Origin of the sequence: Psychrobacter sp., from assembly GCF_041554015.1 — a bacterium.
In the GTDB taxonomy this organism is placed as follows: Bacteria; Pseudomonadota; Gammaproteobacteria; order Pseudomonadales; family Moraxellaceae; genus Psychrobacter.
The window spans coordinates 1-53,921 of the sequence record NZ_JBFFMS010000015.1; the positions used below are offsets into that span (position 1 = coordinate 1).

Here is a 53,921-nt window from a genome sequence, read left to right on the forward strand (position 1 = left end):
AAAAAAAGGGACAGTAGCGTGACTGTCCCTTTTATCATAGTGCGGTAGGCTTACTTTATTATAAAAGTAAAAAATTAGCTAGCAGGTACATCAAAGTAATTTAGATCAAAGTTCATCATCGGGTCACTGCCAGCTTGTACCATCTGTGCATGGGCTACGATACGTGGCAAGATACGACCAACGAAATAATCGGCAAGCTTGGCTTTATTGGTGTAAAAATCGCCTTCTTTACCGTTAGCTGCTTCGACCATCAAGGCAAACATATATGAGTAGGCGAGGTAACCAAAGGCATGCATATAGTCAACCGCGCAGCCATTGATTTCATTCTTACGCTCACCAATATTGCTAAGCACGGTCGCGGTTAGCGCTTCGATGGTATCTGCAGCATTTAATGTTGCTTGCTTGATACCATGGTCCGCTTGCATATTATTGACAAAATCACGAATCTCACCTAAAAAATGAGTGACGTATCTGCCATTGTTTTTTGTAACTTTACGGCCTAATAAATCAAGTGCTTGAATACCGTTGGTGCCTTCATAAATCTGCGCAATACGGGTATCACGAACGATTTGCTCCATACCCCATTCGCGGATATAGCCGTGACCACCAAATACTTGCTGGCAATCAATAGTCGCCTCTAACGCTTTGTCGGTCAAGAACGCTTTAGCTACTGGCGTCAGTAATGCAACACGTGCCGCAGCAGCTTGAGCGGCCTCTGGATCGGTACTAAATTTCTCTTCATCAAGGTTTTTGGCCACGTACATGGCAAAGCAACGTGATGCTTCAGTGTTGGCTTTAGCATTTAACAGCATGCGGCGTACATCGGCATGATGAATGATGGCATCGGCAGGTTTTTCTGGGCTTTGAAGCTGGGTGTCACTACGGCCTTGACCACGGTCATTAGCATATAAAGCAGCGTTTTGGTAAGCAAGCTCTGAACCACCAAGGCCTTGTAAGCCCATGGTGACACGCTCGTAGTTCATCATAATAAACATTGACGACAAGCCGGTGTTTTCTGCGCCAACCATCCAGCCTTTGGCGTTGTCAAAGTTCATGACACAAGTAGCAGAGGCTTTGATGCCCATTTTGTGCTCGATAGAGCCAACCGCTAAAGTGTTGCGTTCGCCTAAGCTGCCATCAGCGTTGACCAAGAATTTTGGTACCACAAATAGTGAAATACCTTTTGAGCCTTCTGGTGCATTCGGGGTTTTTGCGAGTACCAAATGAATGATGTTTTCGGTTAGGTCATGCTCACCGCCGGTGATAAAGATTTTGGTACCAGAGATATCATAGCTACCATCATCATTAGGCACCGCTTTGGTTTTGATGATACCCAAGTCAGTACCAGCATGCGGCTCAGTCAAGCACATGGTGCCCGACCATTCGCCGTTATACATTTTCTCTAAGTAAGTTTGTTTTTGCTCTTCAGAGGCTGCGGCATTTAAGCAAAGCGTCGCGCCAACGGTTAGGTTAGGGTAGAGGGCAAATGATTGATTGGCAGTGAATACCATCTCTTCAGTCAGCATGGTGACCATTTTTGGGAAACCTTGACCGCCGTATTCAGCATTACCACTTAAGCCAACCCAGCCTGATTCTGCATACTGCTTATACGCTTCTTTAAAACCAGTCGGAGTCGTGACAACGCCATCACCTTCAAAGGTTGCGCCTTCTTCGTCACCGCTGCGGTTGATTGGCAAGAGAATGTTTTTTGACAGTTTTGCAATTTCTTCTAAGATAATATCGACGGTTTCCATATCGACATGAGCTAATTTTTCGTTATTTTGCCAAAATTTAGGCGCGTTAAATACATCATTTAGGATAAAACGCATGTCATTTAGAGGGGCATTATAAACAGCCATAAACATTCCTTTGGTTCACATAAATAAAATTAAAGTTGTTAAAATATCAATTGTTCTTCTGGTCTAACCTTAGCAGTTAATCAGCAAAGTTTAGCAAATAAGCTTGCGCACGGGTGTGTTTCTTCGTGAATTGTGCGTACACCAAAAATATTGATAAAGAATAGCCTTTATAAAAAGAAAGATAGATTTTTATAAAGAGTTAAATATTTGAAATTGTTGACTCGACTCATTATACATTTTAATAACGCCAAGAAAATCGGCAACATACCTGAGTATGTTGCCGATAAAAATACAGTAGTAATGTTTAATGTCTACTTAAAACGCAAACTGATCAACATCCATGCTCATGTATGGCTCAACACCAGTGCTGATACGCTGTACGTGAGTGGTGGTACGTGGCAATAGCTTGGCAAAATAGAACTGCGCCGTTTTTACTTTGGCGTCGTAGAAAGCTTGTTCGCTGCTACCATTAGCAAGCTCAGTTTGCGCGACTAATGCCATACGAGCCCATAAGTAGGCAAGTGTCACATAACCGCTAAAATACATATAATCAACCGCCGCGCCGCCGACCGCATCTGGATTTTCAGTCGCTTGCATGCCGATACGAGCGGTCAAATCGCCCCATTCTTTGACGTGTTTGGCAAGTGGGCGGATAAACTGACCCATCGCGTCGTTTTCTTTATTTTCTTCACAAAATGTCTGGATGATCTTGACGAAGTTTGCAAGCAGTTTGCCTTGTGAGCCAAGTACTTTACGGCCTAGTAGGTCAAGCGCTTGGATTTCAGTGGTACCTTCGTACAAGCAAGCGATACGCGTGTCGCGAACATTTTGCTCCATGCCCCATTCGCTGATAAAGCCATGACCACCATACACCTGTACGCCATGATTTGCCGCTTCTAGACCTGTTTCAGTCAAGAATGCTTTAGCAATCGGTGTAAGTAGTGACAGCATTTGGTCAGCAAATTTCAGCTCATCGCCTTCGCCTTTTGCCACAGTATCAGCAAAATGTGAGAGGTAATAGACCAAAGCACGGCCACCTTCAGCAAAGGCTTTTTCGGTCAATAGCATGTTACGAACGGCTGGATGTACAATGATAGGGTCAGCGACTTTTTCTGGCGCTTTGGCACCCGATAGTGAACGCATTGCTAAGCGGTCTTTGGCATACATTAATGAGCCTTGGAACGCATATTCTGCTGCGGTTAAACCTTGAACTGCAGTACCGATACGAGCGACGTTCATAAAGGTAAACATACACTGTAGACCACGGTTTTCTGGGCCAATGAGATAACCTGTTGCGCCATCGAAGTTCATCACGCAAGTCGCTGAGGCCTTGATACCCATTTTGTGCTCGATAGAACCACAAACAACATTGTTATTTTCGCCTAAGCTGCCGTCTTTATTGACCATTATTTTAGGGACAATAAACAGCGAGATGCCTTTGGTGCCAGCAGGCGCACCTGGTAGACGGGCTAAACAGATATGGATAATGTTATCTGTTAAATCATGCTCACCGGCTGAGATAAAGATTTTCTGACCGGTAATGCTATAAGTGCCGTCATCATTAGGTTCAGCTTTGGTGCGGATAATACCCAAATCAGAGCCTGCATGGGCTTCAGTCAAACACATGGTACCTGACCATTCGCCGCTGACCATTTTTTCTAGGTAAGTTTGTTTTTGCTCATCCGTACCATGGTGTTCGATGGTTTGGATGGCGCCATGCGATAGGCCAGGGTACATAGAGAATGACCAGTTCGCGGTACCAACCATCTCATTGATGACCGTTGACAATGAGAACGGCATGTTTTGACCACCGAATGCTTCTTCAGCAGACAAGGCTGGGAAGCCAAGCTCACAGTATTGCTTATATGCTTCTTTAAAGCCTTTTGGCGTGGTGACTTGACCATTGTTAAATTGGCAGCCTTCAGCATCACCGCTTTGATTTAATGGTGACAGCTCATTTTCAGCAAAGCTTGCCGCCATCTCAAACAGGCTATCCATCAATTCACGATCCGCTTCTTGGAACGCAGGCAAGGTTTTATAGTGACTTTCGCTATCAAGTAACTCATGCATCACGAATTGGATATCACGTAAGGGCGCTTTATATTGCATAACTTCCTGTCCTTTTGAGAATATAGCCAATAATCATCAAGGTTAGACGCATGATTGCACCGTTATTTGGTGCGCAAGTCTGGCCCATATGAATCTAACGAGCCCAAATAAATGCTAGGCAATCATGCAGATTGATGAGGTTGTCGGCTATATAAAATAGTATTGAAAAGAGTGGCGATGGTCAGAGTAAGCTTGAAACTTAATAAGCTCTAACAAATTCACTATAAAAGATAGGCTTTCATAGGCGATTATACAAGTTTGGTGATAGCACTGATAAGTCATCAACCTGTCTTGCATCCTATGTACAATATAGCTTACATACGAAGAATATCTAGCGATGGGGTAGCGGAACGTTATAAAGGTATCTTAGACAGGCTCCCTAATGACCGGTTTTTTTAGACGCATGTTGTTTCATTAACATGTTGGTTGCAACTTCAGCAGACATGGGTTTACCAAACCAGTAGCCTTGACCATACTGGCAGCCCATCGCCAATAAAAAATCGCGCTGCTGCTCGTTTTCGATACCCTCGGCAATAACCTGCATGTCAAGTGCCTTTGCCAATGTCAAAATCGCTTGGACAATAGCGCGCTGGGTTTTATCTGCGGTGATTTTTGAGATAAAACTTTTATCGATTTTTATAAAATCAAACGGGTATTCTTGCAGATAGCTCAAAGAAGCGTACCCAGTACCAAAATCATCTAAAGCCAAACAAACCCCAAGCTCTTTGAGCATATCAAGGCGCTTTCTTACATTGTCATGGCGCTTCATCAAAGAAGACTCTGTCACCTCGATATGTAGTTGATGCGGTGCAATCTGATGCTGCATCAGTAGGTTACTGACCAAATCAAAAAACTCTGGATTGCTGAATTCTGCTGCATCGGCATTAATACAGATGTGCTGATCGAAGCCCAAATCTCGCCAAACAGCCAGTTGCTTGGCAATTTGATTTGCCATTTGTGAAAATAGCTCAAACGACAGTTTATGAGAGATGATTGCATCCATAAAATCGACGGGTCTGAGTAAACCACGGCTAGGGTGTTGCCAGCGTACCAGTGCCTCAAAACCGCTAATGACGCCCGTATCTAAAGCAAACTTTGGTTGGTAATAAGGGACGAACTGGCATGCGTTGCTAGCCGTCCTAAGCTCAGATTCCAACTGTATATCGTGTCCATTCATCTCATTACTAGATTTATGATACCAACAGACATCATCGCCGCCCTGCTGTTTGACGTAATTCAAGGCTTTTTCAGCTTTGGTTAACAGGCCGATAAACTCATTGCCGTCTTCAGGGAAATAGCTGACCCCGACAGAGATATGACAATAGACTTCGGTATTTGTGGCGCCATCATCACTGATAAAAAAAGGACGCTCACACATCTGCATCAAGCTGTCTAGCTGATGGCGCACCATATTGGCATCACTACATTCAAACAGTAAAGCAAAATCGTCACCGCCAAAGTGAGAAAAACAGTGTAAACAACCAAGCTCTAGATCTTTAACACGCTGTACAAATTTTTTGATTAAGCTGTTGATGCCATCAGGGCCTAGCAAGCTTGCTAGGTTGCGATAACGGTCGATGTTAAAGCGTACCACCACCACCTCTTGATAGCTGTCTAACAACAGCTCACTGGTTTGACTCAAGAACACTTTACGGTTTGGCAGTCCAGTCAGTTGGTCGTAATTTAGCAAGTGGGCGACCTTTTTTCTGTTTTTAGCCAACGTCGCCATATTACGTATGGTACCGACATAATAATGGGTTTCTTCCAAATAGATTTTGCGATAAGTGATATGGCAATCGAGATTCTGTCCGTAGCGATTTGCCATCGAAAAATCAATCTCGCAAAATCCTGTATTGTCTAAACTATTAATCAGATTTCTCAGCACTGCCTGTTCATCTTCGGATAAAAACTCAGCCGCATAGATGCCGAGCGGGCGGCCCAGTAAAAACTTTTCCGTATAGCCAATCATCCGCTCATAGCTTGCATTGACGGATAGATAGCGCAGTTTTTTGTCCAGTATGAAGATCGCGTCTTCAAATTGCTCGCACAGTTTGACCAGTAATTGATGTTTGTCCGCCTGTGGCATTGGTGTGAACGCAGTCATAATGGACTCATAGCAGTGAAATTAAAAAATAAGCAGAGGTGGTGAAGGAGAGCAAGATGGCCACTACTGACTTAACGCATGTAGGGTCGCCAATGACGCTAAGGCAACGACGGGAGCAGTTTCGGTACGTAAGACTCTTGTGCCAATTTGCCAAGATTCAAAGTCGACGCTTTGTGCCTGCCTGCATTCCTCATCACTCAATCCGCCCTCAGGGCCTATCAGCAGCTCAATATAAGGAGACGGCTGGGTTAAGACTGCTGGCAGTGCCTTTGGCATTGCTGGTTGTCCTGCTGCCGGTACGCTCAGTTGCAGACGCAAATCTGCTGGTTGCTGTAATACTTGATAATAAGGGTCTTGGCTAAGCTCAGCCATCATAGGGCTGATCGCCAATGCTATATCACTACCTACTGGCTTATTTAACCAGTCTTCAATAGACACAGGCGCAATGATAAGGGGTGGACGGTTAAGTCCGCATTGCTCACAGGCGGCGATGGCGACTTGCTGCCAATGGGCCAATTTTTTCTCTACTTGAGCAGGTTTTAAATTAACCTCACCATGATGGCTGGTTAACAGCTGAATGGCAGTGACCCCAAGCTCAGTGGATTTTTGGATGGCATAATCCATTCGCTCGCCGCGACTCATGACCAGCCCGATTTTAGTAAATACAGACGCACTACGATCCGCATCAACATGAGCCAATAGAGTGACAGCGGCCTGTTTTTTACTGATGGTTTGTAGCTGTACCTGATACTCACCGCCGAAGCCATCAAATAACACCCCTTTATCACCAATATTGGCGCGTAACACACGGCACCAATGATGGACAATACTTTCGGTCAATTCGACGCTGGCACCAATAGGCAAGGTGCTAAGCTGAGGGTAGGTTACCGCCTTTTCATTGACAACATCCGTACCAGATTCGCTGCCAGTCGCATAAAAGAAACGTCGCAAAATTACTTATTCCTATAATGGGAGTCATGATATATCGTCACTATCTTAGCAAAATATCATTTAAGTGGGTAAATGGATTGTTATTAGCAGAATTTGTATAACTGCAATTCCCATACCAAAAAAGACTGGCGCTCCTAAGAACGCCAGTCATTCAGTGATATATTCGATAAAGGTTTATGCCGTTAAGCCAAGTGCTTCGAGTAAGCGCTTGTTTGGCTCAACCTTGTTCATGCTATAAAAATGCATGGCAGGTACGCCCTCATTGATTAGGCGCTCACATAAGCGGTAGACGACATTAAAGCCAAACTCACGAATAGCGTTACGGTCATCGCCGAAGTCAGCCAACTGTTTACGCACGTAACGTGGAATATCAGCGCCGCAGCTATCAGCAAAACGCATCAGATTGCTAGAGTTGGTAATTGGCATGATGCCAGCAACCAATGGCTGTGCAACCGTATCAATACCGCGTTTTTCTAAGGTGTCACGCAGATACAAATAGCTGTCCGCATTATAGAAAAACTGTGTGATTGATGCATTGGCGCCCGCTTGATATTTATTCACCAAGTTGTCGACATCAGACTCAAAGCTACGCGCTTGTGGATGCATCTCAGGATAGGCTGCGACCTCGATATGAAAGTGATCGCCTGAATGCTCGCGGATAAACTTAACCAAGTCTAACGCAAACGGCAGCTCGCCCATACCGACTTGACCTGACGGCAAATCGCCCCGTAATGCGACCAAGCGCTTAATACCTAAGCTTTTATAATGCTCAAGCAGTTCGGCAATTTCACTTTTGTCATCACCGATACAAGACATATGCGGCGCAATATCAGTATCACCGCGCGCGCATAATGCTTGAACAATATCTAACGTACGGCTACGGGTTGAACCGCCCGCACCATAAGTCACCGAAAAGTACGCAGGAGACAGCTTATTTAACTCATCATAAGTGCTGAGTAGTTTTTCATGACCTAGCTCGGTTTTGGCCGGGAAAAACTCAAAGGAGAAAGCAGGCTTAGTCACAGTCTGGCTCCTTTTAGTATTTATAAGCGTCAGGCTTAAATGGACCTTCAACAGGCACGCCCAAATACTCCGCTTGTTTTTCAGTCAGCTTCGTTAAGGTACCGTTAAAGCCAGCAACCATCGCAGCGGCCACTTCTTCGTCGAGCTTCTTAGGCAGTACTTTAACGTATAAGTTGTCAGTACGTGCGTCGGCTGGCAAGTCAGCGAATTTTTCTTCATACAGATACATTTGCGCCAATACTTGGTTGGCAAATGAGCCATCCATTACGCGTGATGGGTGACCAGTAGCGTTACCCAAGTTTACTAGGCGACCTTCAGCAAGCAAAATCAAATAATCGTTTTCATCATCTGAGCGGAAAATTTGATGCACTTGTGGCTTAATTTCAACCCAGCGCCAGTTGTCACGCATAAACTGCGTGTCAATTTCGGTGTCAAAGTGACCGATGTTACAAACGACGGCACCAGGTTTTAGCGCTGCTAGCATATGTCTATCGCAAACATGATAGTTACCAGTAGTAGTAACGATCATATCCGTATCTTCAAGCAAGCGCTTGTTGATGTTTTCTGCGCCGCCAGTGTTATCGCCATTGATGTACGGTGACAATACTTCAAAGCCATCCATACATGCCTGCATCGCACAGATAGGATCAACTTCTGAGACACGTACAATCATGCCTTCTTGACGTAAGCTTTGCGTAGAGCCTTTACCTACATCACCATAACCGATAACTAAAGCGCGGCGACCAGCAAGGAACATATCAGTTGCACGTTTGATAGCGTCATTTAAGCTATGACGGCAGCCATATTTATTGTCATTTTTAGACTTGGTAACCGCGTCATTGACGTTGATAGCAGGCACTTTTAGCGTACCTTTATTTAGCATCTCAACCAAACGATGCACGCCTGTAGTCGTCTCTTCTGAGATACCATGGATGCTATCAAGCATTTGGGCATAATCATTATGAATCAAAGCCGTTAAATCACCGCCATCATCCAAGATTAAATTAGCATCCCAAAGTTGACCTGATTCTTCGCCGCCAACGTGGATTTGTTGACGTAAGCACCATTCATATTCTTCTTCGGTTTCGCCTTTCCAAGCATAAACAGAGATACCAGCAGCAGCAATCGCAGCAGCAGCATGGTCTTGAGTTGAGAAGATATTACATGAAGTCCAGCGTACTTCAGCACCTAGCGCGACGAGTGTCTCGATAAGGACGGCAGTCTGAATCGTCATGTGGATACAACCAGCGATTTTCGCGCCTTTAAGCGGCTGATCGGCTTCGTAGCGACGACGCAAGCCCATAAGGGCAGGCATTTCGGCTTCGGCTAGGGTGATTTCACGGCGACCATAGTCAGCAAGGCTAATGTCAGCGACTTTATAGTCAGTGAAAAAGGGGTCGATCGTATGGGCAGATGGGGTGTTAGACACTGCGTCCATAATATGCTCCTATCAGTGGTTAAGGTATGATAAAAAGAATAAAAACGCAGGTGCCGTTATTTGCGCTGTTCATAACCAAAAATGGTAATAAACAGTTACCGAGCCTAACATAAGGACTGATTAGCATGGCTTTAAAGCTTAAATGCAATACAGATATTATGGCGCAACACCTCTCGGAGGGTGATTATTGTAATAGATGGCGGTTAATTTGTCACCTATTGGCTGATATAAATGGTAAGTCGATAAGTCATAAAAAAAGGCCATCGATTGATGACCTTGATTATTAATAATATGGTTTTTATTTTGGACTAAGTAAGTTTAGAACCAGTTATATGTTAAAGAGGTGAAAAAATTGGTGCCGTCTTGGTTATAACGTGCACCATATTGACCATAATTTTCATTGGTCGTATAGTCTTTATTAGTTATATTATTAAGACGACTGCTAAGTATCAGATTTGGATTAATATGATAATTGCCACTAATATTTAAAAGAGTGTAATTATCTAGTTCGTCATAACTTGAGCTATAACGTTTACCAACATACTCAACTTCAGCGCGTATATCCAAATTCGATAGACGATAGCCAGTATAAATTAGACCTGAATGTTCAGGGCGAAATGCAAGAAATTTGCCATCGTCACTATCTTTTGCTTGCTGATAGTCATAGCTGCCACCAAATAAGTAATCGTTTACAACCCAATCTGAGGTTAGCGATATTCCTTTAGTTTTAGCTGCATTTATGTTTGTAGCGGTACCATTGAGATAAGCAATTAAGTCATCCACTTCATTATGATAACCAGTTAGACGAGTAGACTGAAGAGTGTCATTATATTCAGCAAATATTTCATAGTTATCGCTAGTTTCAGGTTTTAGATCAGGGTCTCCGCCGTAGCCAGGGTATATTTCATTAAAGGTAGGGGCGCGAAAACCTTTGGCATAACTAGTACCGATACGTAGATTAGGATTAATATGGTAAGCACCACCTAAGTTATAAGTAGTCTGGTTGCCATATTGAGAGTTGTCATCAAAGCGCAGGTTTGCTTGTACATCGAATTGGTTACTCGCTAATACGTAACCTAAAAATGCACTCTTCACATCACGGTTATCAATCTCGTAGGAGGTACTATCGAGACTTTGATTAAGATACTCTAAGCCATAAATTCCTTGACCAACCGTTAATTTATGTTGACCCAATAAGCTAACTTGATCTTGCTTAGTATCAAAAGTACTAGGGAAGTTATCGTAGGTATCACTTTTATCGATAGAATGTCCGTACTGTAGTTTTACGGAAGATCCCGGTAGGTAGCGCCAATCAACGAAGGCTTGGGCAGAACCATTTTCTTGATCAGCATAAGCGTCTTTTAATACTGTACCAGCATCAAATTCAGTGGTCGACTTGCTATATAAAGCGCTAGCTCCTGCCAACCATTGCTCATTAATACGCTTGTTTAGGGCGATACTAAAGTTGTTACTTTCAAAGCCGTCGTCATCCGCATTATAATTACTGTTAACGGGATTAGGTGAAAGAGCGTTAAATCCATTAGTTTCGTTATGGCTTGCTGAAAGGCTTAATGCAGTGCCGTGTTCGTTAGCAAGCTGTGCACTAGCACCATAAGTATAGTGGTCGTGTGAGCCGACCCCGGCGGTAACAGAAAAGTTGCTTTTTTCTATATTAGCACCTTTAGTAAAGATTTGAATCACGCCGCCCATGGCATCTGCACCATAAATACTAGAGCCAGAAGCACCATATAAAATTTCGATACGATCAATTTGATCGGCAGGTAATAAATTAAGGTTAGCGTTACCAAGACTCGCTGAACTATAACGTATTCCATCGATAAGTACTAAAATTTGATTACTACTATACCCGCGCATATAAAAATTACTGCTTGTACCGACACCACCGTCTTGTTTGATGCTAAAACCTGGCTGACGTCTTAAGACCTCCATTATCGTTTGACCTTGGAAACGCTTTAAATCTTCTTGATCGATTACTCGAGTCTGAGCAATCACATTGCTGGTTTTGGTCGGTGTACGTGTCGCGGTCACGACGATTTTATCAAGCTCAACTTGTGGTAGTTCGCTATCGCTGATGCTAGTGTCGTCAGTCGCGGCAGTAGCGCTCATAGCAAATGCGCCAAGCGCGCTTAAAATACATAACCGCAGATAAGTGGTTGAAGATGAAGGTGATAAAACCATGTTGAATTCCAAATTAATCAAATAAAGAAGTTACAGAAGAGAAGTCTTAGCGTCTAAATATAACAAAAAGTAATAAATAGATTACATGGCGTCATTATCTACAAAAGCGCCTCATTTATAAACCATTTTCACTCAATGTTTATTCATCATAAGATGAGTATTATTCATTATCAGCTACTCTCGATTACTGTGAGTAATGAGCATACTACCTATCAATTTTTTGTTCACCAGTGATATTCTTTATCCTCATAATTGCTATTATAGTGGCAGGTTTGTCCTGTTGCGCGTCATACCATTCACAAAGCCATGAGGTTTATTTTGTCTATTAAGTATCGCCTGACTCCTATGATACCCAGCTCTGAGTTGTCTTCACTACACTCAATCATCAAAATACCATTAATAGCGATCGTATTTTTGCTTGTGATGCTGTTGAGTGTGTTATTACCCAATCAGGCATTTGCTGCTGAAGCAAGCATCCTTGGCGTAGGGGGTAGTAATGACGAGACTGCCAGCACATCGATACCTGATTCGTTCGGACGTGATACACCTCGAAATACGGTGCAAGGGTTTCTTAAAGCATTGGGTGAAAATGATTATTTGCTGGCGAGTAATTACTTAAATCTGTCTAAATCTGACAATCCCACAACCATTGTAAGACAGTTTAAGCAGGCACTGGATGCAGGCGGACGTTTTCAGCCTGATTTGCAAATTAATAATACGCCTGAAGGTAATTTGACTGACCAGCTACCGCCAAGCCAAGAAAATGTCGGGGTCATCAATGTCAGTGATAAAAGTATTCCTTTATTACTTGAAAGGGTGGTGTCAAAAGAGGGGGAGCAGTATTGGCAGTTTTCTACCGATACCCTGAGCTCAGTACCAGAGGCGATAGAGAACTATGAGCCGACGTTGGTTTCTCGCTATACTGTCGATTCGCTAGAAGGTAAAAAGCTGTTTGGTTATCAGATGGCGGATTTATTTGCAGCGTTAACCATGATTGTCAGTAGTTTTATATTGACCTATATTGCGGTATGGCTGCTGTATCATTTATTAAAAATCGTTTATCCGCGTGTCCGTGGTGTACCGCTACCATTGCCAGATAGAGTCATATTGCCATTAGCAGTCGTGATTATGGCGCTGATTTTATCTGAGGTGATGGTATACGCGGGAGTGTCAGTAACGCTGCGTGAGCCTATCAATCGTTATACAGACATTGCTTCTTGGCTTGCGACAACTTGGCTATTACTGCGAGTTATCGATGCGATATTTACACGAGCGGTCAACTTAAGCTATAAGAAAAATTATACTGAGCGTGTCTCTATTTTGGGTTTATTGCGCAAAATCGTTAAAGCACTGCTGTTGATATTCGCCACCATCGTGATTTTCGGTAATCTGGGCTTTGATCTGACGACCGGTATTGCAGCGTTGGGGGTCGGTGGTTTGGCGTTAGCGTTAGGGGCGCAAAAGACCATTGAAAACTTAGTCGGTAGTGTGGTGGTGGTCGCAGATTCGCCGGTGCGTATCGGTGATTATTGCAAATTTGGCACCTATGAAGGCACCGTCATCGATATCGGTATCCGCTCATCACGCGTGCGTACCTTGACTCGTACTATCGTCACGGTACCTAATGGTGACTTTTCATCGATGCAAATTGAAAACTTTACCTCGCGTGATATGTTCCGCTTTTTGCATCAGCTATATATCAAGCGTACCGCTGATATTGATGTGGTGTTTCAAATGGTCAAGCATTTGGATACGTTTTTGGATGAGCATGAGCTCACCAATCAAGAATGGAACCAAGTCAATATCTTAGAGCTGCGTCAAGATTGTTATATTATTCAGCTACAAGCCTATATTAATGCCACTGGTATCGTTGAGTTCTATGAAAAACAAGACATGTTATTCGTTGATCTATTAATGCAAGTTAGAAAGTATGATGTAGAGCATGCCCTGCCAACACAGCAGCTGATTGTCAAGCAACCAGAGCTTCAGTCTGAATTGGATCATGAAAGCGAGGCGATTGATAAGAAAACCGACAAACAAGAAGCTGCCGATGATAAGCCTAAATCCGTTAATGTAAGCAAAGATAGTGATGCTGTTGATACTGATACTGAAAATAAGCAGCCAGAGCCTGAACCAAAACAGACGCCAGAAAATCCTTTATCAGAAAATAGTTACAAAGCTATCCATAAAAGTAGCGCTCATACGTTGGCTAGATTGAAGTTTAAACAGGTAAAAGACAGTTTTAAATTTCCAAGAACAAAAAAATAAGGCGTAAATAACGCTCAAATCAATAACACGTTGTCTAGTCGATGCTCAATAAAATAGATGCCTTATCTGACAACGTACAACTGGTATAAATTTTTCTAGCTTGCTGTGCCTACGCCAATGGAGCCAATGGAGGCTACAAAAAATTTATGCCAGCTTTACTGTATCTTTTTTATATTGGACTGATTATAGGAGCCTATGGGGATTTTTGGCAGTCATTATTAAACCTATGAGCGGTTTTTTGATAGAAAAAAGGACTGCCAATCAGCAGTCCTTTTATGATTTATACTAAAACTTATTCGGCATCGGTCTTAGATTTCTTTAGCAAAACCAATACCGCGCCATTGCCGCCATCTTTTGGCGGGGCTGAGCAAAATGCCAATACTTCTGGCAATTGACGTAACCAACCGTTGACGCAGGTTTTTAGAATTGCTTCACTGCCTTTGCCGTGGACGATTTTTACGGATGTTTCATTGTTTTGCTTTGCTTGACTGAGCAATTGGGTCATTGCCACGCGTGCTTCTTCAATCGTGCAGCCGTGAATATCGACCGCATCATACCAACGCAATTTACCTTGTTTTAATTGGGTAAAAATTTTGTTTTGTAGGGTAGGGTTTTTATAAGATAAGTAGGCTTCACCGGCAACAGGATTTAATAGCGCTTGCATATCTGATAAACCTGCGCCCAAGTCGCTTGCTTCACCACCTTGAGCTGCAGCACGTTTCGACAGTGTCGCTGCATCGGGCTTTTTAGCTTTTGCTACATTTGCAGGCGAGCGGACATTTTTATCTTCTAACTGATTGACGCCATGCATGGCTTGCATAAACAGCACTTTATCATCATCGATATGCTCTGAGTCCATCTGCTTAACGGTTTTTTTGACTTGCTTTTGGGTCAATAGAGACACAGGCTCAGTCGGCTTACCATTGTCACCATCAACTGACGTGGTATCACGACCTTTACTCAATTGACCTTTTAGCTCTTTGAGTTGATCTTGCATTTCTTTTGAAAATAGAGAATTTGACATAATTATGAATGTATCGTTGGTTAGTGAATAAAGAGAATAAAAGCTGAAATACTCAAAGCCATGACCTACGCCATAATGGCTCTGCCGAAAATACTTAATATATTAGCTTACTTTACGCCTGTGCTGCGACGCTCGCAAGTAAGGATTGTAATGCTTGTCCGGGATGATCGGTCTTCATAAACTGCTCACCGATTAAAAAGTTCTGGATATGATGGCTTAACATCATGCGAATATCATCGCTGTTATGAATGCCACTTTCAGTCACGATAAGAGGGCGTGGCAGGCTGTCATTGGGATTAGCAGACAGCGCATCATCGATGGCAAGCTCACGTAACAAAGTGTTCTTTAAGTCGAGTGTTGTCTGCAAATCCACATCAAAGGTATTTAAATTACGGTTGTTAACACCGTAGATATTGTGCTCTGAATGTGGCAGCTGTAAGGCGCGTTCAAGCTCTTCTGCCGTATGCACCTCGATCAACACATCCATGCCAAGCTCGATGCTTAGCGCATGCAGCTCATGTACCTGTGCGTCATCAAGACAGGCCATAATGAGTAATATACAGTCTGCGCCGAGCAGATATGACTGATAGATCTGATAAACATCAATCATAAAGTCTTTACGCAATATCGGTAGGCGACAAGCGTCACGCGCTTGGATTAAATAGCTGTCATCACCTTGGAAATAATCACGATCTGTCAATACAGACAGGCAAGTTGCGCCTGCTTGCTCATATTGCTTGGCAAATTCGGCCGGCGCAAAATTGTGATTGATAATACCTTTAGAAGGCGAGGCTTTTTTAATCTCAGCAATAATACCGATATTAGCGGCGCGCAGGGCATTGGCAAACCCGCGACGCGGTTGTTTGTCCGCGGCGACTTGTGCTTGTAAGTCTTCAAGCGATAACACTGTACGAGCAGCAGCAACTTCGTCATGCTTGGTGGCAACGATACGCTGTAATACTGAAGGAATATTTGCTTGTGCTGTCGTGTTAGTGGTCATGGCGGTATCCAAATACGGTTAAAGATAAATAATCGATGAGAGTTAAATTTACAGACTGATACAGCAAGCAGTGGTTGTGAATTTGTGAATTGCTAGCTTGTCAGTTGCTGCGTATAGTGTGCCAAAGACTCAAGCTTTATTAAAGCATCCCCATTTTGGATCACTTTTTGTGCGCGGCTCACGCCGTTCGGATAATTGCTGGCAAGTCCGGCAGTATAGATCGCGGCACCTGCATTTAACGCTATCATATCACGCGCTTTTAGCACAGCGCGATCATGAGTCTCTGTACCTGATAACGCAGCCCGTATCAGCTCAAGGCTTTGCGCCGGTGAGTCTACATCTAAGCCAATTAAGGTTTGTGATTCAATACCCGCATCTTCTGGCATCATATCATAGACAGAAATCTGACCATCTTTTAATTCAGCGACGGTTGTCGAGGTTGCAAGGCTGATTTCATCCAAGCCATCTTTTGCACCAACGACCATCACATGGCGCGCGCCTAGATTTTTCATGACCTTTGCTAAAGGCTCACATAACTGCGCAGTAAAGACGCCAATGACCAAATTGGGCGTACCAGCTGGGTTGGTGAGTGGCCCCAAAATATTAAAAATCGTCCGCGACTTTAGCTCACGGCGTACCGGATTGGCATAACGCATGGCGCTATGATGATTTGGCGCAAACAAAAACCCAATACCTTGGTCCTCGATACAAGCTTGCGCTTGTTCAGGCGTCAGCGAAAGGCTGATACCCGCTTGCTCAAGTAAATCTGAGCTACCAGATTTGGTTGAAACCCCGCGGTTACCATGTTTGGCAACCTGTGCACCTGCGGCTGCGGCTACCAGCGCTGCCGCTGTTGAGACGTTAAATAAGTTCGCACCATCACCACCTGTGCCAACGATATCGACCATATAGCGACAGTCTTTTGGGGCGATATTGGCCGCTAAAGCACGCATGGCACTTGCCGAGGCGGTAATCTCATCGATGGATTCGCCCTTCATACGCAGACCGGTCAAGATAGCGCCCATCATAGCATCGCTACATCTGCCTTGCATGATGATGAGCATTACTTGATACATCTCATCAAAGGTCAGATCAATATGCTGAAAAATTCTGCCTAAAGCGGTGGTCAGTAGCGTATGAATATTCTCATCTGACAGCTGATGGATGTCTTCTGGCGTATGAGTTACATTCGAAAGTAGGGTCTGAAATGGAGCGGTGGTCATTATATTCTCACTTATTATTATTTTACATTTTTAAATAACGATTAGCCTACCTGCGGCAAATTATCGCTGTCAATCATAGCCAAATGGTGCGCCTGTAAAAAGTTATTAAGCAGCTGATAGCCTGCTTCGCTTAAAATAGATTCAGGATGAAACTGCACGCCCTCAATGGCAAAATCGCGGTGACGTATACCCATGATTTCCTCTACAGTGCCATCGTTATGCTGTGTCCAAGCCGTGACCTCAAAGCCGTCCGGTAAGCTTTGTTTGTCGATAACCAGCGAATGATAGCGGGTAAAATGGGCAGGATTGGGTAAATCCATAAACACCCCTTGGCCATTATGATAAATAGCAGATAAGCGTCCGTGCATGACCTCATTTGCTCTGACTATGTTACCGCCAAACGCCTGTCCGATGGCTTGATGACCCAAGCAGATACCCAATATCGGTATCCTCCCTTTAAAGGTATCGATCAATTCAAGTGAGATGCCAGCACTGTCCGGGGTACAGGGTCCAGGACCGATAACGATGACATCAGGCGCAAGCGCTTTTATTTGCGCAATGCTAATCTCATCATTACGACAAACAGTGATGTCCTGCTGCAACTCACCGAAGTACTGTACAATATTGTACGTAAAGCTGTCGTAATTATCGATCATCAGAATCATGAGGCTTCAACTTATTGAGATACTTGCTTTTGGTATTGATTGATAGTTAATGAATACCTTTATATGACAGTGCTTGCAGCATATGACAGCGCTTGCAGATCGCTTTCGTCACTCATTTAAGCGTAAAGGTTTTATGGCGTCGTTATCTTAACATTATTTTGTCGTCTATCAAATGTGATGATTCTATAGGTTGGCTGTTGATAGCTAGCAGTGCGTTTGATGTCGATGTCAGGTAAAAGGATATAATGCTATCGCCTAAAGTAGGTCAAAATATGTTACGTGTGCACTTTAATGGTGCATATGCACTGTATATATTCTTATTTATGCGCTTTTACAGTGCTTTTGTTGGAATTTTTGTTTAACAGGATTTATTACCAGACATGCCTCTACTATATTGGCTTCTATCAAAAATAAGTCAGGTTTTTATTTAAGCCATTGTATTTATTGCTATTATTTAAGAGATGTTAATTAAATATAGTAAAGATTACTAGGTTGGCATGGCTGTTGCATCTTTATAAGCCATAAGTATCTTTTATTACTTTACTGAACAACGTATTTATCAATCAGCGTCTGAACAGTGCAACATTGCTGGTAAGATATTGCTAAAATAGCAATTGCATTTGTCTGATTGATAAAAATGTGTCATTAATAATAAAGACGGATACTGACTATTAGGATGAGTAACGAGTAAAAATCGTAACTTTGAACATCAGCACTGTTTAGCAGTACAATGCCACCACCATAATTTCAGTACCATGATAATCACAAGGGAAACTATCTATGTCAAATAAACTACTTGATCTGATCAAATCATCCAACGCCAAATGGGTCGATTTTCGCTTCACTGATACCCGCGGTAAAGAGCATCATATGAGCTTCCCAGCTCATAGCGTTGATGAAGAATCGATGGAAGATGGCAAAATGTTTGATGGCTCATCGATTGCTGGTTGGAAAGGGATTGAAGCATCAGATATGATATTGCGCCCTGATCCTGAGACCGCTTTTATTGACCCGTTCTTTGATGCTGTGACAGTCGTTGTAACTTGTGACATCATTGAGCCATCAACCCTACAAGGTTATGATCGTGACCCACGCTCTATCGCACGCCGCGCTGAAGAGTATTTAAAATCTACTGGTATTGGCGATACGGCTTATTTTGGTCCTGAGCCTGAGTTCTTTGTATTTGATGAAGTAAAATGGTCTGTAAACATGTCTGGTGTCAGTCATGAAATCGTCGCTGAAGAAGCTGCTTGGTCAAGTAACAAAGACTATGAGTGGGGCAACATGGGTCATCGCCCACGTGTTAAAGGCGGCTATGTACCAGTACCACCGGTTGATAGCTCACAAGACATGCGTACTGTCATGTGCGATCGCATCGAAGATATGATTGGTGAAGGCTGTATCGAGGTCCATCACCATGAAGTTGCGCCTTGTCAGTTAGAGATTGGCGTTGCTTTTAATACCCTTGTACGTAAAGCAGATGAGGTGCAAAAACTCAAATATGCGGTACATAATGTTGCGCATCAGTTTGGCAAAACCGCAACCTTTATGCCAAAGCCTATCGTTGGTGACAATGGTTCTGGTATGCACGTCCATATCTCAATCTCAAAAGATGGCGTCAATACCTTCTCTGGTGATGAATATGCTGGCTTGTCTGAAACGGCATTGTATTTCGTTGGCGGTATCATTAAACACGCCCGTGCGCTTAATGCAATTACCAATCCATCGACCAACAGCTACAAGCGTCTAGTGCCTCATTATGAAGCGCCTATTAAACTTGCTTATTCAGCCTCTAACCGCTCAGCCTCTATTCGTATCCCGCACGTCAGCAGCCCAAAAGCGGTACGTGTTGAAGCGCGATTCCCTGATCCAGCAGCCAACCCATACTTAGCGTTTGCAGCACTATTGATGGCAGGTCTTGACGGTATTCAAAACAAAATGCATCCAGGCGAAGCCGCTGATAAAAACTTGTATGATTTGCCACCAGAAGAAGAAGCACTGATCCCAACGGTTGCTGAAAACTTAGAAATGGCATTACAAGCACTAAAAGAAGACCACGAGTTCTTATTAAAAGGCGATGTCTTTACAAAAGAGATGTTAGAGGCTTATATTGCGCTAAAACAAGAAGAAGCGCAGCGCGTCAATATCACGGTACATCCAGTTGAATTTGACTTGTACTATAGCTGCTAATTTATAGCTAATACGTTTAATGATTCTAATGAAAAACCAGCTAACGAAATGTTAGCTGGTTTTTTTTTGCTTGAATAATTGTGTTACCTGAGCTGACACAATTTTGATGCAGACGATACTGCTTTAATAGGAAAAATATCGCATAATAGTGGCATCTCTCTATCGATTGTCTATTGATACAAACACTTATTAGGCTGACTGATCATGACTTTATTACCAAAAAGTAATTTTTTACATAAAAAGATGACTTTAAGCCTGCTGATGGGTTTTATGGTTAGTAGCGCGAGTTTCTACGCACCGATAACGAGTGCTGCGCCTATTTACAAGATCGTTGATGAAAAAACGGGTCAAATCACTTTTACCGACCGTCCGCAGAACTACGCGAATACATCAGGCAAGCAAATTAGTGAAACCTCTGTTAGTACAGATACTCGCCCTTCTTCCAATGGCGTCAATAACAGCTCTGTAGCAAACAGTGGTCCTGCTGTGTCCAATAACCCAGTGGTCGCTAGCAATACGCCGCCGCCAGCGATGGCAAATGCTACGAGTTCAGCTCAAGCGTCACGCGTCAGTTATCAATTGACCATGATTGAGCCGAGCGAAGAGCGCGCCTATCGTCGTCCAGCACAAAGTATTGACGTCAATGTTCAAGTAAAACCAGCGCTACAAGCGGGGGATAGCGTAAGTATTATGTTTGATGGAAATGAGGTAGCTCAAGGTTTGCGTACCTCGATTTCGACCGTTGATATCCTGCCGGGCGCGCATAGCATAAAAGCTATGATAAAAGATAAGAAAGGTCAGACTTTAAGGCAGGTAGAGCGTACCGTTTATATTATTCAGAATACGCAAACCTTGCAAAAAAATAAAAAGCTAGCCGAGCAGCTTTTGGCTTATCAGCGCCTGCCTTGGCACCAAAAAGTATTATTAAAACTGCGTCAAGATGGCAAACAGCCTAATATGCTGTCATTTACTAAGCCCATAGTTGATAAGCCCATGACCCTTGAGGAGCCAGTAATACAATAGAGAATTGACTATCAAGCTTATATAGAGGCAATAAAGGCAATCGCTGATATCAGAGATTGCCTTTATTTTTAACGGTTTTTCTATATGAGCTAAACAGAAATCTATTTGGTTAACTCAATCGTCCCATTGGCAGTGACCGAGATGGTGCTGTTACCAGATTCAAAGTTTTGGCTTGGTACTGAGGCATCAGACGCTTCAGCTTTCATACTCATCGCATTATACATCGGGCGAGGATAGTTGCTACCAGTGTTTAGATTGACATTGACGACACGATAGCCGCGTGCATCCCATGCACGCGTCATGTTTTTGGCTTGCTGCTGAAAGGCGCGTGAAGCCTCGGTCATGAGCTTCTGCTCGAGGGCATTCTTTTTAATGTCTGAGACACCAAAGCTGAGATTTTCCATCACCAAGGTTTCTTGCAAATCAGCAATCAGCTGGCTGGTCGCGGTAAAATCCGTACTTTTGAGGTCTATATTTGCCTGTCCTGTCCAGCCAATAATTTTATTGTTTTTATCATAGCGAGGGTAGGTACGCTGCTGCCCTGTACTGACGGTAACAGTCGGATAGCGCTTGGCAATTTTTAACGCATTATTGATTGAGGTATTTAGCGTAGTTGCCAAAGCTTTGGCATCCGTTGCCTGCGCTTTTTTATATAAGCTGGCAGTTACCTCGTCATTTTGAACTTCCTCTTTTACTTCCGCCTGAAAAGTAAGCTGATCGTAGCCTGTTGGGGCTGCATGAGCGCTACCCATCATTGCCGTCAATAAAAGTACGCTGCCACTGGCTAGAGCGGCTTTACTGCTTAGAGTGTTTTTCATCATAATCTCCTGAATGACATCATTGTGTTTGAAGACGTGAATTTAACAGCCATAAAAACGCATTTTATTTATTCGGCATTTTTTATAGTACTGTCTCTTCTTAGCTAAAATAACAAAATTTAAAAGTAACGCTGTGAGAATTTTGTCACTTAAGTTACAGACGCATGGCGTAAAAAAAAGCGAACAGTTTTACAATGGGGGTTGTAATAATAAAAAATTCTTGTATAATTTGCATCTGGTGGCTCCATTGGTAGCCTCGCAACATTGTTCTATGAACCCCGCCAGGACCGGAAGGTAGCAACGGTAATAGTTATAATGTGTGCCGAGGATGTGCTTTTGGAGTCGCTTTTTTTTGCCTAAAATTTGACTATAAAGTATACAGCTCCTTTAAAATTGTAAATCTTCATAATAAGTCCTTCATGATAAAGGGCTTTTTTTTCGCTTAAATATTGTCTGATGCTGAGTTATGAGTGCTATAGATGGGTTAAAATACAATGGAATCTCCTATATCCAAAACGACAAAGGTTTATTCGTTAGTACGGGTTTTACACGCTTTGAAACCAGCATTTAGCACGGTCTTATGATGTATAAAGACAATAGAGTAGTTATCAGATAGATTATAATTATGCTCTACAGGGGTTGATGGCATTGCATATGATGATGTTACACGATACGATAGTTGGTCTAGATAAGAGTGATTGCCTAATGTTATTTTGATTGGTATTTTTAGCTCAGCTGCACATGGTACAAAACAGCACACCCATTTGACATAAGTAGGATAGTGAATAAGCATGAGTGATATCCAAGAGCCGCTCGTTGTATTACAGCATCGTATGCAGCAGCGCCAGATTTTAGCGATGATGGGTATCAATCAGTGGGTGCAGCCAAGTTCTGAGACCATAAATATCGCGGATATCTCTGCGCCTGTTCTTCCCGATTTGTTAGCTACTGATTCGATGGCTTCTGCGCCGATTACAGCTAATGCCAGTACAGCTTCTTATTCTACTGCTTCTTCTGCGACGACTGCACAGCCAAGTGTTGAGCCTTCAAACATCGATGCGATAAACGTTGCGCTGTCAGGTATGGCAGATGATGCCTCTATTGACCATTATTATGATGCTCATGAGGCAGGTTCAAACCACTCTGATCAACAACGCCCCGTTACCTATAGCTTTGATTCAACTGCTCCTGAAATCTCTAAGCCCGCTGTTACCTCCCTTGTAGAGACCGTTGTTCAACAAACGGCGCTTGATAATGTCAATAACGCTGCGAGCTTTGAAGATGATAGTTTTAAAGACGATGGCTTTAAAAAAGTAGCGCCGTTTGACTTACAAGGCGGTCGCTATGGTGATTGGGTGATGTTGGTAGATATCCAAGCCCTCAATCATGACAGCCAAAAACTGTGGAAAAATATCACCCAAGTGCTATCAATTGCTTGTGAGACGACATCGTTTCCTATCTGTGAGGGCATGGATACAGCCGAGCTTGCCAATGCGAGCTTTGCCGGATATGTCTTTAAGATTGGGCGCAGCGAAGAGATAAAGGTATTGGCGTTGACGGCCTTACCTGATGGCCTTGAACACCCCAATCTTACTGCTGCACCAACGTTAGATGAGATGTTGCTTGACAGTCGCTTAAAGCGTACGCTTTGGGAGATGGTTTCTGGTGCCACTGATTTATAATCAAGGTATTGCTCATTTCTGATTAGAGAGTTTTTAGTCACTAAAATAATAACGTAAAAATAAGATTGTAAGACGTGTTTTAATTGTTAAGTTTCAAATCCCATAAGTTTTAAATCCCAACTAACAACGATGATTTCATCATATTTAGGATAATGATTATGACCACCAAAGCCGCCCCTAACCGTGTAGCCAACTTTTCAGCAGGACCTGCTACCATACCGACTGCTGTATTATCACGCGCTCAAGAAGAGTTGCTAGACTGGCAGGGACGCGGCGTGTCGGTAATGGAGATCAGCCACCGAAGTAAAGAGTACATCGCGATTACTGAAAAAGCGGAAGCCAAATTGCGCTCGCTCATGGACATTCCAGATAATTATAAAGTGCTGTTTTTACAAGGCGGTGCCAGCTTACAGTTTTCAGCCATTCCATTGAATCTATTAAATAATGGGCACGCAGATTATTTGACGACGGGCGCATGGTCAGGAAAAGCGATCAGAGAAGCAAAGCGTTATGCCGATTTAGGTATTGGTGAAGTCAATCTGGTGGCAACAGGCAAAGACAGTCACTTTACCGACGTGCCAGACCAAAGTGACTGGAATCTGAGCAAAGATGCCGCCTATTTCCATTACTGTGCCAACGAAACCATCCATGGCGTGCAAATCTTTGAGCCACCGACAGTGGATGCGCCCATCGTTGTTGATATGTCATCTTGCATTTTGTCACAGCCCATTGATGTGTCTAAATTTGGTATGATTTATGCGGGTGCGCAAAAGAATATCGGTCCAGCAGGACTGACTATCGTCATTATTCGTGAAGATTTATTAGGACAGGCAAGTGAATGGTGCCCATTACTCATGAACTATGAACACCAAGCCGAAAAAGAATCTATGTCAAACACGCCAGCGACATACTCTTGGTACTTGGCAGGGTTGGTCTTTGATTGGTTGGAAGAGCAGGGCGGCGTCGCTGCTATCGGCAAAATCAATCAACAAAAAGCGGATTTACTCTATAAAACCATCGATGACAGCAGCTTTTATAACAATTCAGTAGAGCCTAAGTATCGCTCTATCATGAACGTACCGTTTACCTTGGCTGACAGCAGCCTTGATAAAGTGTTTTTAGAAGAGTCAGAAGCAGCAGGTTTACTATATCTAAAAGGTCACCGTGATGTTGGCGGTATGCGTGCCAGTATCTACAACGCGGTGTCACTAGACTGGGTACAGCAACTGGTTGATTTTATGATTGCGTTTGAAAAGAAGCACGCTTAAATCGGGACAGTTTTTGGATAAAAGACGCACTTTTATAAGTCGCGTCTTTTTTTATGAGTTATGTCTTTTTTATGAATGACGATGCCTGTTATTGGTGAATAATGTGTTGTGGAGTGACTTTGATACGGCAAACCATTAGGTTAAAAAATCTAAGTTTGTTATGATAAAATTTCGCGGTAATGACTACTCGTAGTTATAGTCCAGCATCTTGGTCAGTCATCATCATAGTCATTGGTTTAGCACAGGGGTTTGTTATAACTTTATTATGATAAAAAATACCACGCTAAAAACCATCTTATTAGTAGCAACGCTAGGGGCAGTGGCGAGCTGGATACCAGCCAGTATGGCGGTGCCAATCACAACCACGGCGCTTGGTCATAATAGTCCTACTGAATATATCGATGCGCCGTTTATGCCGTACGCCAATCCAAATGCGCCCACCGGTGGCACGTTATCGCTTGATGCCCGCGGTACTTTTAACGCGGCTAATAAATGGATGACCACGGGTGTGGCAATGGTTGGCACCGACTATCTCTATGATACTTTGATGACTGGCTCATTAAATGAAGCCTTTACCATGTATCCGCAGCTGGCAAGTAAGGTCACTTATGACCCTGATGATACCAGCTGGATTATCTACCATATCAATCCTGCCGCACGCTTTTGGGATGGCACGCCAGTCACCAGTCATGATGTCAAAGCTACTTATGATGCGATATTGAACAAAGGGCCAATGTATATTCGCAGTTATTTGGGCGATATCAAAGACATTCAGATTATCAATAAGCAGCAAGTAAAGTTTGTCTTTGCCTCTGCTGATAATAAAGAGATTTTATTAACGGTTGGACAGTTTCCTGTCTTTGCCAAGTCCTCTATCGACGCTGATTTTGAAAAAATAACTTTGACGCCATTGATGGGTAGTGGACCTTACAAGCTTGGCCGCGTCGATGCGGGACGTTCGGTTAGTTATGTGCGTGATCCCAATTATTGGGGTCGTGATTTGATGGTCAATCGTGGTCGTTATAATTTTGATATGATTAAGTTTGTCTATTATCAAAGTGATGAGATTGCTTTTGAAGGGTTTAAATCGGGGCAATATCGCTTTCGTCCAGAGAATAAAGCCTCTAACTGGGCAACCGGCTATAATTTCCCTGCGGTAGAGGCAGGCCTTATTAATAAAGAAAGTATAAGCAGTCAAAATCCAGTGCCGATGCAAGGGCTCGTCATGAATATGCGTCGTCCCATCTTTCAAGATATTCGTGTTCGTCAAGCATTAACTGCCGCTTATGATTTTGAATGGATGAATAAAACCTTATTTCATGGGCAGTATGAGCGCCTACAAAGCTTCTTCCATGGCTCAGAGCTTGCTGCTACTGGTATGCCTACAGAGGCAGAGATGCAGGTGTTGAGTCCATTATTGGCTAAACTTGAACCAATGCAGCGCCAAGCGGTATTGACTGAATGGCAATTGCCAACCAGTGACGGTAGCGGCTTTAATCGTGAGGGATTGCTAAAAGCGCGTCAGCTATTACTAGATGCGGGCTTCTATTATAACGATATGCAGCTATATCAGCCAGATGGCAAATTGGCTCAAATTGAGATATTGATGACGGGCGAAACCATGGGGCGGGTACTATTGCCTTATATTCGTAATCTAAAGCGTTTGGGCTTTGATGCGACCTTACGCCAAGTCGATGGTCCACAATATTATGAGCGCGTGCGTCGTTTTGATTATGATATGGTGGTCGACGTTTTTGCTCAGAGCCTATCGCCTGGTGCCGAGCAAGTAGGTTTTTGGGGCAGTGCTGCGGCTGATGAAGCAGGTAATCATAATACCATCGGTATTAAAAACCCTGCGATTGACAGTGTTATTAATAAACTTGGCGACGCTAAAAATCGCAATGAGATAGTCTTATATACGCATGTGCTCGATCGCCTACTGCGTGCAGGTTATTATTTGGTGCCGTTATATGGCAAATCTGGTATCAATGTCGCGTATTGGAATCAATACCGTCATATTGAAACACTGCCCTCTAATGCCATCGGTATTGATTACTGGTGGACGGATAAACAGGCAGAAGCACGCGTTAATCAATATTTAAAGCATTAGCCTAAGCTGATAAATATAATGAGGCTTTCGCTTCACCTTTTGTTTGACTTTAAAATTTAATAAAAGACATTGGCAATAAAGATAACCACTGGTAAGGATTTAGTATGAGTATTCGTATTCACCCCATTAACGCGTTCAATGATAACTACATATGGACATTAATTAATGAGAGTAATAAACAAGCCATTGTCATTGATCCGGGTCAAGCGGCACCAGTCGTTGCTTATTTAGAAGAAAATGGGTTAGAGCTGACCTCTATTTGGACTACGCATCATCATCATGACCATATCGGCGGCGTTGCAGAGTTACAAGAGTCGTATCCGATGACGCATCTGGTCGCGCATACTGAGCACAATGTCGATGAAGATCAGACCATTAAAGATGGCAGTACGGTAAGCGCTTGGGGCTGCGCGGCGCAAGTATGGGATGTGTCAGGGCATACCGCAAGTCACGTGGCTTATATATTAGATATCGATGGTCTTAAGCACTGCTTTTGCGGTGATACCTTGTTTAGTGCTGGCTGCGGTCGCGTATTTACAGGAACGATTGAGCAGTTGCATGACAGCTTTAAGCGCTTAAATGGCTTGCCAGCTGAGACGCTGCTGTATCCAGCCCATGAATATACCGCGAGTAATCTGCATTTTGGATTGTCGATTGAGCCTGATAATGAGGCGATGCAGCAAGCTCTAGCACAAGCAAAAGACAAAACCGCCCAAGGTATTCCAACGCTTCCTGTTACGTTAGAAGATGAGCGCGCGGTCAATGTGTTTTTGCGCACGCAAGAGCCAAGTGTGCTGGCAGGTGTGAAGTCTAAAGTCGCTATTGATGACGATAAGTCTTTGACCGTATTTGCAGCGCTACGTGAGCTTAAAAATAACTTTTAAAGGTTACTGAAGGCTTGGATTGACGTTTTGATAGTTATCAATAGTTATCAGCTGTGCATTCTTATTATTGCCATCATACTTACTATTAGGAAGCCGCCATTATGGGTCGTTATATCTTAAAAAGGTTACTACTGATATTACCGACGCTATTTTTGATATTGCTGGCGAACTTTGTCATTGTACAAGCAGCGCCTGGTGGTCCTGTTGAGCAGCAGCTGGCGCTTATTGAACAAAGCGCAAAAGACAATGCACTCGGCGGTAATATTGGTGCGGGCAGTGCGGGAAATAATAGTGCTTATCAAGGTACCCGCGGTCTGTCTGAGGAGATGGTTGCAGCGATTAACGCCCAATACGGCTTTGACAAATCAGCACCTGAGCGTTTTTGGCTCATGCTAAAAAATTATGCCAAGCTGGATTTTGGAGAATCGTTTTTTAAAGGTCAGACGGTGACTGACCTTATTATAGAAAAGCTGCCAGTATCTATCTCGCTTGGGCTCTGGAGCACCTTGCTGATTTATATGATAGCGATACCACTTGGAGTATATAAAGCCATGCACCATGGCTCGGGGATTGATAAATTTACTGCTATGCTACTGGCTATCGGCCATGCGATACCCGTCTTTGTATTTGCTGTTATCCTATTGGTGTTCTTTGCTGGCGGTAGCTACTGGAATATCTTTCCACTACAAGGATTAACCTCAGAGAACTTCGATCAATTAAGTACGCTTGGTAAAGTGAAAGATTACTTTTGGCATTTGGCGTTGCCGCTACTGGCAAGTACCGTTGGCGGTTTTGCGGGTTTAACGTATTTGACCAAGTTTAGCTTTTTAGAGGAGCTTGGTAAGCAGTATGTGCTCACCGCTAGAGCAAAGGGCTTAGGCGCACGTCAAGTTTTGTACGGGCATGTTTTTCGTAATGCGATGTTGATTATTATCGCTGGCATTCCAGCGGCTATCGTTGGTATTTTCTTTGCTGGTAATTTTTTGATTGAGATTATCTTTAAGCTTGATGGTTTGGGGTTGCTCGGTTTTGAGGCCATTCAGCAGCGTGATTATCCGGTGATATTTGGGACGCTGTTTATTTTTACTTTGGTTGGACTGTTATTGCAGCTAATCAGTGATTTAAGTTATCACTTAATTGATCCGCGTATTGATTTTGAGGGGCGCTAATGTCAAGTCATCCATCACCTTCAGCGCCCTCAACTGTGCCTTCTATTGCACTAGAAAAAAAACGTCGCCTAAATCCTATCTGGCAGGCGCGTCTAAACCGTTTTCGTCAAAATCGCCTTGGCGTCATATCGCTGTTTGTTTTTGCGCTGATATTTGTCATTTGTATGGCAGCCAATGTGATTGCCAATGATAAGCCGCTGCTGGTGCAGTATCAGGACGGTTATTATTTTCCCGTCCTAAAAGCCTATCCTGAAACGACGTTTGGTGGTGTGTTTGAGACCGAAACCAACTATAAAGACCCTGCGGTACGAACGCTGATTAACGATCAGGGTTTTTATATTATGCCGCCCATTCCCTTTGCCGATCAGACGCCAAACGTTGAGCTGGGTATTCCATATCCAGCAGCGCCCAATAGCCAGAACTGGCTTGGCACCGATGATTTGGGCCGTGATGTACTGGCACGCATACTTTATGGGTTGAGGGTGTCATTACTGTTTGGCCTAGCATTGACGCTTGCGGGCGCTTTGATTGGTATTATCGTTGGGGCGATACAAGGTTATTACGGTGGCTGGATAGACTTGGCAGGGCAGCGTTTTATGGAGGTTTGGGGCGGGATGCCGCAGCTATTTATGATTATTATTTTGGTCAGCCTGTTTAGCCCCAGTATCTTTATGCTGTTTGCGATGATGTTATTGTTCGGTTGGATGGGGCTGGTTGGTTTGGTACGCGCCGAGTTTTTGCGGGCGCGCAACTTTGACTATGTACGAGCCGCGCGTAATCTTGGGGCAGCAGACAGTCACATTATGCTCAGGCATATCTTGCCTAATGCCCTAGCGTCGAGCTTATCGCAGCTACCATTTATATTGACGGCCAATATTATCGCTTTAACGGCATTAGATTTCTTAGGATATGGCTTGCCACCGGGTTCACCATCGCTTGGTGAGCTCATGGTACAAGGGAAAAACAATCTCGATGCGCCTTGGCTTGCATTATCTGGATTTTTTAGTTTGACCTTTATTTTATCATTGCTGATTTTCGTTGGCGAAGCGTTGCGTGATGCGTTTGACCCGAGGCGCTCCTGATATGACAACTGATAAGATGATAAACGCTAATATGACGACTACTGAGCAAAGTGCTACTGAGCAAAATGCCCATTTAAATGATAGCTATAGCCAAAATAAGCTGATGCTGACCGTAGATAAGCTGAGCATTGTTACCCATACTGGCGTAACCTTGGTTGATAACTTGTCTTATGCGCTCAGGCAAGGACAAACCCTTGCTATCGTTGGTGAATCAGGCTCGGGTAAGTCCATTGCAAGTCTTGCGTTATTAGGCTTATTGCCAGACAGTTTAACCATTAGCGGTGAAGTAAAGCTAGCAAGCTCTACAGGTATGAACCCGCTGCCAATTGCCAATAAAAAAGGACGTGATACTGCGCTGCGAGCTATTCGCGGGCAGCGTATCGGTATGGTGTTTCAAGAGCCGATGACGGCACTTAACCCGCTACACACCGTCGCCAAGCAAATCGCAGAATCTTTGCGACTCAGCGGCGTACCCAAAAAGCAGTGGCGCGAAAAAACTATTGCCTTATTAGATGATGTCAATATTACCGATCCTATTGATAAGCTGAGCCGCTATCCGCATGAGCTGTCAGGTGGTCAGCGTCAGCGGGTAATGATAGCCATGGCATTGGCACAGCAGCCTGATATTTTAATCGCTGATGAACCGACCACCGCGCTTGATGTTACCTTACAACATGAGATCCTTACTCTGTTAAATGCTCTTAAGCGTCAGCACAATATGGCGATGGTGCTGATTAGCCATGATCTTAATCTGGTCAGGCGCTACAGTGATGACATCATCGTAATGCGTCAAGGACAGACGATTGAGCAGGGGCATACCATTCGTGTGTTTGATCAGCCTAAAGCTGAATATACCCGCTCGCTAATCGCACAAGACTTTGGGCAAGCGCTAAGTTTAGTTGATGATAATGATAATGATCAAAGTCAGCAGCCCGCCGTATTGCAAGTCAGTAACCTACAAGTACAGTTCCCGATTGAAAAAAGTTTGTTTGGCGGCACTAAGCGCTGGTTCGATGCGGTAAAAAACGTCGATATGACCCTAACAAAAGGGCAAGCATTAGGCATTGTTGGGGAATCAGGCTCTGGCAAGACGACCATAGCGCTTGCCCTAAGTCAATTGCTTAGCAACCAAGCACGTGTTGGTGGTCAGATACTGGTCAACGGACAAGATATTTCTTTATTATCAAAATGTGAGCTGCGTACTTTTCGCTCACAGATTCAAATGGTATTTCAGGACCCCTTTGCCAGTATCAATCCGCGTATGACGGTGATGCAAATCGTCGAAGAAGGACTGCTTGTACAAGGCGTTGATAAAATATCCCGCCAGCAGGCAGTGATGGACAGTCTCGCCACTGTACATCTACCAGCTGAGTTTGCACAGCGTTATCCGCATGAATTGTCAGGCGGACAGCGTCAGCGCGTGGCTCTTGCGCGTGCACTCATTATGCAGCCGAGTTTATTGATACTCGATGAGCCGACCTCCGCGCTTGATAGCACCACGCAGGTGACGGTGGTTAACTTGCTACGAGAGATTCAGGAGAAATTGCAAATCAGCTATGTGTTTATCAGTCACGACCTAAAAGTGGTGCGCGCTTTATGTCAGCATATTATGGTGCTAAAAGAAGGCAAGTGTATTGAGGGTGGCCGTACTGAAGAGGTGTTTAATCATCCACAGCATCCATATGCTCAGCAGTTATTACAGGCAGATATCAGTTAGTATTGGCAGTCAGAAATAAACAATCAGAACATAGTAGTTCATAATAAACACGGCATCCTAAAAATGGCGGTGGTACAATAAGTTTAAACAGTAGTTTGCTTTATGTAGATGCTGACGCAGTATTTTTATTTTAGAAGCGGCGATGATTTGCTGAGGTAAGGTATCGTTATTGCTCGTATTAGAATTATTCAAAAAGGATTTTTATAGCCATGAAAAAACAAAATACCATTTCTAAATTGGTAAATAGCACAGGCTTACAACATGCCGGTTATTTAGCCATTGCTAAGACGCGCGCCAAAGTCCTAAAAGCCTTTGCATACGTTGTCCCTATTAGAAGACCGATGTTATTCGTTGGCGAGACCTCTTGCGAGGATTTGTGTGACATGCTCATTAATGAAGGACATACCAATGTATTTATCGTCACCGACGCGGTATTAAATAAGCTTGGTATTCCTGCTAAAGTCACAGATTATCTAGATAAAAAAAACATCAGTTATAAAGTCTATGATGGCATTACCCCAGACCCTACTTTTAAAGTTGTCGAAGAAGGCCTACGCAAATCTATTGATGCTAAGTGCGACTCCATTATCGCCATTGGTGGGGGTTCGGTCATCGATGCGGCTAAGATGATTGCGATGTCACAAGGCAATAACTGCAAGCCAAAGCAGCTTATCGGCATTCTTAAAGCCAGAAAGCCTTCGATTCCGCTTTATTGTATTCCGACCACAGCTGGTACAGGTTCAGAAGCGACTTTGGGCGCGGTGGTATCAGATGATAAGACCCATCAAAAAGCGCTGTCTATCGACCCAAGAATGGTGCCATTGGCAGCGGCGATTGACCCGATGATTATGAAAGGTATGCCAGCTCATATCACAGCGGATACGGGTATCGATGTGTTGACACATGCGCTTGAAGCTTGGATGAGTGCCAATGCCAGCGTCGAGACCGACTATTATGCGGCCTCTGCGGTCAAGTCTGTGATGCAAAACCTACCGCTGGTTTATAAAGATGGCGCTAATCTAAAAGCCCGTGAAGAGATGGGTATTGCCGCTCACTACGGCGGTATCGCCTTTAATAAAGCGGGTCTCGGCTACGTCCATGCTATCGCACATCAGTTAGGGGCGTATTATGGTATTCCTCATGGTCGCGCCAATGCCATCGTGTTGCCCTACGTGCTGGATGTCAATCGTCAAGGATGCAAAAAAAGACTGGCGGCGTTGGCTCGTAAAACTGGCATGGTAAAATCGGGACAAGCTAACAAGAGCGATAGCGACATTGCCGATCATCTTATCGCGCAAGTACGCGAACTGATTGCTGCCTTGAATATTGATCCAACCGTTAAAGGCATGCAAAGCAGTGATTTTGATAGCATCGCCAAAGCAGCGGCAAAAGAAGTTAGTGATACCTATGCGGTACCAACGTATCTCTCAGCCTCTGAAATCAAGGCTATCTTAACCAAGATTCAGCAAGCTGGTGATGAGCGTGCCAATGGGGGTGTAGATGGAGATAAAGAAAAGGTTGCATAGTTATAAGGCCACATTGGTGGTTTAGTAATAAATAAAGCCTATGTCCGAGAGGATAATAGGCTTTATTTATTTAAATCCTTAAAGCAATTGTAAATATATAACAATTTGGGAATATTTCGGTGATACCTAAGGGTTAGAGTAATGAGAGGATATTATTTCTAAGGACATCTTATGACACGCCAATTATTAACGATAGATAAGCTAACCGCTAAAGTAGTTGGTATGGTCATCATAGCGAGCAGTGCTCTTTATGTTGGGTGTGCTGCCACCGAGAATACGCCCACTGTGAAAAATACTGCCATCGACAATCCTTATGCGCCTACGGATCCAAATTTAGCAGTCGCGACGGTCGCTGGTGGTTGTTTTTGGTGCGTGGAAGCTGGTTATGAAAAAATACCGGGCGTTGTAGAGGTGGTCTCAGGCTATACTGGCGGTCAATCGACCAATCCAACTTATAGTACTGTATCAGCAGGTGGTACAGGACATACTGAGGCAGCGCAAATCTATTATGACCCGGCAAAGATTACTTATAATGGTCTCGTTCAGGCATTGTGGCGCATTGCGGATCCTACCGATGACAAGGGTCAGTTTGTAGACCGCGGTACGCAGTATCGTCCTGCTATTTTTTATCATAATGCACAAGAAAAGCAGATAGCCGAAGCTGCTAAGCAGTCACTACAAAACTTAGGCGTCTACAAGAAGCCTGTTGTAATTGAGATTGTTCCTGCTAGCGACTTTTATCCAGCAGAAGAGTACCATCAGGATTATTACAAAAAGAATCCACTACGTTATAAGGCGTATACGTTCAATTCTGGTCGTTACCAGTTTATCGAAAGTGTCTATGGTAAAGACTATGAATTAGATTTTAGCCAGTTTAAACCGGCGGCGGATAGCGCACAGCTATCATCAAACAATGCATCAGCTACTAAAGCTGCCACAGGGTTTAATCCAGATACCTTTGTAAAGCCGACACCAGCTGAGCTAAAAAAATCACTGAGTGATATTCAATATAAGGTTTCTCAAGAAGACGGTACAGAGCGCGCTTTTGATAATGAATACTGGGATAATAAACAACCTGGACTGTATGTCGATGTGGTGTCAGGTGAGCCCTTATATTCGTCTAGAGATCAATACGATTCTGGCACCGGTTGGCCAAGTTTTACGCGTCCATTGAATGCTGATTTGGTGGTGGAAAAGGCCGATAGAGGCATATTTGGCACCCGTACCGAGATTCGTAGTCGTTATGCATATTCGCACGTCGGCCATGTATTTGATGATGGTCCAGCACCGACGGGCAAACGCTATTGTATGAACTCAGCGGCGATGCGCTTTATTCCATTGGCGCAGATGGAGGCGGCTGGTTATGGCAAATGGATTGATGATGTAAAATCAGCTAGCTAGGTATTGTTTGACTACCTTTAATAGCTTTTCATTATTGTATAATGACTGAAAATAGTGGATAGCTTGCATCAAAAAAGGATACCTCATAGGTATCCTTTTTTAATGCTCTATTTTTACGTTTTTAGCGTATTAAAATGCCGGTTGGCGTTTAGGTATCGCACTTAAAAATTCATTGCGCGCTTGATTGTCATGTACATACTCACCTAACATTGACATTGTGCGCGTAGTAGAGTGCTGCTTATTGACGCCGCGCATCATCATACACATGTGAGCGGCATCCATAACCACAGCCACGCCGCGGCAGCCTGTCACATCCATAATCGTCTGCGCTATTTGTTCACTTAGATTTTCTTGAACTTGCAAGCGACGAGCAAACATATCGACGATACGGGCAAATTTTGATAAGCCTAATACGTGCCCATTTGGTAAATAGCCAATGTGTGCGACCCCATGAAAGGGCAGCATATGGTGCTCACACAAAGAATAAAATTCAATATTTTGTACCAATACCAGCTCACGGTTGGTCGATGGGAATAGAGCGTCATTAACGACTTCATCTAGGCTTTGATGGTAGCCTTTGGTCAAATGCGCAAATGCTTTGGCAGCACGTGTTGGTGTGTCTTCAAGCCCTGGACGATGCAAGTCCTCACCCGTTGAGGCGATAAGCTGGCGATAGGATTCGATGCTTTCTTGGTAATCTGATGCTATGGTTACAGTATTGCTCATAAGTTTGGCAGCCATCCAAAATGTGGGTGTAGCTTAACGCTAAATCCTTGGTTACAAACAACGGTTGTAAAGGATTATGATAAAAATTGTGCAAGCTGGGAGGGCTGTGATTATACTCGAAATCTGATTAACTTCATACTACTGTGGTCAGTAGTTCACCGTTTTATCAATATTAGGTGGTATTATTGAGCGAGTCTGTGCATGAATACAGTGTAAGCAAATACAGTTTACGACTGTTTACTTAAATCAATTCGTGTATAATAACTCATCTTTTAATTGCTACATCCACTCACTGTTTTTAGCCAACTATTAAAAATAATCTAACATCTAAATCGACTTAAAAGGAAATGTTATGCTATTACAAGGACAGCGTTTTGTCGTTACAGGCATCGCTAGCAAACTATCTATCGCCTGGGCAATTGCTGAAGCACTCCATCGTGAAGGCGCATCATTAATCTTGACTTATCCTAATGATAAAATCAAAAAACGGGTAGATATGGCAGCTGAAGCATTTGAGGCCGACTTAGTCCTCGAGTGTGATGTGGCATCAGATGAGTCTATTGCTGCGTGTTTTGAGCAAGTTGCTGCCCATTGGGGCGATGGCATTAATGGCGTAGTACATGCCATTGGTTTTGCACCGATGGATCAGCTTGATGGGGATTTTGTCAATGCTACCACCCGCGAAGGCAGCAGCATTGCTCATGATATTTCAAGCTATAGCTTTGTGGCATTAGCAAAAGCCTCGCGTGAGCTGCTTGCGCTGCGCCATGGCTCAATGTTGACATTGACTTATGAAGGCAGTATTTCAGTATTGCCAAACTACAACGTCATGGGTATGGCAAAGGCGAGTCTTGAAGCCAGCGTTCGTTACCTTGCAACTTCTATGGGCGGTGAGGGCATTCGTGTCAATGCGATTTCTGCCGGTCCGATCCGTACGCTTGCGGCAAGTGGTATCAAGTCATTCCGTAAAATGCTAGATATCAGTGAAAAAATTGCACCGCTACAACGCAATATTACGCAAACTGAAGTCGCTAATGCGGCACTTTTCTTGCTATCACCTTGGGCATCTGGTATCACAGGTGAGATTATGTTTGTTGATGCAGGCTTTAATACGGTTGCCATCAGCGAGCAACTCATGATGCTTGATGAGCCAAAAGAGTGATAAGGTGATTTTTCACCAGCCCTATTGAGACGTAATAAAGGCAGCCGATTGGCTGCCTTTTTTTATCAAGTCTGTATATTATTGATCGTCTTCTTTATGGTCCTCGTGCTCATGCAATCCTTGCATCATGTCTAACGCAGAGTCGTCAGTACGCTGCTGATCTTCTTTTGCCAAGCCATCTTGGTTGATGTCTTTTGGCGCCATTTTCGTCGTTGAGTCAGTCTTATTGTCATCTGCCATGAGAGGCTCCTATTTATTGTTATAAAGTTTCTTGTTATAAAATTTCTTAACCAATTTATTATGGGATACCGCTTATGAGTTGTACAGGGAAGATATAAGCATATTTAGTGACGGTATGTAACTTTGTATCAACCTAGCTAATGGTACTTTAAAATAAATTTAAAAGTAAATTTACAGCGCCAATAGGTTGTAGCTAGATGAGATGAAGGCTGTATGTCGAACAAGGTTTTTAATATATCTATATTGATATTATTTTGGTGGATAATATTTCTGCTATCATGTGACCCTATTTTGGTAAGTGGGTCATTAAGTGTAGCGCTAAAGCCACAGTCGATACCAAACAAAACAGATACGTCATATTTTGACGCGGCACTGATAGAGATTTTCTAGCGTGCTGTACCTACGCTAATAAAAGCTGCATAAAGTTTATCCCAGTCCCGCTGTATTGTTTTCATACTGAACGCACTCTATGAGCCATTACTAAAATACGCCTTTATGCTTATCATTTTTAACACCGTCTTTGGGTACAATAAGGACATTATATGTCAGAGAAAAAACTAGATAGCCATATTCCTACCGATGGCAATGAGTATTTATTTACCGATACCTTCCCAAAAGGGACCGGTAAAGGGTTGGTAGTTGTCGCCATTGCGGTGGTGATCAGTCTGTTTATTTACAACGTGTTGCCGTATGATATCAGTGCCAATAAAGGCCTCGCTATGCTGTTCTTTATCGGCGTTTTATGGTTAACCGAAGCGGTCCATGTGACGATCACCGCGATATTGGTGGTAGTAATATGAGCGCTGATTGGTTTACCAGATTTCGATGCTGAAATCGGCTTGCAAAGCTTTGCCAACCCAATTATTTATTTGTTCTTTGGCGGCTTTGCACTAGCAGCAGCGCTGCATGTGCAGCAATTAGACAGAAAAATTGCGCTTAAGATTTTGTCCATGTCAGGTGGCAATCTGAGAAATGCAGTCTTTTTGATATTTGGGGTTACCGCATTTTTATCAATGTGGATCTCAAATACTGCGACCGCTGCGATGATGCTGCCACTGGCACTAGGTATTCTAACGCAGGTTGACCGCGAAAAAGACCGTGGCACTTTTGTGTTCGTACTATTGGGTATTGCTTATTCTGCAAGTCTTGGTGGTTTGGGTACGATCGTTGGTTCACCGCCCAATGCGATTGCTGCTAAAGCGCTCGATATCGCGTTTGTCGATTGGATGAAGTTTGGTATTCCAATGATGGTGGTGCTATTGCCGTTATTGCTCGGTGCCATGTATGTGTTCCTCAAGCCCAATCTTAACCGTCAGGTTACGCTGAACGAAGACGATGAGGCTATTGCATGGAATAAGCCACGTGTACTGACGATTATTGTCTTTATCATTACAGCGCTAAGCTGGATACTCTCAAAGCAAATTGGCGCGGCTCTTAATATCGAGGATGTTGATTCTATTGTGGCACTGTTAGCAGCATCAGCGGTGGTCAGCTTAGGATTGGTTTCATGGAAGCAAGTGTCTGACAATACCGATTGGGGCGTGCTCATGTTGTTTGGTGGTGGTATCGCGCTATCAACGGTGTTAAAAGTTTCAGGCGCCTCATTGGTACTTGGTCAAGCAGTTGCTAATGGCCTGTCTTCGGCACCGCTTATCGTTGTGGTACTGGCAGTTGCAGCCTTTATTATATTCTTGACAGAGTTTGCTTCTAATACCGCTTCTGCTGCCTTGTTAGTCCCTGTGTTTGCGGCCATTGCGGAGCAAATGGGTCTGCCACCTGCAGTATTGGTCATGATTATCGGTATCGGTGCGTCTTGTGCCTTTATGCTACCAGTTGCCACGCCACCAAATGCCATTGTCTTTGGAACAGGTCTTATTAAGCAAACGGAGATGGTACGTGTGGGTGTCATACTCAATATTATTTCTACCTTTATCATAGGTTTGTGGGCGTATTTTTTCTTGCTATAGCTGCTAAAAGCAGTCAGCTATAACCGAACAAACCCAATGTTTAAGTCACTCTTGAACATTGGGTTTTTCATTTGTTAGTTGGTTTTTTACTTGCTAATCATCATATCTTTGAATGAGCTGGTAGCAGATATCAATAGCCATTAACCATTGACCCGAAGTGAAAAATAAGTGGCATAATTAGCACTAATGCCCGTCGATACCATAGACGAGCAGCTTGAATCATAGCGACAATACCCCCATAATCTAACCACTTCCAAACAATAAATAGCCTAAGTAAATATGCCTGATACTTCAAAAGAACATCAAGAAAAAAGCCAACCTTTACAAGTAGAAAACCTGAATGCTGATACAAAGAGTACGCAGAAAGAGGGGGTAAGAGAGCGCGGCGATGATCAGCATGCTGTTTCTTTTACTCATTTACCTGTACTTGCAAAAGATGAGTATTATCTTAGCCGCTTAGAGCGTGAGCTGGCACGGGCTACTGTGGCTAGCAATAAGAGAGACAAGAAGGATTCTGATAATAAAGCAGAAGATGGACTAGCTAAAAAACGCGCCCAATACGAGCAATTAAAAACGCGCTCACAGCAAGCAGTGCAGGCGCGTATGGATAGCATTCCAGATAAATTGGCAGAAAAGCTGAATCTTGATCTGCCCGTGAGTCAACGCGCTGATGACTTGGTTCAAGGTATCATCGATAACCAAGTTATTATCGTGGCGGGTGAGACCGGATCAGGTAAAACCACTCAATTGCCGAAATTGGCAATGCTAGCAGGACGTGGTATACGTGGGCAAATAGGGCATACACAGCCGCGAAGACTGGCAGCGCGCAGTGTCGCCAACCGTATCGCTGAAGAATTGGGCGAGCAGCTTGGTCATACCGTCAGTTTTAAGATTCGCTTTAATGAGCAAGGTACAGCGCAATCTGTCGTTAAGCTCATGACCGATGGTATCTTGCTTGCTGAACTCGGTCATGATCGCTTTTTAAGTAAATATGACACTATTATCATTGATGAAGCCCATGAACGTAGCTTAAACATTGACTTTATTATGGGCTATCTAAAAAAGCTATTACCCAAACGTCCTGATTTAAAAGTCATTATTACCTCTGCAACACTGGATACCAAACGCTTTAGTGAGTACTTTAGCCGCTATGATAATAAACTTAAACGAAATCTACCTGCGCCTATTTTTAATGTTGAAGGACGAAGTTTCCCAGTAGAGGTGCGCTATCGTCCATTAACTGATGAGCCGGTAACCAGCTCGGATGATGATAGCTACGACGACTTTGAGGAGAATCTACCTCGAGCGGTCGTTGCTGCGGTAGAAGAATGCTTTAGTGATGCACAAAACAAGGGTCATGCCGACCAAGCTGATATCTTGATATTTGCTGCCACAGAAGCTGAGATTCGTGAGCTACAAGAAGTACTTGAGCGTCATGGACCGAAGCATACTGAAGTCTTGCCACTATTTGCACGTCAGACCTATGAAGAACAGCAGCGTATCTTTCAGCCATCAGGTCGCGGTCGTCGCATCGTTATCGCCACCAACGTCGCTGAGACGGCATTGACTGTACCCGGTATTCGTTATGTGATCGACTTGGGCTTTGCTCGTATTTCTCGTTACTCGTATCGCTCACGCGTACAGCGCCTACCGATTGAGGCGATCTCGCAAGCAGCTGCCAATCAGCGTAAGGGACGCTGTGGTCGTGTGGCACCGGGCGTTTGTATTCGTCTGTATAGCGAGGAGGATTTTACGGGTCGTCCGGAGTTTACCGAGCCTGAGATTTTACGTACCAACCTAGCATCCGTTATTTTACAAATGGCAAATCTGCGCCTAGGCAGTGTTGATGATTTTGCCTTTATCGAGCCGCCTGATAGCCGCTTGGTTACTGATGGGCACAAACTGTTAAATGAGCTTGGTGCCATTGTCGAAAAAAATGAGCAAGCAGTCAGCAATAAACCAAAGCGACAAGGTTTAGACCATCTAAAATTGACCCGTATCGGGCAGCAAATGGCACGTATGCCAATCGATCCAAGGCTGGCACGTATGCTGGTCGCTGGCTCTGATTTTGATTGTATCCGTGAGATGCTGATCGTGGTCGCTGCGCTTGCGGTTCAAGACCCACGTGAGCGTCCAGCGAATAAGCGTACACAAGCCGATCAAAAGCATGCAGAATTCCGTCAAGATGACTCTGACTTCTTATTTTATTTAAGTTTATGGAAAGCATTGTTTGAAAAAGATGAAGATGGTAACAAGCTCTCTGGTAATCAGCGTAAGCAGTTTACGAAGAAAAACTATCTGAGCTTTCCGCGCGTGCGTGAATGGAACCAAACCCATCGCCAGCTGGTACAAATGGTCACTGAACTTAAGCTGACTGATGCGAATGAAGCAAAAGTCGCTGACAATAATGACTCTAAAGACGTGTCGCATAGCGACCCTACCGCGATTGAAGATGAAGAACTCAAAGCGGTTAAATACGCCAATTTGCATCGTGCTTTATTAACAGGGCTGTTGTCTACGATAGCTCATAAAACTGAAAGTCGCGGTGAGTACTTGGCTGCTCGCCAGCAAAAAGCCAAAATATTCCCAGCCAGCACGGTATTTAAGCAAATACCGCCGTGGGTCATGGCATTTGAGGTGGTCGAAACCTCGCAGGTCTTTATGCGTACCGTTGCCAAGATTGAACCAGAATGGATTATCTCCGCCGCCGGTAACTTACTGAAATATCATTACTTTGAGCCGCATTGGTCGAAGAAGACGGGACGCGTCAAAGCTTATGCGCAGATTAGCTTATTTGGTCTGATTATTATCAGTAAGCAGCTGACCAACTATGAGCAAGTCAATCTACCTGAGTCGCGCGAGATATTTATTCGAGATGGTTTGGTTACGGGAAATTTAGGTAGACAAGCACCGTTCTTACAGCATAATATGGATAAAATTGCTGACATTGAACGTATTGAGGATAAATTACGCCGCCGTGATTTATTGGTCGATGAAGAATCCTTATATCAGTTTTATGATAAAAAAATCCCTGAGCATATTGCCAGTCGTAAAACCTTTGAAGATTGGCGTGCTGAGGTAGAGAAAAATGATCATAAGTATCTGTTCTTTACCGATGAAGATGTACTTAATAGCCAAGCACCAACCACCGGTGACTTCCCAGAAGTGTGGAAACTTGGTGATTTAAAGCTGCCACTGCGTTATGTATTTGATCCAGCAAGCGATGATGACGGGGTAACCATTCGTGTGCCGCTCGTTGCGCTACCGCAGCTTGATGCCATTGAGCTATTATGGGGTGTACCCGGTTGGCGTTTTGAGCTGGTATTGCAGTTATTAAAATCATTGCCAAAAGAGATCCGTCGTCAAATTGTACCGATTCCTGATACGGCCGATAGCTTGTTTGATGAGTTGCAGCCTGCAGGCGGGCAGGGGTTATTAAAACAGCTTTGCCAAGCGCTGCATCGCCGCGGCATTATGTCAGTTACTCCAGAGCAGTTTAATCCATCTAGTATTGATCGTTATTTGCAGCCGCAAATTTGTGTGGTCGATAATAAGAACCGCATCATTGAAAAGGGTCGCGATCTACAAACGCTACAGATTCGTCATGCTCAAGAGACGCGCCAAGCGGTGAATGAGCAGCAAGGAGCGCATACAGAGTTCCCTGAACATTTTGCCTTTAGTAAAAACCATCATAGCGCAGGGGTGGTAATGAAGCAGTTTGCCGCTTTGGTTGCGGACGAAGCTGGTGAAGCGGTATCTATCCATCAATATACCGATGTTAATGCAGCCCTACAGGCGCACCGTATCGGGGTTTTAACCTTGATAAAAGGCAAGCTTGGCGCAAAGAAAAAACAACTGACCAGTCAAGTTGACAAGATATTTAAGCTGGCGTTCGCACCGCTTGGTGATATGGAAAAACTAAAAACCATCATCATTGATGCAACTTTAGATGCAGCGCTTGAAGAGCACTATGTACTATTTGACCATACGGCAGACCTACCTGAGAGTGCGAATGATGTTGCGGTTGGGCTTAGTGAGGAGCTGCCATTTACTCCTGAAGAATACAGCCAAACGCTCGATGTGGTGCTAAGCAACTTTTTGCTGATTGGTCAAACGGTCATTAAAACGCTCAAAAATGTCTATACCCGCTGGCAGCGTATCCGCCAAAGCTTATTGATGCTTGATCAAGAAATATTCGGCGAGTCTATTGAAGATATTGAAGATCAGCTAGCAGATTTGCATTTGGCAGATTTCGTCTATCGTATGGATTATAGCCACTGGCAGCAGTATCCACGCTATCTAGAAGCGCTAGAGATTCGTATCGAGCGCCTCGAGCATAATGTCGAAGCTGACCTTGATGGTGTCTATGCTCTAGACTTGCCTATGGAGCGGCTGGCAGGGCGCGCTAATGATAAAGCCATCAGCGATTACCGCTGGATGGTCGAGGAGTACCGCATTCAGTTGTTTGCGCAGCCTATGAAAACCCGTATGGCGGTATCGCCAAAACGTTTAGAGAAAATTTGGGATAAGCTGGTTTAGCTGATGTGCAAGTGTAGGGGTTTGGGTTCAATCAACGATCAAATATTTTATAGCCATACTCTTAGCCTATGCTAAGAGTATGGGGTTTTTACCAGTTTCAGGTTATCAGCTAACGTATCCATTTTATTTAGCAGTAAACGTATTATCAAAGCGCTTATTCAACAGCGTATTTAAATATCTTAGCTATTATTAGGCACTGATTACTAGACACTGGCTGCTAAGCTCATACCTTACAAGCCTTCACTGTCTAAGCTATGACATGTCAATAATAGATTTTAACGACGCCTGCGCTTATTTATAACCACTATCAAACGCTAGTGTGTTTCAGTGGTCGTTTTCTCAAAAGTAGGACTCTCTTTTACGTTGACAGAGGCATTTTCGCATTTGTCAGCGCTTACGTTGGTTAGCACCTTGACTCTATATGTATAAGGTGTTGGCTTTATCTTGACCGCAATAAATCTGCCCTTTGCCGGATTTTTCGTGGGTGATCAGGCAGTTATTAAGCTATGTGGCTAATGCACTTGATTACGCAGGTAGGATGCCGTTTACTATTAAACGTACGCCTAACCCTTATGCAAAGCCCATCAATTATTTATAAAACCAAATCAAGGATTGAAAATGAAAGTTATAGCTAAGGATAGCGTTTCTTGTGACGAAATACTGGATACAAAAATATCATTATTAACTGGCGATGTGGCACAAGATATCGTCAATGCAGCATTTATGGAGTCTAAAAGACACGGGCTGATGGTATCTGTGACCGTGGTCGATCGTTCTGGGCAGATATTAGCCTTTTTGAAGGATCACCGAGCTGGCGTACACACTATTCGCTCAAGTTATAAAAAAGCCTATACCGCCAATTCGCAAAAAAGAGAAACAGCCGTTATCGCAAAAGGCGTTGCGGACGGTAGCATTGCTGCTGACATCAGGTATCTTGATGAAAATATACTGATCATGCCGGGCGGTATTCCTGTCTATATCGATGGCATTGTGGCTGGTGGTATCGGTGTGGGCGGCGCACATGGCCATGAAGACGTGAGTATTGCTCGTGCAGGCTTAAGTGTTTTAGGATAAATACATCGAGCACGCTTTACGCTCTAATGATTGGTGTCTTTACTTTTTACAATATTTAGCTAATGCATAAATGCAGCTTATAAACTTTACTCAAATAATTAAACACCATAAAAAAAGCTGGATTAGCGTTTGCTAACCCAGCTTTTTTACGTTTGAACAAACAAACTAATCAATAAACTAAGGCGTCAGTTTTACCTTTGGATATACCATGTTAGCAGGAGAGAGTAAGTTGTCTAACGTCTCTTTATCCATAAGATTTTCTTCCAATACGATATCATAGACACGGCCACCCGTTTCTTGGGCTTTTCTTGCCACATAAGTAGATGACTCATAACCCAGATGCGGGTTTAATGCGGTGACCAGACCGATATTGTTAAAGACTTCCGTATTACAGGCCTCGTTATTCATCATCACGCCGTCGATACAGCGAGTGGCAAACATCTCACAAATATTGGCCATCATGCTCATACCGGTGAATAGGTTAAACGCAATCACAGGCTCAAAGACATTGAGCTGTAACTGAGCGTTCTCTGAAGCCATAACGATAGCACTATCAATACCCATCACATGAAAACAGGCTTGGTTGACCACTTCAGGGATAACGGGGTTTACTTTACCCGGCATGATTGAGCTACCAGGCTGCATCTCTGGTAATCGGTACTGTGCCAGTCCTGCACGAGGTCCTGAGGATTGTAAACGCAAATCATGGGCGATTTTTGATAAACGCGCAGCGAAAAGACGCAGGTTGCCAGATAAAGCAACATAGGCGCTGGTATCTTGCGTGGCTTCAATCAAATCTTCGGCGATATAATAAGGTCTGCCTGTTAGCTCAGATAAGATTTCAGCGACTGCTTCAGAGTAGCCAGCAGGTGCATTGAGGCCCGTACCGATAGCGGTACCGCCCATATTAATCTCATGAAACAGCGCACGAGTTGACTCGATACGTGCCATCTCCTTTTTGACCATAGTAGCAAAAGCATTGAACTCTTGACCTGCAGTCATCGGTACCGCATCTTGCAGATGGGTGCGTCCCATTTTTAAATGATTGGCAAATTCGATGCTTTTGTTAATTAGGCTTTGATGCAGTATGGCCATCTTTTCTAACAGATGGGTGCAATAGTCATCCAAGGCGACATTGAGCGCTGTTGGATAAGCATCATTGGTCGATTGTGAAAGGTTGATATGATTGTTTGGATGGACATGCTGATATTGCCCTTTTTCATACCCCAATATCTCTAAGGCACGATTGGCAATGACCTCATTGACATTCATATTGGTTGAGGTGCCAGCGCCGCCTTGGAACATATCGACGATAAATTGATCATGATACTTATCAGCGATTAAATCATCACACGCCGTGACGATCGCATCTTTGACGGTATCATTTAATACACCAACCTTGTTATTGGCAATGGCAGCGGCTTTTTTGACCGTAGCAAAGGCACGGATAAAGGTAGAAAACTGATGTAAGCGCACCCCACTGACAGTGAAATTTTCAAAAGCGCGTAAGGTTTGGATGCCATAGTAAGCGTCGGCTGGCACATCGCGATGACCAAGTAAGTCGTATTCTTGGCGAGTAGTGGTTGTCATATAATAAAGTTCCTTCAATAAACACTCTAATTAAATAGGCATCACCTGTGATATTTATAAAAACCCTGTTATCACTATGGCGATGCCGCCGTAAATGAGTATTATAGACAACATTTTAGCATAAGCGCCTTATATTGTGACTAATAGTAAATATTTATTAGGGAAAACATACTAAAAAAGATAATACATAGCGAAACATATAATAAAGTACGTATATTAGGATTATTGGCTGTTTTATAAAAGCAAAAAAGCAAAGACAAATACAGTTTGTCTTTGCTTTTATATATTTTCAGAAGAGTATTTTTAAAGGTAGATTCTTTAAAATAAAAATTAATGTTTAGCGCGCATATTTTCTGTCATGACACTCATAGAATAAAGTATAAAAGCAATGAGCGTAAATCCTACAATTAAAGGCGTAAAAACCCAAATAGCGATATTGATTAATAATGAAGGCAATATGCCACCAAATAGAACGGTATGAGGCGAGATAGAGTCTATCACTACGTCAATCGCCCGCTTAGCAATCGGAAATAGAAGTGTGCTCACTATTAATATATAACTATATTTGGCAAAGTCAGGGTTGGTGGTTAGGACAATAGCGTGGAATCCTGCATAAAAAGCAATGCCTAGTGCCCAACACTTGAGAGTATAGCTTAAACGAATCATATTCCATCCTCCTGAGGCCTACTTAAGTTCTTCCTAAACAGTAATAATCCACTATTCACTAGATTTAATACATTTAATATGATGAATATTATATATATAGTATTATGAATATATAGGTTTAATCAACTGTTTTATTTTATTGAGCCAAGAAAGAAGTTAGGTCAGAAAAGACTAGGTATCGTTTTTTGAAAAATTAACGTGTCATTGCTGTTTATTTAAAATAAAGACCAATACTGCGCTTAAGATGACAGTACTTGCTATCATAAAAGTCAAAGTAATCGGCTCAGACAAAATGATCATGCCCAGTATTGCTGCAAGTACCGGCACACAAAGCTGGACAACGGCAGCCTGCGTATTCTTTAGTAAAGGCATTGCCATATACCAGATGCTGTAACCAAGACCAGAGGCAATTGCCCCTGATGCACACGCCAACCATATCCCTTCCATGCTGATACTGTCTACATGAATGAGCTGCACCTCCATGATGTTTTGATAGATCAAACCACTGACTAACAATATCGGTATCGCTAGCAGACTTCTGATAAAGTTAAAACCGGTGGCGCGCAGGGGTGAAAGACAGGTCTTGCCGCGTATGCTATAGATACCCCATGCCATACCGCTGATTGCCATAAGCATGGCCGCCAGTAATGACGGCATCGCAGCTGAAGGTAGTATCAAGTATACAAAGCCTGCGATGGCGACAATAAACGCCATCCATTGCACATGACTCAACCTCTCTTTTTTATAAATCCCCCAGCCAATCATAGTGAGCTGCACCGCTGAAAATAAAATCAGCGCCCCAGTGCCCGTTTCAAGCTCTACATAGGCAATCGAGAAACACAGCGCATAAATCACTAAGCTTATGCTACTTAGCCAATTGCCTTTTTCATTCCATATCTCTTTATTAACAGAATGACGATGTCTCAATTGACGATGTTTTAAGTAGTAGGCATGAGTGGCCATAATCATACTCAAGCAGACGGCAGCGCTTGATAGACGGATGATGGTAAAGCTCCAAGCATTTATATGACCCCCTGCTAATGCCATCCTACAAAACAGAGAGTTTGCTGCAAAGGCTATTAACGCAATTAGGGTATAAAGCGTGACTTTCAAAAATAATTCCTACAATTAGTAAGTGAGTTTTTGCATAAAATAGAGCAGCTCTAAATAGAGTGGTTTTGATGCCATCATTAAAAATAATAACAAGGGAAGCATTATGGATTGGGCAAGTATTTTTATTTATGATACAACGTGGGCGTTTGCTGCTGAGATACTGATACGTGTCATCGTCATGTTTGTACTTATCATTTCATTTTTGCGCTTTACGGGCAAGCGCGGCGTGCGCCAGCTATCTATCTTTGAGCTAACCATTATCTTATCACTTGGCTCTATCGCAGGTGACCCGATGTTTACCAAAGAGTTGCCAATTATCCAAGCAGTGATAATCATGAGTACGGTGATATTGCTTTATCGGCTCTGTACATGGGGCATGATGAAATATCAGCCTTTTGAAGATTTGTTAGAGGGTAAATCCTTATATATTGTCGAAGATGGCATGCTGGTATACGACAAAATAGTAGAAGGTAAGATGTCACATGATGAGTTTTTTGCAGAAATGCGCCAACAAGGGGTCGAGCATTTAGGTCAGGTTCGTACGGGTTTACTTGAAACGGATGGCAATTTTAGTCTGTTATTATACCCACCTGATGACACCAGCTATGGTCTGCCACTTTTCCCAAAACAGTATCAGGCGGTTGAGCAGGTAGAATCAGGAACCTATTACGCTTGTATGTACTGCGGCTATTTAGATTTTATCTCTGATGCCAACCAGCAATGCGGGCGCTGCGAGGACAACTGTCGCAATTGGGCAAAAGCCTTAAATACCAAGCTCGTAAGGTAATAAAGCTCGTAAGACAATAAGGGGCGCCATATTCAACTTCAATAGTGATCATAAAATAGCCTAAGCATTATTATTGAATTTAAATGCTTTTAGCAATTTGACCACTTGTTGAATCCGCGCCTCTCTATCACCGCCGATTGATTGAAAGGGTTTTTTATAAACCCTTAGCTGAGCAGCAAAATAAGCCCTTATTTCATCGCGCTGATGCGGACTATCGCGCAAGTCATCAGCGATCCAAGGCGTATCGACATCGGTCAATAATATCAAGTCATAATGATGCGCTGATGCCGCTTGGGTCAGCGCTTCTGGGCAATCGCCATAATACCAATTAGAATAAACCATGAGCTCAAACAAGCTGGTATCACAAAACAGATAAGGTATATTATCCGCTGTTTGCATTGCTTGTTGAGCAAGTTTATTCTCTAACTCAATCTGACCTTGTGCAATAGGCAGCAAGTCATCCCATGTACAAGTCAACTGCTTTTTATCCCATTTTTCTTGCAGGTAAGTGCGCATATATTCTGGTACCCAAGGGCAGCCAAAATGCGCGGCCAGATCACGACATAGAGTGGTTTTCCCCGTACTCTCTGCGCCTAAAACTGCAACCTTGATGACGGACTTAGGCGTATGCTGCGTGAGATTGAAGGCGGTAGCGTCGTTGCCATTCATAATAAGCCCAAATTGCAATAAGAGTGAAGACTACATATTGTAGTGCAGTAAAGGTTAGACCTTTATAAAAATAAAGCGGTACTGAGATGGCGTCGGCGACAATCCATAAGAGCCAATGCTCAATCTTGCGCCGTGCCATCAGCCACATCGCCATCAAAAACAGTGCTGTAGTTAACATATCGGTATAGTCAACCCACGTGAACAGATGCATACCAAGCTCAGCACCGTCGAAGCTAAAGTTATTATTGATGACGGGTCTAAAGTAATAGACTAGGGCGACAAAAGCCATCGTCGCTGCGGCGAGCAAGGCTAATACGGGCACATCTTTTTTATTTAAGTGCTCAACTTCAATCAGGTTTTGCTCATCAGTATTGGTATGATGTTGACTGTTCTGCTGAGCGGTAGGATTGATATGGTCTTGATGCTTGGCATGCTCTTTATTTTTGGACCAGTTGAACCAGCCATAGATACTCATCACGGTATAATAGGCATTGATAAACATGTCGCCAAACAATTGCCACTTCCACAATAGATAGACAAATATGGCGGTGCTGACCAAGCCGATAGGGAAGACCAAAATATTGGTTTTGCTGGCAAGCACGACACTTGCTACCCCAAAGACCACCGCAATGAATTCTAGGGCAATAAATAAAGTTGGGTAATCAGCGTACTGACCGAATAACCAATTCAAAAGTTCCACCATTGTCATTTCCAAGTAGATAATGAGTGTGATATTTTTTAATAGAGAGGTAGACCACCAAGAGGCAGACCCGTTATTGATGCAAATAACACCAGTAAGCAAGGCTGATTATAGCGCAGCTGCCGTAAAATGAGGTCAATCTTTGCTAATTCTTATTAAGAAGCCAATTATTTGTAACAAAGTATTAGAAAAATTATATTATTCAGGCATAATAAAGGCACTTATTTTAAGTTTACAGTCATTCACCCAAAAATAGACGACTGTGGTTTTATTTCACCTTATGCTTATTTCAAGCACCATAGTAGTAGACAAGGAAGCGTATCATGACGACTTGTATCACAGGCACCGGCCTGTATATCCCTCCTTTTAGCATCAGTAATGAAGAGCTGGTAGAGTCCTTTAATCAGTATGTTGAAAACTATAATACCAAGCACGCGGCTGATATTGAAGCGGGTACAGTGACTGAACTGCAGCCTTCATCAGCAGCTTTTATCGAAAAAGTATCTGGTATCAAATCACGTTATGTGATGGAAAAAGAAGGTATCTTAAACCCTGATATCATGGCACCTGTTATCGCTTATCGTAACTTGGGCGAAGAGCTGTCTATCATGGCAGAAATGGGCGTGGCTGCGTTAAATGATGCTTTAGCTGACGCTGGACTTGAAGCCAATGATTTAGATGGTATCATCCTTGCCTGCTCAAACTTTCAGCGTACGTATCCAGCCGTCTCTATCGAGATTCAAAATGCGATCGGTATGGTGGGCGGTTTTGCTTATGATATGAATGTAGCTTGTAGTGCGGCAACTTTTGGTCTATCACAAGCACATGGTTCTATCGTATCAGGTCTTGCTAAGCGCGTTGCTGTAGTTAACGTTGAAATTACTTCAGCGCATCTAAACTGGCGTAACCGTGACAGCCACTTTATCTTTGGTGATGTCGCAACCGCTTGTATCGTCGAAGAGCTGGATACACCTAAAGGCTATGAGATTCTAAACTCTAAGCTATTTACTCAGTTTTCAACCAATATCAAAAACGAATACGGTTTTATGGATCGCTCAGAGTTTTTGGCAGCGCAAACAGAGATGTATCCGGACCTTAAAGAGCCAGTAACCGATAAATTATTCTTACAAAATGGTCGTAAAGTATTCCGTGAAGTCTGCCCAAAAGTGTCAGAGGTCATTACTGAGCACTTGCAAGAAAATGACATCGCAACTTCTGATGTAAAAATGATGTGGCTTCACCAAGCCAATGCCAACATGCTAGATTTAATTTTGCGTACGGTCGTCGGTAAAGAAGCAGACAAAGCGATTGTACCAAGTGTCATCGCTGAATTTGCCAATACCAGCTCAGCCAGCCCGATGATTGTATTCCATCGTTATAAAGATGACCTTGCATCCGGTGATTTGGGCGTTATTTGCTCGTTTGGTGCCGGTTACTCTATTGGCTCAGTCATCGTTCGTAAAGTTTAGTTTTTAAGCCTTAAATCTTAATAATTACCAAAATAGCCAAGAATATTCTTGGCTATTTTTTTACTTAACTTTTAAGCAAGACTGCTGCCGTATTCAAACTCTTTATAAAAAAGCGCCGATATGTGGTAAGTAGCAGGAAAGTTTGTCCATATATTGACAAGATTGCTGAGAGGTTTTAATTTAAGCGCAAAAATTTGCTATAATCACCGTCTTATTCCAATTATTCAATTAAAAGTCCTTTTATGAAAGAATCCTTACGCCTGCGTTTAGACCAGATGGTAGACCGTTATGAAGAGGTCACTGCCTTATTATCAGACCCGAGTGTCATCAGTGATAACAATACATTCCGTGAATTGTCCGTCGAGCACAGCGACTTGATGGATATCACCACTTTATGGCAGAACTATGTGCGGGCAGAAACGGATCAGGCTGATGCAGAAGCGATGCTAGCCGACGCGACAGATCCTGACATGAAAGAGATGATGCAGGACGAGATTGACAGTGCTCGCGATACCATCGTCGAGATGGAAGAGGCGCTGAACGTCATGATGCTGCCAAAAGACCCTAATGATAAAGTGCCCGCGTTCTTAGAGATTCGTGCAGGAACAGGTGGTGATGAAGCGGCGATTTTCTCTGGTGACTTGTTCCGCATGTATCAAAAATATGCGCAAACTCAAGGCTGGACGGTAGAGATTTTGTCAGCCAATGAGGGCGAACATGGCGGCTATAAAGAGATTATTACCCGCGTCTCTGGTAATAGCGTTTATGGTCGCCTAAAGTTTGAGTCAGGCGCTCACCGCGTACAGCGTGTACCTGAAACCGAAAGCCAAGGTCGTGTTCATACTTCAGCCTGTACCGTGGCTGTGATGCCAGAAGTTGAGATTGATGATACGGTCGATATCAATCCTGCTGATATTAAAATGGATACCTTTCGCTCAAGCGGCGCCGGTGGTCAGCACGTTAATACTACCGACTCAGCCGTACGTTTGACGCACATCCCAACAGGTACCGTGGTAGAGTGTCAACAAGAACGCAGTCAACATAAAAACCGTGCGCACGCGATGAAAATGCTGGTCTCTAAAATCCAACAAGCAAAAGTACAAGCACAGGTCGATGTGGCGGACTCTATACGTCGTGATTTGGTCGGTAGTGGCGATCGCTCGGAGCGTATCCGTACCTATAATTTCCCACAAGGACGTATGACTGACCACCGTATTAATCTGACGTTATATAAGCTTGATTCGATCATGGAAGGGGATTTGGATGAAATCCTTGATGCGCTATTACGTGAGCACCAAGCGGACTTGATGGCCAGTATCGGCGGTGCTTGATAACGGATTTACACGTTTAAGCTGATAAGCCTGATGCGTTTTTAGCAGGCCTGTGTTTATCGGCTGATGAGAGGTAAAAGCGTGTACAGCAAAAGCTGGCACGTTTTGTCCTCAAGGTTGGATTGGCTGTTATCAACGCTTGAAAGAGGCATGGTACTGGTTGTGATGTGTTGATTCGTTCATTGTGTTGCATATCAAAAACGCGTAATGATTATGCCGATTGTGCCGCCGCTTTATTTATAATTTTATTAATTCCTTATTTATAGTTTTTATTTATTCCTTTAATTATCTAATAATTTTGAGAGTGTTATGTCAAAGCCTAATAATCAAAATCAGCAAAGTAATCAAGAGCAAGTTCCAGAAGACGCCAATGAGCTGATTGCTCAATTGCAAGCCAAGCTGGATGATATCGTCGCTTCGGGTAAACAGCCTTATCCGAATACGTTTAAGCGCACAGATTATGCTCAAGACTTACAGGTAGCTTTTGAAGGTATCTCAAAACAAGAAATTGCTGATAATGATGCCAAAGGCAAAAAAACACAGGTAAATGTCGCCGGTCGCGTCATGCTTAACCGTGGGGCGTTTATTGTTATTCAAGATATGACAGGTCGCATCCAATTGTATGTGGCACGAAAAGAGTTGGATGAGAAGACGTTAGCTGACATCAAATCGCTAGATTTGGGTGATATCGTTGGCGTCTCAGGTTATATCGATCGTTCTGGCAAGGGCGATTTGTACGTACATATCGAAGAGATAGAGCTATTGACCAAAGCATTACGCCCAATGCCAAATAAGTTTCATGGTCTGGCTGATGTCGAAGCTCGCTATCGCAATCGCCACCTTGATTTGATGACCAATGAGACGACTCGTGATACTTTTATGATGCGCAGTCAAGTCATCAGCGGTATTCGCAAATTTATGTTGAATGAGCGTTTTATGGAAGTTGAAACGCCAATGATGCATCCTATTCCAGGCGGCGCGGTGGCGCGTCCGTTTGTCACCCATCATAATGCACTTGATATGCCGTTGTATCTGCGTATCGCGCCTGAGCTTTACCTAAAACGCTTGGTGGTTGGTGGTTTTGAAAAGGTCTTTGAGATCAATCGCAGCTTCCGTAATGAAGGGGTTTCAACCCGTCATAATCCTGAATTTACT

General features: G+C 43.4%; 38 protein-coding genes, 1 other RNA gene and 1 pseudogene. 21 read left to right on the forward strand and 19 right to left on the reverse strand.

Annotated elements, in window-relative coordinates:
- Window positions 1-74 precede the first annotated feature (74 nt).
- The 7 genes from ABYU67_RS05800 to ABYU67_RS05830 form a co-directional block, all read right to left on the reverse strand.
- The gene (locus ABYU67_RS05800) at window positions 75-1,859 is read right to left on the reverse strand and encodes an acyl-CoA dehydrogenase C-terminal domain-containing protein (RefSeq protein ID WP_372844060.1); all 1,785 of its coding nucleotides are present in this window, start codon (window positions 1,857-1,859) and stop codon (window positions 75-77) included.
- 315 nt (window positions 1,860-2,174) lie between these two features.
- A complete protein-coding gene (locus tag ABYU67_RS05805; protein WP_372844061.1) occupies window positions 2,175-3,968 on the reverse strand; it encodes an acyl-CoA dehydrogenase C-terminal domain-containing protein in 1,794 nt (597 codons plus the stop codon).
- A 379-nt stretch (window positions 3,969-4,347) separates the two neighbouring features.
- Window positions 4,348-6,072, reverse strand: a complete 1,725-nt coding sequence (locus tag ABYU67_RS05810; RefSeq protein WP_372844062.1) for an EAL domain-containing protein — start codon at window positions 6,070-6,072, stop codon at window positions 4,348-4,350.
- A gap of 63 nt (window positions 6,073-6,135) precedes the next feature.
- Entirely contained in the window at window positions 6,136-7,023 is an 888-nt protein-coding gene (locus tag ABYU67_RS05815; protein WP_372844063.1) for a 16S rRNA (uracil(1498)-N(3))-methyltransferase, read from the reverse strand.
- 174 nt (window positions 7,024-7,197) lie between these two features.
- On the reverse strand, window positions 7,198-8,046 hold the full coding sequence (locus tag ABYU67_RS05820) for a methylenetetrahydrofolate reductase (RefSeq protein WP_372844064.1): 849 nt from the start codon (window positions 8,044-8,046) through the stop codon (window positions 7,198-7,200).
- 13 nt (window positions 8,047-8,059) lie between these two features.
- On the reverse strand, window positions 8,060-9,484 hold the full coding sequence (ahcY, locus tag ABYU67_RS05825) for an adenosylhomocysteinase (RefSeq protein ID WP_372844065.1): 1,425 nt from the start codon (window positions 9,482-9,484) through the stop codon (window positions 8,060-8,062).
- A 318-nt stretch (window positions 9,485-9,802) separates the two neighbouring features.
- Window positions 9,803-11,683, reverse strand: a complete 1,881-nt coding sequence (locus ABYU67_RS05830; RefSeq protein ID WP_372844066.1) for a TonB-dependent receptor plug domain-containing protein — start codon at window positions 11,681-11,683, stop codon at window positions 9,803-9,805.
- Between the two features lie 345 nt (window positions 11,684-12,028).
- Here ABYU67_RS05830 and ABYU67_RS05835 point away from each other — a divergent pair, with 345 nt between their 5' ends.
- Window positions 12,029-13,951, forward strand: coding sequence for a mechanosensitive ion channel family protein (locus tag ABYU67_RS05835; protein WP_372844067.1), 1,923 nt, complete (start codon window positions 12,029-12,031; stop codon window positions 13,949-13,951).
- A gap of 292 nt (window positions 13,952-14,243) precedes the next feature.
- Here the strand turns inward: ABYU67_RS05835 and ABYU67_RS05840 are convergent, their stop codons facing one another.
- The 4 genes from ABYU67_RS05840 to ABYU67_RS05855 form a co-directional block, all read right to left on the reverse strand.
- The gene (locus ABYU67_RS05840) at window positions 14,244-14,975 is read right to left on the reverse strand and encodes a Smr/MutS family protein (RefSeq protein ID WP_372844068.1); all 732 of its coding nucleotides are present in this window, start codon (window positions 14,973-14,975) and stop codon (window positions 14,244-14,246) included.
- Window positions 14,976-15,087: 112 nt separating this feature from the next.
- Window positions 15,088-15,975, reverse strand: a complete 888-nt coding sequence (gene trpC, locus ABYU67_RS05845) for an indole-3-glycerol phosphate synthase TrpC (RefSeq protein ID WP_372844069.1) — start codon at window positions 15,973-15,975, stop codon at window positions 15,088-15,090.
- Window positions 15,976-16,067: 92 nt separating this feature from the next.
- Window positions 16,068-17,198: an anthranilate phosphoribosyltransferase gene (gene trpD / locus ABYU67_RS05850; RefSeq protein ID WP_372844070.1), complete on the reverse strand. Its 1,131-nt coding sequence runs from the start codon at window positions 17,196-17,198 to the stop codon at window positions 16,068-16,070.
- 41 nt (window positions 17,199-17,239) lie between these two features.
- Window positions 17,240-17,863 carry an aminodeoxychorismate/anthranilate synthase component II gene (locus ABYU67_RS05855; protein ID WP_372844071.1) on the reverse strand — a complete coding sequence of 208 codons (624 nt, stop codon included), beginning with the start codon at window positions 17,861-17,863 and terminating at the stop codon, window positions 17,240-17,242.
- Between the two features lie 780 nt (window positions 17,864-18,643).
- Between ABYU67_RS05855 and glnA the strand changes: the two genes are divergently transcribed.
- On the forward strand, window positions 18,644-20,053 hold the full coding sequence (glnA, locus tag ABYU67_RS05860; RefSeq protein ID WP_372844072.1) for a type I glutamate--ammonia ligase: 1,410 nt from the start codon (window positions 18,644-18,646) through the stop codon (window positions 20,051-20,053).
- Between the two features lie 204 nt (window positions 20,054-20,257).
- Window positions 20,258-21,076: a DUF4124 domain-containing protein gene (locus ABYU67_RS05865; protein WP_372844073.1), complete on the forward strand. Its 819-nt coding sequence runs from the start codon at window positions 20,258-20,260 to the stop codon at window positions 21,074-21,076.
- 101 nt (window positions 21,077-21,177) lie between these two features.
- On the opposite strand, the gene ABYU67_RS05870 is transcribed toward ABYU67_RS05865, so the two are convergent.
- On the reverse strand, window positions 21,178-21,897 hold the full coding sequence (locus ABYU67_RS05870) for an SIMPL domain-containing protein (RefSeq protein ID WP_372844074.1): 720 nt from the start codon (window positions 21,895-21,897) through the stop codon (window positions 21,178-21,180).
- Between the two features lie 242 nt (window positions 21,898-22,139).
- Here ABYU67_RS05870 and ffs point away from each other — a divergent pair.
- The 10 genes from ffs to msrA all read left to right on the forward strand — a co-directional run bounded on the left by ffs (window position 22,140) and on the right by msrA (window position 34,733).
- Window positions 22,140-22,236: signal recognition particle sRNA small type (ffs, locus tag ABYU67_RS05875), an RNA gene on the forward strand.
- Window positions 22,237-22,685: 449 nt separating this feature from the next.
- Window positions 22,686-23,576, forward strand: a complete 891-nt coding sequence (locus ABYU67_RS05880) for a hypothetical protein (protein ID WP_372844075.1) — start codon at window positions 22,686-22,688, stop codon at window positions 23,574-23,576.
- Window positions 23,577-23,734: 158 nt separating this feature from the next.
- The gene (serC, locus tag ABYU67_RS05885) at window positions 23,735-24,844 is read left to right on the forward strand and encodes a 3-phosphoserine/phosphohydroxythreonine transaminase (protein WP_372844076.1); all 1,110 of its coding nucleotides are present in this window, start codon (window positions 23,735-23,737) and stop codon (window positions 24,842-24,844) included.
- A 265-nt stretch (window positions 24,845-25,109) separates the two neighbouring features.
- A complete protein-coding gene (locus ABYU67_RS05890; protein WP_372844077.1) occupies window positions 25,110-26,954 on the forward strand; it encodes an extracellular solute-binding protein in 1,845 nt (614 codons plus the stop codon).
- A 104-nt stretch (window positions 26,955-27,058) separates the two neighbouring features.
- Complete coding sequence (gene gloB, locus ABYU67_RS05895) at window positions 27,059-27,838, forward strand: hydroxyacylglutathione hydrolase (RefSeq protein ID WP_372844078.1); 780 nt, start codon at window positions 27,059-27,061, stop codon at window positions 27,836-27,838.
- A gap of 101 nt (window positions 27,839-27,939) precedes the next feature.
- Window positions 27,940-29,007, forward strand: a complete 1,068-nt coding sequence (gene yejB / locus ABYU67_RS05900) for a microcin C ABC transporter permease YejB (protein WP_372844079.1) — start codon at window positions 27,940-27,942, stop codon at window positions 29,005-29,007.
- On the forward strand, window positions 29,007-30,089 hold the full coding sequence (locus tag ABYU67_RS05905; RefSeq protein WP_372844080.1) for an ABC transporter permease: 1,083 nt from the start codon (window positions 29,007-29,009) through the stop codon (window positions 30,087-30,089). The genes yejB and ABYU67_RS05905 overlap by 1 nt, the downstream gene beginning before the upstream one ends.
- A 31-nt stretch (window positions 30,090-30,120) precedes the next feature.
- Window positions 30,121-31,806, forward strand: coding sequence for an ABC transporter ATP-binding protein (locus ABYU67_RS05910; protein ID WP_372844096.1), 1,686 nt, complete (start codon window positions 30,121-30,123; stop codon window positions 31,804-31,806).
- Between the two features lie 209 nt (window positions 31,807-32,015).
- Window positions 32,016-33,332: an iron-containing alcohol dehydrogenase gene (locus ABYU67_RS05915; protein ID WP_372844081.1), complete on the forward strand. Its 1,317-nt coding sequence runs from the start codon at window positions 32,016-32,018 to the stop codon at window positions 33,330-33,332.
- A 171-nt stretch (window positions 33,333-33,503) separates the two neighbouring features.
- Window positions 33,504-34,733, forward strand: a complete 1,230-nt coding sequence (gene msrA, locus ABYU67_RS05920; RefSeq protein WP_372844082.1) for a peptide-methionine (S)-S-oxide reductase MsrA — start codon at window positions 33,504-33,506, stop codon at window positions 34,731-34,733.
- Window positions 34,734-34,862: 129 nt separating this feature from the next.
- Here msrA and folE read toward each other — a convergent pair whose 3' ends face one another.
- Window positions 34,863-35,459, reverse strand: coding sequence for a GTP cyclohydrolase I FolE (gene folE / locus ABYU67_RS05925; RefSeq protein WP_372844083.1), 597 nt, complete (start codon window positions 35,457-35,459; stop codon window positions 34,863-34,865).
- 352 nt (window positions 35,460-35,811) lie between these two features.
- On the opposite strand from folE, the gene ABYU67_RS05930 reads away from it, so the two are divergent.
- The gene (locus tag ABYU67_RS05930) at window positions 35,812-36,621 is read left to right on the forward strand and encodes an enoyl-ACP reductase (RefSeq protein ID WP_372844084.1); all 810 of its coding nucleotides are present in this window, start codon (window positions 35,812-35,814) and stop codon (window positions 36,619-36,621) included.
- Between the two features lie 78 nt (window positions 36,622-36,699).
- Here the strand turns inward: ABYU67_RS05930 and ABYU67_RS05935 are convergent, their stop codons facing one another.
- Window positions 36,700-36,861, reverse strand: a complete 162-nt coding sequence (locus ABYU67_RS05935) for a hypothetical protein (RefSeq protein ID WP_011513753.1) — start codon at window positions 36,859-36,861, stop codon at window positions 36,700-36,702.
- A gap of 542 nt (window positions 36,862-37,403) precedes the next feature.
- On the opposite strand from ABYU67_RS05935, the pseudogene ABYU67_RS05940 reads away from it, so the two are divergent.
- The 3 genes and pseudogenes from ABYU67_RS05940 to ABYU67_RS05950 all read left to right on the forward strand — a co-directional run bounded on the left by ABYU67_RS05940 (window position 37,404) and on the right by ABYU67_RS05950 (window position 44,441).
- A pseudogene (locus tag ABYU67_RS05940) lies at window positions 37,404-38,828 on the forward strand (DASS family sodium-coupled anion symporter).
- Window positions 38,829-39,107: 279 nt separating this feature from the next.
- Entirely contained in the window at window positions 39,108-43,367 is a 4,260-nt protein-coding gene (gene hrpA, locus ABYU67_RS05945) for an ATP-dependent RNA helicase HrpA (RefSeq protein ID WP_372844085.1), read from the forward strand.
- Window positions 43,368-43,985: 618 nt separating this feature from the next.
- Entirely contained in the window at window positions 43,986-44,441 is a 456-nt protein-coding gene (locus ABYU67_RS05950) for a heme-binding protein (RefSeq protein WP_372844086.1), read from the forward strand.
- Window positions 44,442-44,618: 177 nt separating this feature from the next.
- On the opposite strand, the gene ABYU67_RS05955 is transcribed toward ABYU67_RS05950, so the two are convergent.
- The 3 genes from ABYU67_RS05955 to ABYU67_RS05965 all read right to left on the reverse strand — a co-directional run bounded on the left by ABYU67_RS05955 (window position 44,619) and on the right by ABYU67_RS05965 (window position 47,810).
- Entirely contained in the window at window positions 44,619-46,031 is a 1,413-nt protein-coding gene (locus ABYU67_RS05955; RefSeq protein ID WP_372844087.1) for an aspartate ammonia-lyase, read from the reverse strand.
- Between the two features lie 330 nt (window positions 46,032-46,361).
- A complete protein-coding gene (locus tag ABYU67_RS05960; RefSeq protein ID WP_372844088.1) occupies window positions 46,362-46,697 on the reverse strand; it encodes a hypothetical protein in 336 nt (111 codons plus the stop codon).
- 201 nt (window positions 46,698-46,898) lie between these two features.
- Entirely contained in the window at window positions 46,899-47,810 is a 912-nt protein-coding gene (locus ABYU67_RS05965) for a DMT family transporter (RefSeq protein WP_372844089.1), read from the reverse strand.
- Window positions 47,811-47,913: 103 nt separating this feature from the next.
- Between ABYU67_RS05965 and ABYU67_RS05970 the strand changes: the two genes are divergently transcribed.
- Complete coding sequence (locus ABYU67_RS05970) at window positions 47,914-48,597, forward strand: DUF421 domain-containing protein (RefSeq protein ID WP_372844090.1); 684 nt, start codon at window positions 47,914-47,916, stop codon at window positions 48,595-48,597.
- A 60-nt stretch (window positions 48,598-48,657) separates the two neighbouring features.
- Here the strand turns inward: ABYU67_RS05970 and ABYU67_RS05975 are convergent, their stop codons facing one another.
- A complete protein-coding gene (locus ABYU67_RS05975) occupies window positions 48,658-49,266 on the reverse strand; it encodes an AAA family ATPase (RefSeq protein WP_372844091.1) in 609 nt (202 codons plus the stop codon).
- On the reverse strand, window positions 49,217-49,969 hold the full coding sequence (pnuC, locus tag ABYU67_RS05980) for a nicotinamide riboside transporter PnuC (protein ID WP_372844092.1): 753 nt from the start codon (window positions 49,967-49,969) through the stop codon (window positions 49,217-49,219). The genes ABYU67_RS05975 and pnuC overlap by 50 nt, the downstream gene beginning before the upstream one ends.
- Before the next feature lie 320 nt (window positions 49,970-50,289).
- Here pnuC and ABYU67_RS05985 point away from each other — a divergent pair, with 320 nt between their 5' ends.
- The 3 genes from ABYU67_RS05985 to ABYU67_RS05995 all read left to right on the forward strand — a co-directional run.
- A complete protein-coding gene (locus tag ABYU67_RS05985; RefSeq protein ID WP_372844093.1) occupies window positions 50,290-51,435 on the forward strand; it encodes a beta-ketoacyl-ACP synthase III in 1,146 nt (381 codons plus the stop codon).
- Window positions 51,436-51,677: 242 nt separating this feature from the next.
- On the forward strand, window positions 51,678-52,766 hold the full coding sequence (gene prfA, locus ABYU67_RS05990; protein WP_372844094.1) for a peptide chain release factor 1: 1,089 nt from the start codon (window positions 51,678-51,680) through the stop codon (window positions 52,764-52,766).
- A gap of 309 nt (window positions 52,767-53,075) precedes the next feature.
- On the forward strand, window positions 53,076-53,921 hold an 846-nt coding region (locus tag ABYU67_RS05995), incomplete at its 3' end, for an amino acid--tRNA ligase-related protein (protein ID WP_372844095.1).

Excerpts from the sequence above, each read along its gene's own strand:
- ABYU67_RS05800 (WP_372844060.1), bottom strand. The coding sequence starts at position 1,859 with ATGGCTGTTTATAATGCCCCTCTAAATGACATGCGTTTTATCCTAAAT.
- ABYU67_RS05805 (WP_372844061.1), bottom strand. The coding sequence starts at position 3,968 with ATGCAATATAAAGCGCCCTTACGTGATATCCAATTCGTGATGCATGAG.
- ABYU67_RS05810 (WP_372844062.1), bottom strand. The coding sequence starts at position 6,072 with ATGACTGCGTTCACACCAATGCCACAGGCGGACAAACATCAATTACTG.
- ahcY (WP_372844065.1), bottom strand. The coding sequence starts at position 9,484 with ATGGACGCAGTGTCTAACACCCCATCTGCCCATACGATCGACCCCTTT.
- ABYU67_RS05830 (WP_372844066.1), bottom strand. The coding sequence starts at position 11,683 with ATGGTTTTATCACCTTCATCTTCAACCACTTATCTGCGGTTATGTATT.
- ABYU67_RS05835 (WP_372844067.1), top strand. The coding sequence starts at position 12,029 with ATGATACCCAGCTCTGAGTTGTCTTCACTACACTCAATCATCAAAATA.
- ABYU67_RS05840 (WP_372844068.1), bottom strand. The coding sequence starts at position 14,975 with ATGTCAAATTCTCTATTTTCAAAAGAAATGCAAGATCAACTCAAAGAG.
- trpC (WP_372844069.1), bottom strand. The coding sequence starts at position 15,975 with ATGACCACTAACACGACAGCACAAGCAAATATTCCTTCAGTATTACAG.
- trpD (WP_372844070.1), bottom strand. The coding sequence starts at position 17,198 with ATGACCACCGCTCCATTTCAGACCCTACTTTCGAATGTAACTCATACG.
- ABYU67_RS05855 (WP_372844071.1), bottom strand. The coding sequence starts at position 17,863 with ATGATTCTGATGATCGATAATTACGACAGCTTTACGTACAATATTGTA.
- glnA (WP_372844072.1), top strand. The coding sequence starts at position 18,644 with ATGTCAAATAAACTACTTGATCTGATCAAATCATCCAACGCCAAATGG.
- ABYU67_RS05865 (WP_372844073.1), top strand. The coding sequence starts at position 20,258 with ATGACTTTATTACCAAAAAGTAATTTTTTACATAAAAAGATGACTTTA.
- ABYU67_RS05870 (WP_372844074.1), bottom strand. The coding sequence starts at position 21,897 with ATGATGAAAAACACTCTAAGCAGTAAAGCCGCTCTAGCCAGTGGCAGC.
- ABYU67_RS05880 (WP_372844075.1), top strand. The coding sequence starts at position 22,686 with ATGAGTGATATCCAAGAGCCGCTCGTTGTATTACAGCATCGTATGCAG.
- serC (WP_372844076.1), top strand. The coding sequence starts at position 23,735 with ATGACCACCAAAGCCGCCCCTAACCGTGTAGCCAACTTTTCAGCAGGA.
- ABYU67_RS05890 (WP_372844077.1), top strand. The coding sequence starts at position 25,110 with ATGATAAAAAATACCACGCTAAAAACCATCTTATTAGTAGCAACGCTA.
- gloB (WP_372844078.1), top strand. The coding sequence starts at position 27,059 with ATGAGTATTCGTATTCACCCCATTAACGCGTTCAATGATAACTACATA.
- yejB (WP_372844079.1), top strand. The coding sequence starts at position 27,940 with ATGGGTCGTTATATCTTAAAAAGGTTACTACTGATATTACCGACGCTA.
- ABYU67_RS05905 (WP_372844080.1), top strand. The coding sequence starts at position 29,007 with ATGTCAAGTCATCCATCACCTTCAGCGCCCTCAACTGTGCCTTCTATT.
- ABYU67_RS05910 (WP_372844096.1), top strand. The coding sequence starts at position 30,121 with ATGACGACTACTGAGCAAAGTGCTACTGAGCAAAATGCCCATTTAAAT.
- ABYU67_RS05915 (WP_372844081.1), top strand. The coding sequence starts at position 32,016 with ATGAAAAAACAAAATACCATTTCTAAATTGGTAAATAGCACAGGCTTA.
- msrA (WP_372844082.1), top strand. The coding sequence starts at position 33,504 with ATGACACGCCAATTATTAACGATAGATAAGCTAACCGCTAAAGTAGTT.
- folE (WP_372844083.1), bottom strand. The coding sequence starts at position 35,459 with ATGAGCAATACTGTAACCATAGCATCAGATTACCAAGAAAGCATCGAA.
- ABYU67_RS05930 (WP_372844084.1), top strand. The coding sequence starts at position 35,812 with ATGCTATTACAAGGACAGCGTTTTGTCGTTACAGGCATCGCTAGCAAA.
- ABYU67_RS05935 (WP_011513753.1), bottom strand. The coding sequence starts at position 36,861 with ATGGCAGATGACAATAAGACTGACTCAACGACGAAAATGGCGCCAAAA.
- hrpA (WP_372844085.1), top strand. The coding sequence starts at position 39,108 with ATGCCTGATACTTCAAAAGAACATCAAGAAAAAAGCCAACCTTTACAA.
- ABYU67_RS05950 (WP_372844086.1), top strand. The coding sequence starts at position 43,986 with ATGAAAGTTATAGCTAAGGATAGCGTTTCTTGTGACGAAATACTGGAT.
- ABYU67_RS05955 (WP_372844087.1), bottom strand. The coding sequence starts at position 46,031 with ATGACAACCACTACTCGCCAAGAATACGACTTACTTGGTCATCGCGAT.
- ABYU67_RS05960 (WP_372844088.1), bottom strand. The coding sequence starts at position 46,697 with ATGATTCGTTTAAGCTATACTCTCAAGTGTTGGGCACTAGGCATTGCT.
- ABYU67_RS05970 (WP_372844090.1), top strand. The coding sequence starts at position 47,914 with ATGGATTGGGCAAGTATTTTTATTTATGATACAACGTGGGCGTTTGCT.
- ABYU67_RS05975 (WP_372844091.1), bottom strand. The coding sequence starts at position 49,266 with ATGAATGGCAACGACGCTACCGCCTTCAATCTCACGCAGCATACGCCT.
- pnuC (WP_372844092.1), bottom strand. The coding sequence starts at position 49,969 with ATGGTGGAACTTTTGAATTGGTTATTCGGTCAGTACGCTGATTACCCA.
- ABYU67_RS05985 (WP_372844093.1), top strand. The coding sequence starts at position 50,290 with ATGACGACTTGTATCACAGGCACCGGCCTGTATATCCCTCCTTTTAGC.
- prfA (WP_372844094.1), top strand. The coding sequence starts at position 51,678 with ATGAAAGAATCCTTACGCCTGCGTTTAGACCAGATGGTAGACCGTTAT.